Source organism: Pseudomonas sp. R15(2017) (genome assembly GCF_002112685.1).
In the GTDB taxonomy this organism is placed as follows: domain Bacteria; phylum Pseudomonadota; class Gammaproteobacteria; order Pseudomonadales; family Pseudomonadaceae; genus Aquipseudomonas; species Aquipseudomonas glycinae.
Genome location: NZ_NEII01000018.1, coordinates 1 through 55,787 on the forward strand (window position 1 = coordinate 1; position 55,787 = coordinate 55,787).

A 55,787-nucleotide genomic window follows, 5' to 3' on the forward strand; every position below is an offset into this window, starting at 1 on the left:
ACGGTACCTGACGCCGGATCCGGTGAAGTTGGCGGGTGGGGTGAATCAGTACCGGTACGTGCCGAATCCGACGGGGTGGGTGGATCCGTTGGGGTTGACGTCCAACTGTCCGCCACCAAAAAACAATAAGAACCAGAAGTGCTCAGTACCAATTCAGGCTAACAAACCTAACGTAAATCAAGGGTTGCCTATCGTTCCGGCGGTTGGTAAAGATGGGCCAAAAAATGAAGCTGAAGCTAAACGTCAGGTATTAGCTTGGAACAGACAATACAGAATGCACTCTGTAGAAAAACATGGGCCAGAAATTGACGATGCAGCTTTAAAGCAGAGGTCAATAGACGGCTCACATCCAACAAAAAAAGGCGTTAGAGGGATGGTGGGGCCGAGTTCTCAATTCCGTAGTTGGATGATGCAGTTTCGAGCGTTACATTTTGCTTTATCCAGGATGCATAAAAAAGTTCCTGAGCCTACAGGGTATGATGCTGACCAAAATCCTATTGTTAGGATGAAACTGCCAGGAGCAGGTCGTGGCTATAAACCTAATGAAAGAGATCTAAGCAATCCTCGTTATATAGATAGCTTGGATGGGGCGGAAGTGAAATTTGATAAACGAGATATTACACGGCCATTTACTGGCTTTCCAAGATAGGTGAAGTTATGTTGATGCAACCATTTACGGAGTTTCCATATGAACCCCGGCTCTCTCACTTGTTGAGTGGGATATCGATTTATGATCGGGAAGAGACGCTTGGTAAGGCATTGTGGGTTTATGACCCTAATAAGTATGAGGATCAACAAGAAATAATTAAGAATTTTATTGTTCCTGAATTTGATTATCTAACCTATCGCCATAGGTTTTTGATTTATAAAATCCTTGAAAGCCATTTGCAGGATGCCGGTTTTGATTTTTCTGGAGAGTTTCAGAGCGACTTTGATAATCCGAGAGTGCTTGCATGGGACAAAACGGAAATAATAGATCCTCGTGGTTTTTTTGAACATATATATGAAATAGTTACTAATTCGTGGAGGGAAGATCTACTTCGGGCGAACCTTGAAGATCAAGATCAATGGTGAGTTTTATTGGTTTAGCCGTTTCGTGCATTTGAAGAGATCAGAACTGCTCGATTGCCTTTAATTGATGGAGGTTAGACAGGGAAAGGCTATCAATCAAATGCACGCTATACCCCGGCACATTCTTCGCATGATGCTTCGCCTGCGAAGCCATCTCTGCCAACTGACTCGCATCCAGTTGCGCACACGCTTCAGGATGCAGATGCACCACGCCAATGGACAATGACAGCAACGGAAACTCCTGACGAATACCCTGGCGGTTCGGCGCAACAAAACACCCAGCCTCCAGATGTTCCGGGCGGTAGAAACGCCGGCATTGGCTCTGGAAGTCATCAAGCAATTGGTTTAGCCGTTTGCGCCAATCCTCCGGGCCGAGCACCAACAGGAAATCGTCGCCGCCGATATGCCCGACGAAATCGCGGGACGGGTCGACGCGTTCGTTGAGGCATTGCGCCAGACACAGCAGCACTTCATCCCCACGTCCATACCCATAGATATCGTTAAAGGGTTTGAAGCTGTCGATGTCGACATAACAAATGACCGACTCGCGCCCCTGTTGCAGCAATCGAGTCAAACATTGCTGAATCGGCACATTCCCCGGCAACAACGTCAGCGGATTGGCATAGCGCGCCTGCTGGATTTTCAGCTCGGTAATCAGTTTGAGCACGTCAATCACCCGGCCCAGGCCCAAGTAGCTGCCGTTGAGGGTGATGATGAAATCCTCTTCGATGCGTTGCCGGGCGCGGCTGGTGATCAGGCGGCTGACCTGTTGCAGCGACTGGCTCATTTCCACGGCGAGGAAGTCGTCGTTCATCAGGCGGCTGATCGGTTTGCGGGCGAACAGGTCAGTGGCGAACGGTTTGAGCAGCGCATCGGATAACGAGTGACGATGAACGATGCCGCACGGCTGACCCTGTTCGTCGAGCACCGCCAGCGAGTTCAGGTTGGCCTGGCGGCGGAAGGCTTCCAGTACGGTGGCAGTCGGTGTTTCGCGATTCACGGCCGGTTGATCGTTGAGCAGAGCGCTGAGATCGCTGCCTTCATCGTTCAGTGCAACGGCGCTGCTATCGTGTTTGGGCATCAAGGCGCGGGCATCGCGCGGCGGGTGTTCCTGAGGGCGACCCAGCAGGTAGCCCTGCACCAGATCCACACCCATCTCGGTCAGCACCGCCAACTCTTCCGGCAACTCGATGCCTTCGGCAATCACTTGAGCTCGCGAGGCCTTGGCGATTTGCAGGATCGATCCGACAAACTCGCGCTTCAACGCATCCTGATGAATGCCGTCGATAAAGTGCCGGTCGATCTTCACGTAATCCGGCCGCAGCTCCGACCACAGGCGCAGGCTCGAATAACCGGCCCCAAGATCATCGAGGGCGATCGAAAACCCCATCGCCCGATAGTGATGCAGTGCTGTTTGCAGCAACTGGAAATCATCGATTGGCGTCTGTTCGGTGAGTTCGATCACCACCTGACTCGGTGGAATGCCGAAATCCTGAAGCAGCTGCAGCGTGCGCCCCGGCTGGTGCGCGGCTTCAAGCAAGGATTCGGGAGAGACGTTGAGAAACAGCTTGCCCGGCAATTGCTGTTCGTTGAAACGACGACAGGCGCTTTGGCGGCAGGCGATTTCCAGTTCGCTCAAGCGCCCGGCCTGGCGGGCCACGGCGAACAGGGCAATGGGGGAGTGCAGTGGGCTGTTGGACGGGCCGCGGGTCAGGGCTTCGTAGCCGAGAATGCGCCGTTCGGAGAGGCAAATGATCGGCTGGAACAGGCTGTGTAATCCGCTTTGAGTCAGGATCGAGCTCAAGGCACTCAGCTGTTCGGTCGTGGTCATGGCAATCTCTGGCGATGAAAAAGGACCGGGAGCGTTCTCGATGAAGAGAACCGCTCCCAGTCCTTTATTGCACGACAGAATGATGACTGTTTGATGACGATCCGGGGATCGCCAGCATTAAATTGCCATCACCTTACTTCTTTGCGACCTGATTGCTCAGCTTCAGGTAATCCAGCAGCACGCGCCCGGTCTCGCTCAGGTAGGCGTCGTCTTCCGGTTTGACCTTGTCCGGCTCGGCGGCTGCCAGGGCGTCGTCGTCTTCTTTCTTCAGCTCTTTGAGCGGTTCTTCGCCTTTGGCCTTGCGACGGATGTTCTCCATCGCCAGTTGCTTGGCGTCGATGTCGGCGTGCTGGGCACGGCGTTCGGCTTCATTGAGGCTGACGGTTTTCTCTTCCAGCAGCTTCTGCGCCAGGGCCAGCTTGTCGCGGATGAACACGAACTCCGCGTCCTTGGCGGAACGGGTGTCATGCTCGGATTTCAGCTGGGCCAGGTACGGCTTGAACGGATCGCTCGCCGGTTTGATCGCCGCACGGATGGTGTCCCACGGCATGGCTTCCGGCAGGGCGCTTTCGCCGATTTCCTTGGTGTCGATGATCGACGGGTAATCGATGTCCGGCAGTACGCCCTGATGCTGGGTGCTCTGGCCGGAAACCCGGTAGAACTTGGCCAGGGTCAGTTTCAGTTCGCCATGGTTCAGCGGCTGAATGGTCTGCACGGTGCCTTTGCCGAAGGTCTGGCCACCGATGATCAGCGCACGGTGGTAGTCCTGCATGGCGCCGGCGAAGATCTCCGAAGCCGAGGCGGACAGGCGGTTGACCAGCAGCGCCATCGGGCCTTTGTAGAACGCGCCCGGGTTTTCATCCTCAAGTACATCGACCCGGCCATCGGCGTTACGCACGAGCACGGTCGGGCCCTTGTCGATGAACAGGCTGGTCAGCTCGGTGGCTTCCTGCAGGGAACCGCCGCCGTTGTTGCGCAGGTCGATGACCACGCCGTCGACTTTCTCTTTCTGCAGTTCGGTCAGCAGTTTCTTGACGTCGCGAGTGGTGCTCTTGTAGTCCGGATCGCCGGCACGGAAGGCCTTGAAGTCGAGGTAAAACGCCGGAATCTCGATCACGCCGAGCTTGTAGTCCTTGCCGTCCTGTTTCAGGTTAAGCACGGACTTCTTCACGGCCTGGTCTTCGAGCTTCACCGCTTCACGGGTGATCGGCACGATCTTGCTGGTCTGGTCGTTCGGCGCATTGCTGGCCGGGATGACTTCCAGACGAACCACGGTGCCTTTCGGGCCACGGATCAGCTTGACCACTTCGTCCAGACGCCAGCCGACCACGTCGACCATCTCTTTGTTGCCCTGGGCAACGCCGATGATCTTGTCGGCCGGAGCAACCTGCTTGGTCTTGTCGGCCGGGCCTGCCGGCACCAGACGCACGACTTTCACCTGATCGTTGTCGCTCTGCAACACGGCGCCGATGCCCTCGAGGGACAGGCTCATGTTGATGTCGAAGTTCTCCGCGTTATCCGGCGACAGATAGTTGGTGTGCGGATCGTAAGACATGGCGAAGGTGTTGATGTACGCCTGGAAGATGTCTTCGGCGCGGGTCTGGTCCAGACGCGCCAGTTGATTCTTGTAGCGTTTGGTCAGGGTTTCCTGGATCTGCTTCGGCTCTTTGCCGGCGATCTTCTGCCGCAGCACTTCGTCCTTGACGCGTTTGCGCCACAGGTCATCGAGTTCGGCGGTGGACTTGAGCCACGGAGCGTCCTTGCGATCGATCAGCAAGGTTTCCTTGGTGGTGAAGTCCATCTTGTCGACGCCTTTGTTCAGCTCGGCAAGGGCGAAGTCCAGACGCGCCTTCACGCGATCCAGATAGCGCTTGTAGATGGTGAACCCGGCGTTGAGGTCGCCGCTCTTGAGGAAGTCGTCGAACTGGGTCTTCCACTTGTCGAATTCGGCGATGTCGCTGGCCATGAAATAGCTGCGCGACGGGTCGAGCAGCTTGATGTAGCTGTCGTAGATGATCACCGAGCGCGCATCGTCGAGCGGCGGCTTGCTGTAGTGGTGACGCTTGAGCAACTCGACGACGTTCAGACTGGCGATCACTTCGTCGCGATCAGGCTGTAACTTGTCCCAGCTGTTGGCTGCGAATGTGGTGCCCGACACCGGCAACAGACCGATACCGATGAAAAGAGCGAGGGCGGTGCTGGGGAGCAGATGCTTCATGCTGATTCGACGCGGGGACAATTGATAACGCATATTAGGCCGTCTTTGAAGTCGCCGGTACCTCTACGCTCTGTACGATAACTGCTGTTCAGCGTTCGTTCAGACCCCAGGGCCGGTCGCATAATGCAAAAAGCCCGGCGCTACAGCTTCGGGCTCAGTCCAGACTCACTATGGAGGCACTGTGAAGGCATTGCAAGGCGTTGAAGGTCAAGTGGCATGGGTTGATGAACCAAGTCCTACATGTGATGTAGGACAAGTTCGCATCCGGGTGGCGGCAGCGGGCCTCAATCGCGCGGATTTATTACAGAAAGCCGGACTTTATCCACCCCCTCCAGGTGCCAGCCAAGTGCTGGGTCTTGAATGCTCCGGGGTGATCAGCGAGGTCGGCGCGGGCTCGTCCTGGCAGGTCGGTGACCGGGTCTGCGCCTTGCTGGCCGGGGGCGGGATGGCGCAAGAGGTGGTCGTCGACGGACGGCATGTGCTGCCGGTTCCGGAAGGCGTGTCGCTGATTGAAGCGGCGGCGTTGCCCGAGGTTTACGCGACCGTCTGGCTGAATGTGTTTCAACTCGCTGCGCTCAAACCGGGTGAGAAAGTTCTTCTGCACGCCGGAGCCAGTGGCATCGGCTCAGCCGCCATTCAACTGTGCAAGGCTTTCGGCAATCCGTGCTGGGTCAGCGTCGGCTCGGCCGAGCGGCTGGCCTACTGCGAATCGCTGGGTGCCCAGGGCGGGGTGGTGCGCACCGACGATCTGGAAAGCCTGCGGGATTTCGGGCCGTTCGATGTGATTCTGGATCCGGTGGGCGGCAATTATTCGGCGTTGAATCTGAAGTTGCTGGCCCAGGACGGACGCTGGGTGCTGATCGGTCTGATGGGCGGCCGTGAGGCAAAACTGGATCTGGCCCAGGTGCTGGCCAAGCGCGTGCAACTGCTGGGCTCGACCCTGCGCAGCCGTGACGATCAGTTCAAGGCCGATCTGTTCAGCGATCTGAGCCAGCACGTGTGGCCGCTGTTTTCCGAAGGGCGCCTGAAGGCGCAACTGGCCAAGGCGTTCCCGATCAAGGATGCCGAGGCTGCGTTTGCAGAACTTGCGAGCAACACCGTGGCAGGGAAGCTGGTGCTGGTGATCGACGAAAGCCTGAGCTGATCATCAATGCTTGTGGGAGCAGGGCTGCTCCCACAAGACCATCGCTTACTTCCAGAGGTGGATCGGCCAGCCGGACTTCTCGGCCTCTGCCAGCAACACCGGATCCGGATTGACCACATGCGGGTAATCCACCTTCAGCAGCAGCGGCAGGTCATTGCGTGAGTCGGAATAGAAACTCGCGCCCTCAAGATTTTCCTCTTCGGCATCCAGCCATTCCAGCAAGCGGGTGATCTTGCCTTCGCGGTAGGTCAGCGTGCCCACGGTGCGGCCGCTGTACACGCCATGCGCCACTTCCAGTTCGATTCCCAGCACCTCGTCGATGCCCAGCCGATCGGCAATCGGTTTGACCAGGTGCGTGCCCGAGGCCGAGATCACCAGAATCCGGTCACCGGCCTTGCGATGGGCGGCGATGGTTTTGGTGGCGTCGCTGAAGATGATCGGCTCGATGAAATCTTCAACCCATGGGCCAACCAAGTGCTCGACTTCCTCCGGGGTGCGACCGATCAGCGGTTCGAGGCTGAAGTCCATGTAGTCTTCCATGCGCAACTTGCCATGGCTGTAGGCGTCCATCAGCTCGTTGTTCCGGCGCATGAACGACTCGGGATCGACCCAGCCCAGGCGCCCCATCTGCTCGCTCCAGAGGGTGGCGCAGTCGCCGTGGATCAGGGTTTCGTCCAGATCAAAAATTGCCAGGGCCATCGGTTCAGTTCCCTCTTGGGTGTCAGCAAAGTCATCAGGCTACCTCACACAGGGCGGTGGGATCGATGGAAAGTGACAGGCGCTGACCGTCGGGATGCAGATCCGCCGCCGAACGGTTGAGCACATCCACCACCAGTTCCACGCCCCGGGCTTCGACGCGGTAGCGGATCACGTTGCCCAGCAGGCTGTGGCTGCGGATTTGTGCGTCGGGTTCGCCGTTGAGGCTGAGTTCGATGGCCTCCGGGCGAATCGCTATGCGGTGATTGATCGGCCGCTGCAACAGTTTCGACGCACTCTGCGCATCCAGCAGGTTGTAGTTGCCGATGAAGCCGGCGGCGAATACGTCGACCGGGGCGGTGTAGAGGGTTTCGGCGTCGCCGCTTTGTACGATCTTTCCCTGATTCATCAGGAAAATGCGGTCAGACATGGTCAGGGCTTCTTCCTGATCGTGTGTGACGAAAATCGTTGTCAGGCCCAGTTCGCGCTGGATCTGACGGATCTGTTCGCGCAAGTGTTTGCGAATCCGTGCATCGAGGGCCGACAGCGGTTCATCCAGCAGCAACAGGCGCGGACGGGTCACCAGCGAGCGGGCGAGGGCGACCCGCTGGCACTGTCCGCCGGACAGCTGATGTGGATAGCGACTGGCGAAATCGTTGAGTTCAACCAGTTTCAACACTTCGGCAACCCGCTTGTGGCTGTCGTCGGCATTGACCTTTTGCATGCGCAAACCGAAGGCGACGTTCTGTTCGACGGTCATGTTGGGGAACAGCGCGTAGCTCTGGAACACCATGCCGATCCCGCGCTTCTGCGGGGTGAGCGGCACGATGTCGACACCATCGAGCAGAATCTTGCCGCCATCCACCGGCGTCAGCCCGGCGATGCAACGCAACAGGGTGGATTTGCCGCAACCGGACGGGCCGAGCAGGGTGACGAATTCACCCTTCTGGATTTCGCAGTTGATGTCGCTGAACACCGTGGTGCCGGCGTAGTTTTTCTGAAGGTGTTGGACGCTGACATAGCTCATTCGCTTTTGTCCTTGTTCAAGATGTTGGCGACCCAGGTCAGGACCAGCACGAAAAAGAAGTAGGAGATCACCAGCGCACTGGTGAAGTGGCCGCTGCTGTTGCGCATGTTGTTCAGATAAACCTGCAGGGTTTCGTAGCGAGTGCCGACCAGGATGTTGGCGAACACGAATTCACCGAACAGGAACGAGAACGACAGCAGCAACGCGACCATCAGGCCTTTGCGCAGGTTCGGCAGCACCACCAGGAAGGCTGCCTGAAAGGTGCTGGCGCCGAGCAGTTGGGCAGCGTCCATCAGATCGCGCAGGTTGATCGCTTGCAGGTTGTTGGTGATCGCCCGGTACATGAACGGCAGCGCCACGGTGAAGTAGCAACCGATCAGGATCCACGGCGTTCCCACCATCGCAAACGGCCCGGAACCGTAAAGCTGCAACAGCCCCACCGACGACACCACCGGCGGCACCGCGAAGGGCAGCAGGATCAGGATGTTCATCAGCGCATCGAGTTTCGGGAAGTGGTAATGCACTACGAACAGCAGCGGCAGGATCAGCACCACCGACAGGATCAGCGCCCCGACGCACACCAGCAGCGACTGGCCGAAGGCGTGAAGAAAGCGCGGATCGCTCCACAACTGGATGTACCACTTGAGGGTGAAACCGCTGGGCAGGATGGTGGCCGACCAACTGCTGGCAATCGAGTAGATCAGCGTGCCCACCAGCGGCAGCAGCAGGATGGCGAACAACAGATAGACCACGACGCGGTGGTAGACGCCGGCCGGGCCGGATTCAGCGCGAGACATGGTAGCTCCTCTTCAACAGCAGTTGGTGCACGACAGTCACCAGGGTCATCAGCGCCACCAGCACCACGGCCAGGGCGCTGGCCAGGTTCGGGTCGAGGGAAATGTCACCGGAGACCATCGCCGCAATCCGGATCGGCAATACGTTGAAGTTGCCGGTGGTCAGGGCGTAGACCGTGGCGTAAGCGCCGAGGGCGTTGGCCAGCAGGATCACGAAGGTGCCGAGCAGGGCCGGGGTCAGTACCGGCAGACCGATGTGGCGCCAGAACTGCCAGCTGTCGGCGCCGAGCAGTGCGGCGGATTCGCGCCAGTCTTCACGCAGGGCGTCGAATGCCGGGTACAGCAGCAACACGCCGAGGGGAATCTGGAAGTAGGTGTAGAGGATGATCAACCCGGTTTTCGAATACAGGTTGAAGTCCTCGATGATCCCGGCCTGCTTCAGCATGATGGTGATGCTGCCGTTGAAGCCGAGCAGGATGATGAACGCAAACGCCAGGGGCACGCCGGCGAAGTTGCTGGTCATGTTGGCGAAGGCGTTGACGAAGTTGCGCAGTTTTGAATCGACCCGACGCAGGGAGTAGGCGCCCAGCACGGCGATGATGATACCGAACACACTCGACCAGAAACTGATTTCGAGGCTGTACTGGATCGCCTGCAGATAGAACTTCGAATTGAAGATCTTGCTGAAGTTGGCAAAGCCCCAACCGAATTCTTCCGATTGCAGGCTGTTGATCATCACCCAGATCAGCGGGGCGATTTCGAACACGATAAAGAACAGTGCGAAAGGCACCAGGCATAGGGCGGCGAGCCATTTGCCGCGAGTCATTGAGTTCACTTGAGCAACTCCCGGCACACAGGTTTGTCGTGGGGCACGCCGAGCAGCTCGCAGACCGTGCCGCAGATGTCGGTCTGCTTCGGTGCGGCATCGGCTTTCAGGCTGAAGGCTTCACCGAGTACGAACAACGGTACCTGGCGTTCTTCCGGCAGCAGGCCGTTGTGCGAGCGGTCGTTGTTCATGCCGTGGTCGGCGGTCACCAGCACCTGGCAATCGGCGTCGAGCCAGCCTTGCAGGTAGTCGGCGAGGATGATGTCGGCGCTGCGTGCGCTGTTGCGGTATTGCGGGGTGTCGAGGCCGTGCTTGTGCCCGGCGTCGTCGATGTTCATCGGATGGATCAGCAGAAAATCCGGGGCATGGCGCAGGCGCAGGTTTTCGGCGTCGGCGAACAGGTGCGAGTCCGGATAGTGATCGTTCCAGTAGAAGTGGCCATGCTGGATCGGTAGCGTCGGGTCATCGGTATGACGATCTCTGGCGGCTACGAACGGCGAGCGGTTGTACAGCTCGCTGACCCAGTGGTACGCCGCAGCGGCGGTTTTCAGACCGGCATCGCGGGCGTAGTGATAGATGCTGCGCTGACTGGACAGGCGCGAGACGTTGTTGTGGACGATGCCGCTGTCGATCGGCGGTACGCCCGTGAGGATGCATTCGTAAAGCGGTCGGGACAGGGCCGGCAACTCGCACTCCAACTGGTAGAGCGCGGCGCGTCCTGCGCCAACGTAAGCCTGCAGATGCCCCATGGCGTGACGCGCGACCTCGTAGTTGAGGCCGTCGAGCACGACAAGGATGACGGTGTGCTTCATAGGGGCAAAAACTCCGCGAAACAATAAATCGGAAAACTCGAAATCAACACGGATCCTGTGGGAGCGGGCTTGCCCGCGAAGGCGTCATGCAATTCAACACATTTGTTGAATGTGAAATTGCCATCGCGGGCAAGCCCGCTCCCACAGAGTTTTGCGTCAAACCCTGTTGGGTTTACGGGCTTACTTCATTTCTACGATGACTTCTTCGTTCCACTTCTGCGGCAGGGCCTTGGAGGTTTTCTCCCACGCATCGGCGTCCTTGATCGGTGTGACCTTCTTGTACTGCTCGTTCGGCAGCAGCTTGGCTTTCACGTCTTCCGGCAGTTGCAGGTGCTCGGCGCGGATCGGGCGAGCGTTGCCGCGGGCGAGGTTAGTCTGGCCGGCATCGCTGAAGATGTATTCGCGGGTCAGCTTGGCGGCGTTCGGGTTCTTCGCGTATTTGTTGATGATGGTGGTGTAGCCGGAAATCACCGAACCGTCGGACGGGATCAGCACCACGTAGTCATCCGGGTTGGCCATCTTGGCCTTGTAGCTCAGGCCGTTGAAGTCCCAGACCACGCCAACTTCGATCTCGCCTTTTTCCATGGTGGCGATGGTCGGGTTGGCCATCGACAGGCGACCCTGCTTGGCGATGTCTGCGAACAGCAGCAGGGCCGGCTGAAGGTTTTTCTCGTCACCGCCGTTGGCCAGTGCTGCGGCGAGCACGCCGTTGGCAGCTTGTGCGGCAGTGCTCACGTCACCGATGGAAACCTTGTATTTGCCGCCCTTGAGGTCAGCCCATTTGGTCGGCACTTCGGAACCGTGCAGCAGCTTCTTGTTGACGATGAAGGCGATGGTGCCGGTGTAGGCCAGTGCCCAGTTGCCGTCCTTGTCCTTGGCCCAGTCCGGCACTTGATCCCAGGTGCTCGGCTTGTACGGTTGCACCACGCCTTGCTTGACCGCGATCGGGCCGAAGGCCGCGCCGACGTCGCCGATGTCGGCGGTGGCGTTGTCTTTTTCGGCGGCGAACTTGGCGATTTCCTGGGCCGAACTCATGTCGGTGTCGATGTGTTTCAGGCCGTATTTCCTGGCCAGGTCTTCCCAGGTACCTTTCCAGTTGGCCCAGTCATCGGGCATGCCGACGCTGTTGACGGCACCTTCCGCTTTCGCAGCGGCTTCGAGGGTTTTCAGATCATCAGCCGCCATGGCGGCGGTGCACATGGCAATGGTCGAGCCTAACAGTGTTGCCAGGAAAAGCTGTTTCATTCCGAAGCTCCTTGGTCGTGTTCAACGCTGCGATTGCGGTTTGTGTTGGTCTAGGTCAGCAATACCTGAGCCAATTTAAGGTGGCCGGATGACACTTTGATGTCGGCGATGGGTCGCCCAGCCTTTTCTTTCTCCGGTATCGACGAGTGCCCGGTAAGCGTAGACCACCCGCAAAGTCCCGGTGGACAGGGACTTGGCCGATGTATTGCAAGTTGTCAGGGCGACCGTTCGGTAGTTTTGTCATCTCTCGGTCATCTGCACTGCCTAGGCTTGCAACACGACCAAGCGGCGCTATCGCTGTGCGGTTTTTGCCCCGAAACAGTGCTGGTCTAGTCCAGATAGGTAACGTTGATGCGCGATGAGGCAACAAAAGCGGTGACAGCGATTGGCCAGATCCTTCAGGAACAACTCGACCATGGGTTGCTCGCAGCGGGGAGCAAACTGCCAGCGGAGCGCAAGCTCAGCGAGTTGTTCGGCACGACCCGGATTACGGTGCGTGAAGCCTTGTTGCAGCTGGAGGCGCAGGGCCAGATTTATCGCGAGGAGCGTCGGGGCTGGTTCGTGTCGCCGCCGCGTCTGGCTTACAACCTGATGCAGCGCAGTCACTTTCACGCGATGGTCAGTGCGCAGGGGCGGGTGCCGTCGACCGAGGTGATTTCGGCGCGCTTGCAGCCGGCGTCAGCAGCGGTGTGTGCGTGGTTGCAGTTGCCGGCGTTGTCGAGCGTGATTCAGATTTGCCGGTCGCGGCGGATCGATGGACGACTGGTGTTGTATGTGGAGCATTATCTGAATCCGCAGTTTTTTCCGGGGATTCTTGAGTTTGATCTGAATCAGTCGATTACCGAGCTGTATGCGCGGCATTACGATTTGCACTATGGGCGGGTGCGGTTCGAGATTGTGCCTACGTCTTTATCGGTCGATGCGGCGGCGGCGTTGCGGGTGTCGGTGGGGAGTCCGGGGTTGAGGATTGCTCGGGTTAATTATGATCAGTTTGGGCGGTTGATTGATTGTGATCTGGAGTTTTGGCGGCATGATGCGATTCACGTTGGGGTTGATGTTGTTTGATCGTTTGGGGTGAATATCCGTTTCTTCGGGTGTTGCGGCTTATGGTTCCGCCCTTACGGCGGGTCACTTTTGGCAAACGCCCCAAAAGTAACCAAAAGGTCTGGGCCCCTGCGTTCGGCCCCTCGCTGTGGCTCGGCGTCCCTTCGTTCCGGGATTCATCCGGGGGCATCGCCTACGGTTTGCTTCGCTGCACCTCCTCTCGATGCATGCGGCTGCGCCGCACGGTCGCTGCGCTCCCACCCCCGGATGAATCCCTCCACTCAGCCGGCCGATGGGGCCGGCACGTCAAGAGCGGAACTCGAGCTAACGCTCATTGTTTTGAGTGGTGGGAGGGCATATGTGTTGCTTTTGCTCTCTGTGGGAGCTGGCTTGCAGCGATGAGGGCCTTGAGGTCGGCCCGATTCTCCGGCCTATTCTTGAGTTTGGCCACCACCACCCGCTGTGATCACTTGCACATTCATCCTCGGCGTCGCCAGGTCCAGGCCGGCTTCATCCAGATGTCGTTTGAGCGACAGATTGAACGCCCGTGAAACTTCCCATTGTTTGATCGGTGCGGTCTTGAATCTTGCACGCAATATCGCGTTGCCGGACTCGAAACTTTCCACGCCCTGAAACTCCAACGGTGACCAGATGTTGCGCCGCTGCAGTGGATCTGTGCGCATTTTCTGGCCGACGTCGCGCATCAGTTTGATGGCTTCGTCGATGCTCATGTTGAACGGCACGGCGACGCGGAAGATGGCGTAGCCGAATTCCCGTGAGTAGTTTTTGATGCTTTTGATTTCGCTGAACGGGATGGTGTGGACGATGCCGTCGATGTCCCGCAAGCGTACGGTGCGGATGGTCAGGCCTTCGACGGTGCCGAGGTGGCCGCCGACGTCGACGTAGTCGTCGATGGCCAAAGAGTCTTCGATGATGATGAACAGGCCGGTGATCAGGTCTGCTACGAGTGACTGGGCGCCGAAGCCGATCGCCAGGCCGATCACGCCGGCACCGGCCAGCAGGGGCGTGACGTTCATGCCCATGTTCGCCAGGGCGACGATCAGGGCGATGATGAAGATCGCCACGAACAGCACGTTGCGGATCAGCGGCATCATGGTTTGCGCGCGGGCGTTGGCCAGGCCTTTGCGTGAACGGGTGAGGGCGTGGTGCACGGCGGTGTCGCTGAGGATCCAGATCAGCCAGGCGAAGATCAGCGTGCCGATCAGGCTGAACAGTTTGACGCTGACGTCGTGGCCTTCGCCTTCGGTGAAGCCGATCAGTGACATGCCCCACACCCGCAGGCCGAGTTCGATGAAGGCCAGCCACACCAGCAAATGGGCGAGGGTGTAGAAGAAGCTTTTCAGACGCTCGGAATACAGCGCGTGGCGTTTCGGCCCGCGTTGGGGTTTGAGGGCATGGCGGCGGACGAGGCCGTTGATGACCATGCACAACACCAGCAGCACGGTGCAAATCAGCGACTGGCGCAGGGCGGTGCTGGTATCGCCGGCGGAGACGAAGGTGGCGAACAGCGAAATACCCACCAGCACCAGTGCCGGGACGTACCAGAAGGTGCCCAGGATTTCGATGGTGTCGCTGAGGGCGCGGCGGGTCAGGCGGCGGGACAGCGGTTGGTTGCGGATCAGGTGGGCGATCGGCCGGCGGAAGCGCAGGATGAACAGACCGGTCGACAGCGCCGCGAGGACGTTGGCGACTGTAGCGGCGGTGTGGGCCAGGTGCACGCCGAGACCGGCCACCAGTCGCGGATCGCTCAGGGCTTCACCGAACGCGGCGAAGCTGCCGATCAGCCACAGCGGCCGAAAGGCCTGGTGACGCAGGATGTACAGCGCGCGATGACGGTGCGGGCCGTCGAGTACGGAAAAGGCAATCACGCAGATGGCCGAGAAGCAGGTGCCGACCACCAGCGCATAAGCCAGCACCATCGCCAGGCTTTTGCCCAGCGACGATGGCAGCGCGTAACTCATGTACACGGTGATGACCAGGGCGATCATCCACGGTCCGAGCTTGCGCAGGGCGAAGCGCAGCATGTCGAGGGCTCGGGGATGTTGCGGCAGTTCTTCGGTCAGGCCGAAGCGCATGCGTACCCGATGACCAAGCCAGATCAGCGCGGCGGCGAGCAGGCTCCAGACGGCAAGGATCACGGCGAAGGCGAAGATGATCGGCAGCCATTCGCTGGCCGGCAGCATCAGGCCTTTGAGTTCGTCCTGGGCCATGTCGAATTCGGCAGACCAGCGATTGAGCGGACTGTCGGCGCCAGAGAATTGTTTTTCGAAAGTGGCGAGGGTGCCGCCGATCAGTCCCAGTACCCCTTCTTCCGGGGTGGCCTGGGCTTTTTTCGTGGCATCGCGCAGTTTCTTCAGGTCGGTCAGCAACTGGGCACGTTGCTTGTCGTTTTCCAGCGACTTGATGACTTCGTCCAGCGACTGGCCGAGCGGTTCCTGAGCTTCGGGCTGAGTCTTGCCGGAACCCGTGAGCAGTCCCGGCAGACCGGCGGCGTCGGCAGGTGCCGGCGACATCAGGGTCATCAGGCAGACAAGAAAGAGGCAGGGCAGGGCAAAAAGACGAGCGAACACTAGGCGGTCAACCTCGCAAGGGGCGGATCGGGCGAGTGTACGAGCCCGCCAGATTCAATGCGAGCCGGGCGCGGATTTATTCGTTGAGTTTGGCCAGGATCTTGTAGACCACGGTGGCCAGGATCATCAGCATGCCGATCCACATGGCGAACACACCGGCGTTCTTGTCACGGAAGTTGAAGCCGATGGCCAGCAGAATCATTCCGCACAGGATGGGAATGAGCATGGAGTGAAACGCAGACATCGAGATCATGGCGACAGCCTTGTCGAAAGGGATTATTCAAGTCTAGGTGGGTTTTCGATGGACGGTGCTGATGTGTATCAGAAATGAGCCGGTTCTACAGGTCGAGGGATCGCAGCCAGGCGCTGCGATCCCTGCTGTGTTTTACGGCAATTCGCGACTGGCGTAGAACGCGCTCAGCACTTTGACCAGATGTGCCAGGTCATGGCTGCCACACAATTCGCGGATCGAGTGCATGGCGAAGGTCGGCAGGCCGATGTCGACCGTGCGCACGCCCAGATGGCTGGCGGTGATCGGGCCGATGGTCGAGCCGCAGCCCATGTCGCTGCGCACCACGAAGCTTTGCACCGGCACTTCTTCGGCCATGCACAGATGGCGGAAGAAACCGGCGGTTTCGCTGTTGGTGGCGTAGCGCTGGTTGCTGTTGACCTTGATCACCGGGCCGGCGTTGAGTTTCGGGCCGTGGTTGGCGTCGTGCTTCTCGGCGTAGTTCGGGTGCACGCCGTGGGCGTTGTCGGCAGAAACCAGCAGGGACTTCTGGATGGTGCGTACGAATTCATCACCTTCCGGCAGCAGGCGGCGCAGGGTCTGTTCGAGCATCGGGCCGTCGGCGCCGCAGGCCGAACAGGAGCCGACTTCTTCGTGGTCGTTGCACACCAGCACGCAGGTTTCTTCGGTGTCGGCGGTCAGCAGGGCTTGCAGGCCGGCGTAGCACGACAGCAGGTTGTCCAGGCGCGCACCGGCGATGAAGTCGCCATGCAGGCCGATGACCGCAGCGCTCTGGGTGTCGTAGAAACTCAGCTCGTAATCCAGTACCACGTCGGCGTTGAGGCCGTGTTCGCGGGCCAGTTGGTCGGTGAGCACCGCGCGGAAGTCCACGCGCTCGTCACCGGCGAACTGCGCGAGAATCGGTGGCAGTTCGGTCTGGGCGTTGATGGCCCAGCCCTGGTTGGCTTCACGGTTAAGGTGGATGGCCAGGTTGGGAATGATCGCGATCGGGGCCTTGAAGTCGATCAGCTGGCTTTCGACTTTGCCGTCGCGGCGGAAAGTGACGCGGCCGGCCAGCGACAGGTCGCGGTCGAACCATGGCGCCAGCAGCGCACCGCCGTAGACTTCGACGCCGAGCTGCCAGAAGCCCTGGCGCTGCAATTCAGGTTGTGGTTTGACCCGCAGGCACGGGCTGTCGGTGTGGGCGCCGACCAGACGGATGCCGTCGTGCAGCGGCGAGTTGCGGCCCATCTTGATCGCGACGATCGAGGAATCGTTACGGGTGACGTAGTAACGACCATTGGCTTCGGTGTGCCAGGTTTCGCGCTCGTCGAGGCGCAGATAACCGGCGGCCTCCAGGCGTTGAACAAGGCTGGCGGTGGCGTGGAACGGGGTAGGGGAGGCCTTGAGGAAGTCGATCAGGCCTTGGTTCAACTCTTCGCGCATAAGAAGCTCCAGACAGCAATGGGCGGGAGTTTAACGCATCGGCCTGATGCTTGGGACATTGTGGCGCGTCAGAAAGGCGCCGGGCATTCGAAGCGCAAACGCTCACCGGACTGTGGATGGGTGAAGCTGAGCATGCTCGCGTGCAGGCACAAACGAGGCCAGGCGGCCAGGGCTTGTTCGTGGGCATACAGCCCGTCACCGAGCAGCGGATGACCGATCGACAGCATGTGCACGCGCAACTGGTGCGAGCGGCCGGTGATTGGTGTGAGCTCGACGCGGCACCAGTCGCCGCAACGCTCCAGCACGCGCCAGAAGGTCAGGGCGTGTTTGCCGAGTTCGTGATCGACCACGTGGCGCGGCTTGGTCGGCGGGTCGTAGCGCAACGGCAGATCGATGCTGCCGCTGTCCAGTTCCGGCTGACCCCAGCAGAGCGCAGTGTAGGCTTTCTCTGTTTCACGATCGTGAAACTGGCGCGACAGCTCACGGTGGGTGTCGGCATCACGGGCCAGCAGAATGATCCCCGAGGTTTCCCAGTCCAGGCGATGGACGATACGCGCTTCGGGGTAGCCGTTTTCCTGCAGGCGGGTGATCAGGCAGTCCTTGTTGTCGTCGGCCCGGCCAGGGACGGAGAGCAACAGGGTCGGTTTGTTCACCACCAGAACGGCGGCGTCCTGATGAATGATTTGGACGTTGGACAACGGCATTAAAACAGCCTCGTAACAAATGCCAACGGCGGCTCAGGGCCCCTCCGGTGTCGGAAGGGCCCTGAGCCGCCGTCGTTCCTGCCGGATCGACTCAGCGGTCTGGCAGGGTGATGTTGAGTTCCAGAATCGAGCAGCTGCCCTGGCTCTCCAGTGCCACGTGCACGTCGTCGTTGCCGATGTTGACGTACTTGCGGATCACTTCCACCAGTTCCTTCTGCAAGGATGGCAGGTAGTCCGGGGTGCTGCGCTGGCCGCGTTCATGCGCCACGATGATCTGTAGACGCTCTTTCGCGACCGAGGCGGTACTTGGCTTTTTGTTGGCACGAAAGAAGTCAAAAAGGTTCATTACCTACCTCCAAACAGACGCTCGAAGAATCCCTTCTTCTCGACATTCAGGAACCGGTGTTCTTTTTCCTTGCCCAGCAGGCGATCAACGGTATCGCTGTAGGCCTGGCCGGCGTCGCTCTGATCATCGAGGATCACAGGTACGCCCTGGTTGGAGGCCTTGAGCACGGCCTGGGATTCCGGAATGACGCCCAGCAGGCGCACGGCGAGGATTTCCTTGACGTCTTCGACGCCCAGCATCTCGCCTTTTTCGACGCGCTCCGGGTGATAGCGGGTGATCAGCAGGTGTTCCTGGATCGGCTCTTCACCGCGCTCGGCGCGACGGGACTTGCTGGCCAGCAGGCCGAGCATGCGGTCGGAGTCACGTACCGAGGACACTTCCGGGTTGGTCACGACGATCGCTTCGTCAGCGAAGTACATGGCCAGGTGGGCGCCTTTTTCGATACCCGCCGGGGAGTCGCAGACGACGAACTCGAATTGTTCCTTGAGCTCCATCAGGACTTTTTCCACGCCTTCCTGGGTCAGCGCGTCTTTGTCGCGGGTCTGGCTGGCGGCCAGCACGTAGAGGTTTTCCAGGCGCTTGTCTTTGATCAGGGCCTGTTGCAGGTTGGCTTCGCCGTTCACGACGTTGACGAAGTCATACACCACGCGGCGCTCGCAACCCATGATCAGGTCAAGGTTACGCAAGCCCACGTCGAAGTCGACGATCACTGTTTTGTGGCCGCGCAGAGCGAGGCCGGTACCGATAGCGGCGCTGGTGGTGGTCTTACCCACACCACCCTTGCCGGATGTAACCACGAGAATCTTGGCCAAGGTGTTTCACCCCTAAGGAAGAAGGACTGTTCAGCCCCTGAAAAACATCTCTAGAAAACTACTGCAGTCGGACAGCCTTGGCTGGAATCCGGCTTTTGGCCTTTTTCCTACTTCGTTTGAGCCGTTTTCGCTACGTTTTAGAGATGCTTGGAAAATGCGGCAGTATCCGTTAAAGCCGAATGATGTTCAACACGTCGCCCGACAGGCTGACCTGTACGCCCGAACCCCACATCGGATCGCGACGCAGGTCCTCGGAAACCTTGTAATGGCCTGCGATGGAGATCAGTTCAGCGCTCAGTTGCTGACAGAAGATCCGCGCCTTGGTGTCGCCCTTGACCCCGGCCAGCGCACGACCGCGCATCGGGCCGTATACATGGATGTTGCCATCGGCGAGAAGTTCCGCCCCCGGACTGACCGAGGACACCACCACCAGATCGCCACCCTGTGCATATATCTGTTGGCCACCACGTACTGGCGTGGTGATGACGCGGGTCGGTTTGACGGCCGGCTCCGGCGGTTTTTCCGGCTTCTTCGGTGCGACGGGTTCAGCGCTTTCCAGCGGTCGCTCGCGGGCGCCGGACGGCGGCAGTACCGGGATGTCGATGGCGATGGCGGCGGCAATGTCTTCGATGCGGCTGGCGCGGATCGCCAGGGTGCGCAGGCCGTGCTGGCGGCACACACGCATCAGGCCCGGCAGGTCGACTGCGCCTTCACTGGGCGGCAGTTTGTCCAGCGCCAGAACCAGCGGCGCGTTGCTGAAGAAATTCGGTGCCTGGGCGACTTTGGCGGCCAATTGCCGATCGAGGCTGTCCAGGTCGTTGCGGGACAGCTCCAGCACCGTAATGGCGAGCATGCTGCCCTTCAGCTGGAACACGGGATCTTGGTCTTTCGGTTCGGTTTGGCTCATGTCGGCATACAACGGCTTGTCACTAAAAGTGCCGAGACTTATAACGAGAACGCCCGCAGGCCGCAAGCCGGGTCGAACGATGTAGAATGCGCGGCCACTGTATTTACGGAAGCTTTAATGGATCGCCCGCGTTTTCGAAAAGCATTTCTTGCCCCACGCTTCTGGCCGCTCTGGTGCGGCCTCGGGCTGTTGTGGCTGATCGTGCAGTTGCCTTATCCGGCATTGCTCGCCATCGGCCGTTTTCTCGGTGCCCTGATGTATCGCTTCGCCGGCGACCGACGGCGCATCGCCAAGCGCAATCTGGAACTGTGTTTCCCGGAAAAGTCCGCCGCCGAGCGCAAGCGCCTGCTCAAGGAAAACTTTGCCTCCACCGGCATCGCCTTCTTTGAGATGGCCATGAGCTGGTGGTGGTCGCGTCAGCGGCTGGCGAAACTGGCTCACGTCGAAGGTCTTGAGCATTTGCAAAAGGCCCAGCGTGAAGGCAAGGGCGTGATTCTGATGGCGGTGCATTTCACCACCCTGGAAATCGGCGCGGCGCTGCTCGGCCAGCAGCACACCATCGACGGCATGTACCGCGAACACAAGAACCCGCTGTTCGACTTCGTCCAGCGTCAGGGCCGTGAGCGGCACAATCTCGACTCGCTGGCGGTGGAACGTGATGACGTGCGCGGCATGCTCAAGTTGCTGCGCGCAGGCCGGGCGATCTGGTATGCACCGGATCAGGACTACGGCGCCAAGCAAAGTATCTTTGTGCCGCTGTTCGGTATTCAGGCCGCAACGGTTACCGCCACCAGCAAGTTCGCCCGATTGGGCAAGGCGCTGGTGGTGCCGTTCACCCAGGAACGTCTGGCTGACGGCAGCGGTTATCGTCTGGTGATTCATCCGCCGCTGGAAGGTTTCCCGGGCGAGACCGAAGAAGAAGATTGCATCCGCATCAATCAGTGGGTCGAAGGCGTGTTGCGTGAGTGCCCCGAGCAATACCTGTGGGCACATCGGCGCTTCAAGAGTCGTCCGCCAGGCGAGCCTAAGCTGTACGCCAAACGCGGTTGATTGACCCATTCCCACAAGCACCACGGAGCGTTGCGATGAGCCCAGCTGAACCGGTCACAGGTTTGATTCTTTCCGGCGGCGGGGCTCGGGCGGCGTATCAGGTGGGGGTACTGGCGGCAATTGCCGAATTGCTGCCGCTGGGGGCGGACAATCCGTTTCCGGTGATCGTCGGCACATCGGCCGGGGCGATCAACGCGGTCAGCCTCGCCAGCGGTGCGACCGATTTTCGCGCGGCCATCGAGCGCCTGACGCTGTTCTGGCAAGGCTTTCGCAGCCATCGCGTGTTGCGCAGCGACTGGCCGGGAGTGATCCACCAGGCCAGTCGTTTTGTCACCCATAGCCTGTTGGGCATGGGCCGGCAAATGCCGGTGGCGCTGCTCAATAGTTCGCCGCTACGCCATCTGCTCAATGAAAAACTGCACATGCCCGGCATCGCCGAGTCCATCACGCGCAAGCAATTGCACGCAGTGGCGGTCACGGCGTTCGGCTACGAGTCGGGACAGGCGGTGACGTTCTACCAGGGCGGCGGGACCATCGACTCCTGGCTGCGTCATCGGCGCATCGGCGTACCGACACAGTTGTCGGTGGAGCACCTGCTGGCCAGTTCGGCGATTCCGTTGTTGTTCGCGCCGGTGAAGATCGGCGATGAGTATTTCGGCGATGGCGCGGTGCGGCAATCGGCGCCGATCAGCCCGGCGCTGCATCTGGGCGCGAGCCGGGTGCTGGTGGTGGGTGTCAGCGGCAACCCGCGCGGTTTCGATCCGGCGCAACCGCTGGAACGCACCTACACCGGGCAGCAGCCGACGCTGGCGCAGATCGGCGGGCATATGCTCAACAGCACCTTCATTGATAGCCTGGAAAGCGATATCGAGCTGCTTCAGCGTCTGAACCAGTTCAGCCGTCTGATGCCTGAAGGTACGCCGATCCGCGCGTTGGGTGTGGCGCCGGTGGACGTGCTGGTGATTTCACCCAGCCAGCCGATCGATGAAATCGCGGCGCGGCATCGCCAGGAATTGCCGGCGGCGTTACGTCTGTTTCTGCGTGGGCCGGGGGCGACCAAGACGAGCGGCGCAGGGGTGTTGAGTTACTTGCTGTTCGAGGCGGGGTATTGCAGCGAATTGATCGATCTGGGCAGGCGCGATGCCTTGGCCAAGCGCGATGAACTGTGCCGGTTTCTCGGGATTGGCGAGGCGCTGGTCCCGGCCTGAGATGTGTGGCGCAGCCATCGCTGGCAAGCCAGCTCCCACAGGTTTTCGGGTGTCCACAACCGCCGTGAACGACACAAAACCAGTGTGGGAGAGGGCTTGCTCGCGAAGGCGTCCTTTCAGACGCCACTGACACCAGGATCAGAAGTGGAACTTCACCAGGAAGCTCGTGGTGCTCTGATCGGTCTTGAAATACTGGCTGTCCTTGATCCCGTATTTGTCCGACCAATAGTCGTACTCGACACCCACATACAACTGCTTCTCGCCAATGCTCAGCGCTTTGCCCAGGTCGTATTTGATTTGTGGATTGAAGTGCAGGTTGGCGTGGTAATCGCCTTTGGAGTTGGAGTCGTTGTCGACCACCCAGTCCATGAAGCCGTCGATCAGGATGTTCGAGTCACCGACCGGAATCGTGTAGGACCAGACCGGGGTGATCTGCCAGACGTTGTCACCGGCGCGGGAACCTTCGGTGTGGCGCTGGTAGAAGTTCAGCTGGAAGTAGTCGAAGCCCGGGATTGCCAGGTCGAAGCCCGGACCGATCAGGTACGACTCGGTATCGCCTTCACCGAACTCGTAAGTCATGGCCAGCAGCACGTCGGTGACCGGACCGAAAGCCAGTTTCTGATCGAAGATCTTGCCGAACGACAGACGCGGGCTGATTTCGCCGTAGTAGGTGTTCGAACCCACACCGCCGTCATCCTTGCCGTTGTAGAAGATCTTGTCGACGAACAGGAAGTTGTCGCCGTACTTCCAGGCATCGGCGTGCTCGAAGGTGACGGTCTGCTGAATGCGCGGGTTGACCTGGAAGTCCTTGCCATAGAGGTAGGTCAGGCTGTTGTTCTGCCATTGCAGCAGGCCGTCGGCCATGGCCTGACCCCCTGCCAGCAGCGATCCCGCAAGCATCAGGCTGGTGCACATACGTTTCATTCGGTTGCTCCCAAAGTAGGTGTTCCACGTTTGTTTTTTTGAGTCGGCGCTCTGGTGTGGCGCCTTTTTTCGTTGCTGCAAAAGTCATCCATACGGTCAGCTTTAGTGCTGTTAGCAAGAGCTGAGCCAAGGCTTTTCGAAAAGCAAAAAAACGCCCGTCGGCTGCTGAAAAACAGTCGATTGAGCGTGTTTTCGGGATGCCTCGGTACCGACCGCGGCCGGGATAAGTTGGCTTTTCGGTCAGAAATTAAATTCGGGCTTTTTTTTAGACCGAATTCAGGAGGCCGCGGAGAATACTGACTCAACGGCCAGGCCTCAAGTGCCCCGCAACAGAGCACCGACGACAGGTAGGGGGCACGGTTGCGGGCCATCTTAGAAGTGCACCTTCACCAGCAGGCTGGCAGTGTTCTGATTGGTGTCGAAACTGTGGGTGCTTTCGACGCCGTATTTGTTTTTCCAGTAGCTGTATTCGGTGCCGACGTACACCTGCTTTTCACCCCAGCCGAGGGCTTTGCCCAGGTCGTATTTGATCTGCGGGTTGATGTGCAGGTTGGCGTGATAGGTACCGCGTGAGTTCTGATCGTTGTCGACCACCCAGTCCAGATAGCCGTCGATCAGCAGGTCGGAATTGCCCACGGGAATGCTGTAGGACCAGCCGGGGGTGATCTGCCAGACGCCATCGCCGGGGCGCGGGCCTTCGGTCTGGCGGCGATAGAAATTCAGGGTGAAATAGTTGAAGCCCGGCACCTTGAGGTCGAAGCCGGGGCCGATCAGATAGGCCTCGCTGTCGCCTTCGCCGTATTCGTAGGTCATGGCCAGCAGCACGTCCCTGATCGGGCCGAACTCCAGTCTCTTGTCGAAGATCTTGCCGAACGACAGGCGCGGGCTGAATTCGCCGTAGAACGCGTGGGGCCCTTTGTTTCGGTCTTCCTGGCCGTTGTAGAAGATCTTGTCGACGAACAGGAAGTTGTCGCCGTACTTCCACTTGTCGGCGTGCTCGAACGTAACCGTCTGCTGGATCGACGGGTTGATCGCGAAGTTCTTGCCGTACAGGTAGCTCAGGCTGTTGGTCTGCCACAGCAATAAATCGCCGGCCATGGCTTGCGATGCGGCCAGCAGGCCGCCGCTCAACAACACATTGGTTTGAGTCCGGATCATCTGTTGCTCCCTCTTGTTTTTATTGTTGAGGCAAAGCTGTCGCGAGGGGGCAGGCTTGGGCGAGCCCCCTTTTTTTACTCTTCGGATCAGTGCGAGTGTGCGTGGCAGTCGTTGATCGCGGCGCGTTCGGCACCGCCGAGGATGTTGAACAGCAGGTTCAGCGTCAGCGCGCTGAGGGTGGCCATGGCAATCCCGCTGTGGGTGATCGGGCTCATCCACAACGGCAGGTGGGCGAAGAATTCCGGACGCACCACCGGGATCAGGCCCATGCCGATGCTCACGGCTACCAGCAATTGGTTGCGACGGTCGCCGATGTCGGCCTCTTGCAGAATCTTGATGCCGGTGGCCGCGACCATGCCGAACATCGCAATCGCCGCGCCACCCAGCACCGCCGGTGGAATCGATGCCACCAGGAACGCCGCTTTCGGCAGCAGGCTCAGGACGATCAGCAAACCACCGGCAACGATGGTCACCGACCGGCAGCGCACGCCGGTCATCTGCACCAGACCGATGTTCTGCGCGAAGGAGGAGTGGGTGAAGGTGTTGAAGAAGCCGGCGAAGAACGACGCGCCGGCATCACACAGCAGGCCGCGGCGCAGCATGCGCGGGCAGACTTCCTGGCCGGTGATCTTGCCCAGTGCGAGGAACATCCCGGTGGACTCGACGAAGATGATCACCACCACCAGACACATCGACAGGATCGGTGCCAGTTCGAACTTCGGCAGGCCGAAATGCAGCGGGGTGACGAACTGAACCCACGGCGCGTTGGCCATGCCGCTCAGATCGACCATGCCGATGGCGCCGCAGAGCACGTAGCCCAGGCACATGCCGATCAGCACGGAGATGTTGACCCAGAAACCGCGCATGAAGCGGTGGATCAACAGAATGGTGGCCAGCACCAGTGCGGCGATGGCCAGGTAAATCGGTGAACCGAATTGTGCGGCGCCAGCGCCGCCACCGGCCCAGTTTACGGCCACGGGGAACAACGATAAACCGATCGAGGTGATGACCGTGCCGGTCACCAGGGGAGGGAAGAAGCGCACGACCTTGGACATGAACGGCGCGATGATCATGCCGAAGAACCCGGCGGCGATGGTGGCGCCGAAGATTCCCTGCAGACCGATGCCGGGCATGCCGGCCATGGCGACCATGCTGCCGACGGCGGCGAAACTGGCGCCCATCATCACCGGCATGCGTATGCCCATCGGGCCGATCCCCAGGGACTGCACGATGGTGGCGATGCCGGCGACCAGCAGGTCGGCGTTGATCAGGAAGGCGATTTCTTCACGACTCAGGCCAGCGGCCTGTCCAATGATCAGCGGTACCGCGATGGCGCCGCCGTACATCAGCAGTACATGTTGCAAACCGACCAGGATCAGTTGCAAAAGGGGCAAACGCTGAATGGCGGGTGCGTCGGGGATGCGCGCTTTGGACAGCTCGGACATGCAACACCTCGGATCTTTTTTATTCTTGTGATGAACAGCGGCCGGGTTGCTCACAGCTGTTCTTTTGCATCGGGTAAACCGCGTTGCGGCTAATCGCTGGCAAGCCAGCTCCCACACAGGCAGTGCAAAACCCTGTGGGAGCTGGCTTGCCAGCGATGCTTTTACTGCTCAGTTGGTCTGGGCTCCCTGGGCGATCCATGCACCGATCAGGTCACGTTCCTGTTGGGTCATCTGTGTGATGTTGCCCAGTGGCATGATCTGCGTGGTGATGGCTTGCGCCTGGATCCGCGCCGCGTTCTGGCGGATCTGCTCGGGGGTGTCGAACATCACACCGGCCGGTGCAGCGCTGAACAGCGGGCTGGTCGGTTTGGCCGAGTGGCAGACCGCGCAGCGTTCCTGGATCACGTTGTGCACCTTGTCGAACGCAGGGCCGGTGTTGGACGCCTGGGCCGGAGCGGCGGCCGGTGCAGCAGGGGCGGCTGGTTGCGCCGCTTCAGCCGGTTTTGCGCCACCACCCAGCGCCGTTTCCGGCAGTGGCTGGTACTCGATTTTTGCAGGCGCCTTGGCCACGTCCGGCGCGGTCGACATCGGCGCCGGGCCGGTGACGTACGCCAGACTGATCATGCCCACCGCTGCCACCGGCAGGGTCCAGGCAAACTTGTGGCTGTCGTGACGGGTGTTGAAGTAGTGACGCACCAACACCGCCAACACCGCAATCCCGGCCAGGATCAGCCAGTTGTACTGGCTGCCGTAGGTGCTCGGGAAGTGGTTGCTGATCATGATGAACAGCACCGGCAGGGTGAAGTAGTTGTTGTGACGCGAACGCAGCAGGCCTTTGGCCGGCAGCGCCGGATCCGGCGTGCGGTTCTCGGCGATCGCGGCAACCAGTGCGCGCTGCGCCGGCATGATGATGCGGAACACGTTGCCGACCATGATGGTGCCGATGATCGCGCCGACGTGCAGGTACGCACCACGACCGCTGAACACCTTGCTGAAGCCATACGCCGCGCCGATGATCAGCACGAACAGGATGAAGCCGAGCAGGGCCGGTTTCTTGCCGAGGGGCGAATCGCAGAGGAAGTCGTAGATGAACCAGCCGGCGATCAGCGAACCGATGCCGATGGCCACGCCTTCAGGGCCGGTCAGGCCGCTGCCGGGTGCCACGAGGTAAAGCACGGGGTTGGAGTAGAACACCACGCACAGCAGCGCGATCCCCGACATCCAGGTGAAGTAGGCTTCCCATTTGAACCAGTGCAGGTTCTCCGGCATCGACGGAGGGGCCAGTTTGTATTTTTCCAGGTGATAGATACCGCCGCCGTGGATCGCCCACAGATCACCGGCAAGACCGGTTTTCGGATTGACGCGGTTGAGGTTGTTCTCCAGCCAGACGAAGTAGAACGACGCGCCGATCCAGGCCACGCCAGTGATCATGTGAACCCAGCGCACGCTCAGGTTCAGCCATTCCAACAGATGTGCTTCCACAGTCTTTACCTCTCGCCTGTCACTCTTGTTGTCGAGTGATCAGACCTTCTCTTATTGGTGGGGGGCGAGGATCAAACGCTCATCCTCTTTGAAAAAATGCTCATCGCAGTTATTGCCTGTGCCACTGCGATCAACCACCAGGAAGTCATCCCGCTTTTCGATCGTCAGCACCGGGTGGTGCCAGACGCCGCGATGGTAATTGATGCCCTGCCTGCCGTTGGTGACGAAGGCGCGGACCAAGCCTGATACAGGTACATCGCCAAGTGGCGCGACCACGATCAGAAAGGGGTTGCCGAGCAGCGGAATAAAAGCCTGGCTGCCCAGCGGATGGCGTTCCAGCATGCTGACGGTCAGCGGCATGTCCTGCGCGTCGGCGCGGAAGATGCTGATGATCGCGTTGTCCTCAGGCGTCGCGGTTTCGACCGTCGCCAGTTTGTGGAAGCGCATGGTCGAACCGTTGTTGATCATGAAGTGATCGCTGCCGTCGGTTTCGATCACGTCACCGAAAGGGGCGAAGGCTTCTTTGGTCAGCGGTTCAATCGTCAGTGTGCGCATGCTGTTCTTCTTAATCTCTTGAAAATTGATCGTTCCCACGCTCTGCGTGGGAACGCTGCCATGGACGCTCCGCGTCCACTGTGACGCGGAGCGTCACGGTATGCATTCCCACGCAGACGGTTCGACGCCTCGACGTGGGAACGATCGGGTGTTACTTCGCGACCTTGCCCAGTACGCGCAGGCGGCTCACACCACCATCCGGGAACACGTTCAGACGGATGTGGGTGATCGGGCCCAGTGCCTTGATCTGCTCGACGAAGGTGTGTTCGGCGTGCATTTCCAGCTTCTGGCTTGGCAGCAGTTCACGCCAGAACAGCGACTGGGTTTCGATCTGGCTGTCGGTGCCGCCCTTGACGAACGCGCCCTGGATCGAGCAGGTGTCCGGGTAGTTGCCCTTGAAGTGCAGGGTGTCGACGATGATTTTTTCGATCTCGCCCGGGTGGCCCAGCGCGACGATCACCCAGTCATTGCCCGGTGTGCGACGACGTGCGGTTTCCCAGCCATCGCCCATGTTGATGCCACGGCCCGGGTTGAGGATGTTGCTCATGCGGCCGAAGTGTTCGTCGGAGCAGGCGAGGGCGCGGCCACCGTTGAGGGCTGCGGCCAGGTCGACTTGCTCGTTGTCGCCAACAGCCGACCAGTCGCGGAACGGAATGCCGTACACGCGCAGACGGGCCACGCCGCCATCCGGGTAGATGTTGAAGCGCAGGTGGCTGAACGCCTTGTCGTTGCTGATTTCGTGGTAGTGGTGGCTGTTGCCTTGCAGTTCGACGGCCGACAGCACTTCAGTCCACTGGGTGTTTTCGTCCGGCTCGCCCGACGCCAGGAAGCAGGCTTCCAGCGAGGCCGATGGCGGGTAGTTGCCGGTGAAGAATGAAGTGTCGATGTCCACGCCTTTGATCGAACCCGGTACGCCCAGGCGGATCACCGCGCTGTCGTAGCCTTCGAAGCGCTTGCGGCGCGATTCCCAGCCGTCCATCCACTTGCCGTTGTCATCGAACACGCCCTCCTTCCACACGGCCGGGGTCGGCTGAAACAGACGATTGGCGTCTGCGAACCAGTCATCGGTGACCGAGATGATTTTGGTGCCCAGACGGGCATCGGCCAGGTTGACGAACTTCTCGAAAGGTACGGCGTAAGCTTTCATTCTTCTTGTCTGCCTTTAAATAAGTGGCTTGGGATGCTTGCAGGGCCCTGGGAAACACAAGCGTTCTAGAGGTTTCTCGGGCCAGGCTCGCTAGAGAGTCAGTAATCGGAACAGGGCGATCTTGTTGATCTCCGCCAGCGCGCATTTGAACTCGGTGTCGACCGGGTTGTGAATGCGCGTTTCGAACGCCGCGAGGATCTGATGCCGGTTGCTGCCTTTTACCGCCATGATGAAGGGAAACTTGAACTTGGCCTTGTAGGCGTCGTTCAGCTCGGTGAAGCGCTGGAACTCTTCGGCCGTGCATTGGTGAATACCGGCGCCAGCCTGTTCATGGGTGCTGGCTTCGGTCAACTCGCCCTGGACGGCAGCTTTGCCGGCCAGGTCCGGGTGAGCGTTGATCAGTGCCAGCTGACTGGCGTGATCGGCGCTCAACAGGATGTCGCTCATGCGCTGGTGCAGGGTTTCGATCTGGTCGATCGATGCGTCCTGGCCCAGGTCGAAGGCCTTCTCGGCCACCCATGGCGAATGTTCGTAGATGTCGGCGAAGGCGTTGACGAAGGCGTCGCGGCTCAGGGTCGACGGTTTCAGGGTTTGAAAGGTGCTCATTTGGCAGCCCCTTGGTACGGGTGGGTTTCGTGCCAGTGGCGCGCGATGTCGACGCGGCGGCTGAACCACACCTGTTCATGACTTTTAGCGTATTCGATAAAGCGCTTGAGCGAAGCCAGACGCGCCGGACGGCCGATCAGACGGCAGTGCAGACCGATCGACAGCATCTTCGGCGCTTCGGCGCCTTCGGCATAAAGCACGTCGAACGCATCCTTGAGGTATTCGAAGAAATCGTCGCCCTTGTTGAAACCCTGGACCTGGGTGAAGCGCATGTCGTTGGTGTCCAGCGTGTACGGGATCACCAGGTGCGGCTTGCCGGTCGGGTTGTTCGGTTCCCAGTAGGGCAGGTCGTCGTCGTAGGTGTCGCAGTCGTAGAGGAAACCGCCTTCTTCCATCACCAGACGACGGGTGTTCGGCCCGGTGCGACCGGTGTACCAGCCCAGCGGGCGTTCGCCGGTGAGTTCGGTGAGGATGCGGATCGCTTCGAGCATGTGCTCGCGTTCCTGCGCCTCGTCCATGTACTGGTAGTCGATCCAGCGGTAACCGTGGCTGCAGATCTCGTGACCGGCCTCGACCATCGCACGGATCACGTCCGGGTGACGCTGGGCGGCCATGGCCACGGCGAAGATAGTCAGCGGAATGTCGAATTCCTTGAACAGTTTCAGGATCCGCCAGACGCCGGCACGGCTGCCATACTCGTAAAGCGATTCCATGCTCATGTTGCGCGCGCCTTGCAGAGGCTGGGCCGCGACCATCTCGGACAGAAAGGCTTCGGATTCTTTGTCGCCGTGCAGAATGTTGCGCTCGCCGCCTTCTTCGTAATTGAGTACGAACGACAGGGCGATCCGGGCATTGCCCGGCCAGTGTGGGTGAGGAGGGTTACTGCCGTAACCGATCAGGTCGCGTGGGTAGTCAGCGCTCACTGCAGTCTTCCTTCTTATTCGTTGACAGATTGTGTGGCGCCCTGAGGTTTGGATGGCAGGCTGGCGTCACAGCGATGGGCTGATTGTATACAACTTTATTCTCAATTTGTAAGCCTGAATTTTCGCATTTTTCACCGGCCGTCATCTTTTGCTGTTAATGGCGTGAACCTGCAAGAAACCTGCCTGACCAGTCAGCTAATGGATTGGGGGTTCAATGAATGCGAGGTCATGGGGCAAATCACCGGGAAATCGAAGGATGGCGGGGGTAGCAGCAAAAATGTCGTTTTTATTGTGTACAATTTTTTTGAAAAGTGTCTTAATCAATCGCTCGCCGCAGCTTTTCGTGCTCCGAAACGGTGCGGTCTCCTTTTCAACTGACTTCGGGAGGCGCGAAGTCTGACTGCTCCACGCAGGCAGGCGCGCAGAATCAATGGGACGTTTGACAACACACGTTTTGGACGCTGCACACGGTTGCCCGGGCAGCTCGATCAAGGTCGAGCTGTACCGCGTTGAAGGTTCGCACCTGGAATTGGTCGCCAGTGCGCTTACCAACAGCGATGGCCGGGTCGATGCGCCGCTGCTGCAAGGCGATGACTACCGTACCGGTGTCTATCAGGTTCAGTTCCACGCCGGCGATTACTACCGCGCCCGTGGCGTCCAGTTGCCGGAGCCGGCATTCCTGGACGTGGTGGTACTGCGGTTCGGCATTTCTGCCGAACAGGATCACTACCACGTACCGTTGCTGATCTCGCCCTACAGCTATTCCACCTATCGGGGCAGCTGACCCCCAAGCAGCTGCCCCCACCGGGAAGCGACTGCGCATATAGCTTCTTTGGTCTTTCGCCCGCTCACACTGCGGGCTTTTTTTATCCTCGGGTCTGTGAGGCATCAAAGCCTTGCGTAATCATCCCTGATGATGAAAAACGTATCCGGATAAGGGGCGAGCGTCTGCACGCCCCCTCTGAGCCAGACGACCTTGTTCGCCGGGTGAGCCGCTTCCACGGCTTGCGCGGCGTCCGGACCGACCTGATCGATCAGCCTGATATTCGCGGCATTCGGATCCTGATTAGCAGGCTGCTGAATCTGGCGTCCCCTGACGCGATGCAGGCTGAGGAAAAAGACGAAGTCATGCCCTGTCCGTGTGAACACAACGGCCGCAAAGCTTTGTGCAGGGCTCGGTTCGAAAACGCTGTAGCCGTTGCGCGTCAGAAGCCCCGCCGCAAAGCGTTTTATATCGACCGCCGACTGGCTCGGCATGAAGTATCTCCATTGCTCTGGAAACCGGGCCGGATCGAAGTCCAGGCGACGCAGACCGGCTTTCACGTTGGCAACGGGCAGCTCGACCTTCTGGTTGCCTTCCGTTATGGATCGCGGCAGTGAATCAAGCATCAACAACGGATCGACCAACTCCGGACGCGGGTTGACGGTGCCGGTTTTCCAGTCATTGAACGCTTGACGCAACAGCGTCAGACCGCTGCCTGTTGCCAGCTCGGAGCCATTGGCGAGTGTGAATTGCCGTTTGGCGACATTGTGCAGGGTGACGTCCGACAACTCGGGGAAATAGGTGGCGACGGTTTCTTTCATCGGCCGCTGAAATGGCAGGCTCGGATCGACTTCCCAATGCAGGGCAGGCGGAACACGAATGGCGCCGCGAGGTTGCTGCAGGAAGTCGGTGCGCAGTGTCCGATCCAGCGTGGCGTAGTCGTACATCAGGTGATACGGATGCTTGATGTAAACAATTGGATCGTTGTGTGCGGGGCCGCGGGGCAGGGTCCGGTATCGGGATCCGTTGATATTGATGTCGTCAGGTGAGCCCGGTTGGCCGATGACGCCCCAGGTCTTCCAGGGATCGATCAGCGCATCCAGCTCTGCGTCGGCAATCGCGCGGTTCGCGCTGGAGGGGTCAGTAGGTTGCTGTTCATCACCCGCAATACGAGGACGTTTGGGCGGTGTAGCGTGCGCTTCGTCAGCGGGTGCGGGAACGCGGGTGATAAAAAGTTGCGAAGCGTCGATGGTCGATGAACCGTTCGAGGCCACCGTGCGCCATTGCAGGGTGCCTGCCACCTGCTCGAGTCGGGGGCCGGAAGCCCAGAGTTCGTTCGACATTCGGGCTCTGATATTGCTTTGTAAATCCGCGCCGAGCAAAACCGTTCCGCCGTCGATCAGGTCGACGTAGGTATACGGCCCGGCCTTGCGAAATCCTGTCAGCGATTCGGGCTGGGGTAATCTGTCCACCAGGCGCGGTGGAAGAAAGTAACCGGCAATCGGGCGATCGTTTGTGACGCGAGCGATAGGGGTGCCGAGGGGCAGATCGGCGATCTGAAAGTGCGCAGGCGAGGAGGCGGACGGCAGATTGCCGGCTCCGGTGAGCGGATCGGTCGTCTGATCGAGGTGCGGCTGTTCGATGTGAGCCGCTTGCCTGACGGTGATTTCAGGCGACGTATCGCGGGCCCTCGGGATGCCTTGATCTGAAGTGGGCGGGGTTCTGGGGCGGATCGGTTTCTTCGGGCTCATGGATTGTTGTGCTCACGGGGTCCAGATGACGGGAGCGTTCAATGATCCTCAGGCCTGCACGTTGCCGTGCGGTACATATGTCTATCCGGTGACGCAGTTGATGCCGGACGTTTCCAGGTGAACAACTACCGCCACTTCACCCGGAAATGGCGGTCAGTCTGATCGCGGATCAGTGGCTGCTCAGCAGTGAAGCTGCACCAGCCCCCCCGAAGAGTCCGGCGCTGATGCGGTTGAACCAGCTCTGCCCCTTGCCGCTGCGCAGATAACGCGCCGCGCCATGGGCTCCGAGGCCGTAGGTCAACTTGCACAACAGGTCGAGTAGCGTCCAGGTGGCGATCATCACCAGCAGCTGCGGCAGGAATGGTTGCTCGGCGCTGAGGAACTGCGGCAGAAACGCGGCGAAAAACAAAATGTCTTTCGGATTGCTCGCGCCCAGCACGAAGGCCCGGCTGAACAATGCGCGGAACTTCGGAACCGGTGCAGCCTGAGGCACTTCGGCACCCACCGACGGCTGGCGCGATTGCTGCCAGCTCTGCCAGGCAAGGTAGAACAGGTAGATCGCACCGATGATTTTCAGGGCACTGAACAGTTTCTCGGACGCCAGCAACAGGGCGCCCAACCCCAGCGCCGAGGCGCTGAGCAGGCAGATCGAGGCGAACACGCCGCCAAGAAACGCCGGGTACGAACGACGCAGACCGTAGTTCAGACTGTTGTTGATCATCAGCAACGACAGCGGCCCCGGAATCAGGATCACCACCAGCGCAGCGCCGCTGAACAGCAGCCAGGTTTCCAGACTCATCACTTGCTCCTTTTTATCGTTATCAAGAATGTGCAAAAGCCCCACCCGATGGGGTGAGGCTGTTTTGAAGCGTGAACCGCGCAGCGCTTACAGGAAGATGAACTTGGCGATGAAGATCGCGCAGAGCACCCACAGGCTGACAGAGATCTCTTTGTATTTACCGGTACCGGCCTTCAGCGCGACATAAGTAATGAAGCCCAGCGCGATACCGTCGGCGACCGAGAAGGTCAGCGGCATCATGATCGCGGTGACAATCGCCGGAATGCTGTCGGTCGCTTCGTCCCATTCGATGTGTGCCATGCCGCCCATCATCAGCATCGCTACGTAAATCAGCGCGCCAGCGGTGGCATAGGCGGGAATCATGCCGGCCAGCGGTGCAAAGAACATCGCGGCTATAAATAGCACACCCACGGTGACTGCGGTAAGACCAGTCCGACCACCAGCGGCTACGCCGGCGGCACTTTCCACGTAGCTGGTGACGGGCGGAACGCCGACGACCGCGCCGAATACGCTGGAGGCGCTGTCGGCTTTCATGGCGCGGGACAGATTTTCGATACGGCCGTCAGGGTTCACCAGATTGGCGCGCTGTGCGACGCCCATCAAGGTGCCGGCGGTGTCGAACATGTGTACGAACAGGAAAGCCAGTACCACGCTGATCATGCTGACGTTGAACACGCCGGCGACATTCATGGCCATGAAGGTCGGCGCCAGGCTCGGCGGGGTGGACATTATCCCTTCATAGTGCACGATGCCCAGGCCCCAGCCTGCCAGGGTCACGGTGATGATGCTGATGAGGATTGCGCCGAACACTTTGTGATAACTGAGGATCGCGATCATCAGGAAGCAGATGGCTGCAAGCAGCGGGCCGGGTTCACGCAGCGAGCCGAGCTTGATCAGGGTGGCCGGGCTATCGACGACGATACCAGCGGTTTTCAGGCCGATCAGCCCGAGGAACAGGCCCACGCCGGCGCCCATCGCATAGCGCAGGCTGACCGGAATGCTGTTGAGCAGCCATTCGCGAATCCGCGAAAAGGTCAGGATCATGAACAGCACGCCCGAGACGAACACCGCACCGAGGGCCGTTTCCCAGTTGTAGCCCATAGTGCCGACGACGGTGTAGGTGAAGAACGCGTTGAGGCCCATGCCCGGCGCCAGGCCCACCGGCCAGTTGGCGTAGAGGCCCATCAGCAGGCAGCCCAGCGCGGCGGCGATACAGGTGGCGACGAAGGCTGCACCGTGATCGATCCCGGCATCGGCCATGATGTTCGGGTTGACGAAAATGATGTAGGCCATGGTGATGAAGGTTGTCAGACCGGCAATCAGCTCGGTCTTCACCGTGGTGCCATGCAAGCTGAGTTTGAAGATGCGCTCAAGCAGGCCAGTGCGTAACGGCGGCGAGAGTTCCAGCGTCGATGCTTCGGATTTGCGGCTTTCCACAGCGAGTACTCCTCAAGAGTTTTATTGTTATTTCCAGGACCGGACCCATGAGGGGGTGGCAGCGGTCCTTTGAGGCATACGCGAATTTGTTGACCATGCGGTCAGGAACTCGCACGCTGTGGATTATGCTTTTGTGTACAAATAAAGCAAATATTGTTTTTGGTTTTGTGGACGAAAGTTTTGTCGATAGCGATATATCGCCCGCAAGGTCCTCATCGCTGGCTTGCCAGCGATGAGGTCAGAATGGTCAGTCGAGAGCTGTCTGGTTTTTTCCCAACGCCAGATTCACCGCCAGCCAGCCGTCGACCGCCGTTTCGCCGGCTTCGGCAAAGACGCGTTCAAGCAATTTCACCTGTTCCCGACGCAGCGCCTGTTCAAATTTCGCGCCTTCAGCGGTCAGCTCCAGCAGGCGTTTACGTTTATCGGTCTCGGACGCCACGCTGTCCACCAGGTGCATTTCCTGCAATTGCCGCAACGGCATGTTCAGCGCCTGCTTGCTGACGCCGAGCAGCGCGAGCAACTCCTTGACGCTCAGGTTCGGATAGCGGGCAATGAAAAAAACGATGCGTTGATGCACGCGGGACAGGCCGCGACGTTCGAGCATTTCGTCGGCCTTGGCGGTGAACGCCTGATAACCGAAGAAGAAGGCTTCCATGGCCTTTTGTTGGCTGGCGCAGTTTTTAAGGTCAAGCATGTTGACGTTTCCGAGTGAGGTGTCGTAATTTCAGTCAACAAGTTTGACTCATTTTTCCCATGCCTCGCTAGCGGTGACCTCCATGGCTTTTTCCGAACGTGTCTCGCGCCTCAAAAGTTCTCTGATCCGTGAAATCCTTGCCGCCGCCCAGCGCCCGGAAGTGATGTCGTTTGCTGGCGGTTTGCCGGCTGAAGCCATGCTGCCGAAGGTTGAATGGGCCGACATGCCACTGTCTCTCGGCCAGTACGGCATGAGCGAAGGCGAGCCGGCATTGCGCGAAGCGCTGGCAGCAGAGGCGAGGGCGCTGGGTTTGCCGTGTGAGGCGAGCCAGGTGCTGGTGGTCAGTGGTTCCCAGCAAACCCTGGATCTGGCGGCGAAGCTGTACATCGACAAGGGCACCGAAATCCTGCTTGAAGCGCCGACTTATCTGGCGGCCCTGCAGATCTTCCAGCTGTTCGGCGCCGATTGCCTGACCGTGCCGCTGGAGGCTGACGGCCCGAACCTCGCGCAATTGCGTCAGCGTCTCGAACAGCACCGCCCAGCGTTCATCTATCTGATCCCGACCTTCCAGAATCCATCTGCCGTGCGCTACAGCGAGGCCAAGCGCGAGGCCGTTGCTGCAATGCTCGACGAATTCGGCGTGACCCTGATCGAAGACGAGCCTTATCGCGAACTGACCTTCGACGGCGGGAGCGCCCGACCGATTGCCGGACGCCTGAAGAAATCCAGCTGGATCTACACCGGCACCGTGTCGAAAACCCTGTTGCCGGGACTGCGCGTCGGCTACCTGATTGCCAGCCCGGACCTTTTCCCGCATCTGCTCAAGCTCAAGCAGTCGGCGGATCTGCACACCAACCGCATCGGCCAGTGGCAGGCATTGCAGTGGATTGGCAGTGAGAAATATCAACAGCACTTGAGCGAATTGCGCGGCTTCTACCGTCAGCGCCGCGACGCCTTTCAAGCGGCGCTGGAAACCCATTTCGCCGATCTGGCGGACTGGAACACGCCGCAGGGCGGGCTGTTTTTCTGGCTGACCCTGAAGCAACCGCTGGACACCCGCACCTTGCTGAACACCGCGCTGGCCAACGATGTGGCGTTCATGCCGGGCGAACCATTCTTCCCCGAGCCGGATCGCAATCCCGGTCATCTTCGCCTGAACTTCAGCCACATCGATCCGGCACGACTCGATGAAGGGCTCAAGCGTCTGGCGGCGGTGGTGCGCCAGGCACAGGCCGCGCAGGCTGCATGAAAAAACCGGCCATCAGGCCGGTTTTTTTGGATCAGACTGCGGCGAACCGCTTGTTCAGATACTCGATGATGGTGTTGGACTCATACATCCAGGTGGTCTGGCCGTTCTCTTCGATGCGCAGGCACGGCACCTTGATCTTGCCGCCCTGTTCCAGCAGGGTCTGACGATCCTGCTCGTTGTTCTTCGCATCCTTCAGGGCCACCGGAACGTTCAGGCGACGCAGGCTGCGGCGGGTCTTCACGCAGAACGGGCAGGCGTGGAACTGATACAGGGTCAGGTCCTTGGCGGCGGCATCAACCTGGGCCTGGGCAGCGGCGGGGCGCTGTTTCTTGCCCGGGCGGGTCAGAAAGTCAACGAAGATGATCAGTTGGCCGAGGCCGACACGAAGCGCTTTGACGAACACGTTACAAGCCTCACAGGGACATTGAAGAAGGCACGCAGCTTACCCGATTTTTCACGGACGAAAAAAAACCGGCGATCAACGCCGGTTTTTTTTGTCACGCATTACTTGATCAGGCTGAGAAACTCGCTGCGGGTCGCCGCGTTTTCACGGAACTCACCGAGCATCACCGAAGTGATCATCGACGAGTTCTGCTTCTCCACACCGCGCATCATCATGCACATGTGCTTGGCCTCGATCACCACGGCCACGCCCAGCGCGCCGGTGACCTGCTGGACCGCATCGGCGATCTGGCGGCTGAGGTTTTCCTGGATCTGCAGGCGGCGGGCGTACATGTCGACGATCCGCGCGACCTTCGACAGGCCCAGCACTTTGCCGCTCGGGATGTACGCGACGTGGGCCTTGCCGATGAACGGCAGCAGGTGGTGTTCGCACAACGAGTAGAGCTCGATGTCCTTGACCAGCACCATTTCGCTGTTGTCGGAGCTGAACAGGGCACCGTTGGTGACCTCTTCGAGCGTCTGTTGATAACCGCGGCAGAGGTACTGCATGGCTTTGGCGGCACGCTTTGGCGTGTCGAGCAGGCCCTCGCGGGAGACGTCCTCGCCCAGTTGGCCGAGAATCGCGGTGTAATTCTGTTCCAGGGACATGAAACTACCTGTGGGGATTTTCGCAAAGGGCAAGGGTACGGTGGCGGACACGACCCTGCAAGTTCGGTGTGACGGGTTTATTCGTCGCGGCCTTCCATCATGGTGCGTTTCAGCATCACGTAAACCGCGCCGGCGCCGCCATGTTTCGCCTGGCACGAGCAGAAACCGAGCACTTGCGCATGCTGGCGCAGCCAGGTGTTGACGTGGCTTTTGATCATCGGCCGCTTGCCGTCCAGACGCACGGCCTTGCCGTGGGTGACGCGTACGCAGCGGATTTCGAATCTGGTGGCTTCGGCGAGAAACGCCCAAAGAATTTCGCGGGCTTTTTCTACGCTCATGCCGTGCAGGTCGAGGCTGCCTTCGAACGGGATCTGCCCGATCTTGAGCTTGCGCATCTGGCTTTCCTGCACCCCGTCGCGGGCCCACATCAACTCGTCTTCGGGACCGACGTCGATCACGAACTGATCGGACAGGCCATCAACGGTGGTGGTGTCGGTGCGCACGGTGGCGGACTGGCGCAGCTTGGCGATCCGGTCACGGTCAGTCTTGGGTTTGCCGGTGTCGGCGCGGTCGTGCTTGATCGGCTTGACGCCTTGAATCGCACTTTTGAACAGGGAAAAATCGTCGTCTTGCATGTCAGCCTCCGCGAAGGGCGGCCAGTTTACCCAAACGGACAAAAAACGGCCCGGCAAAAAGCCAGGCCCTCAATTCAATCGTGTTTTTTCATCAGGTGCGGGGACATGTTCAATTCTCGCGATTGCCGTGCGCGACGCCGGCAACGACGCCACAGGGCCACGCCGAAATACAGGAACAGCAGGCCGACCGCGAGAATGATCGCCGAGCCGAGCGGTGTTGCGTTCAGATCGCCGAGCGCCGGTGGGCGCCCCAGCAGGCTGGCGGCCCCGGCCATCGCCAGCAGCACGCCGAACGTCGCCAGAATGGCAGCGATCGCCGCGCCGAATCGAAATCGCCAGTTGCTTTGGCCTTTGGGCCGCAAGCGGCGTGCGTCAAATCCATCGGATAACTTCATTCCGACCTTCCTCAATGGGTATCGGCCCTTCGACCGGGAGTTGACCGGGTTGTTCCTGAGGCTAGGGTAATTGAAGCAAATGCGAGGTTTTTGCAGATGAGCGGCGGGCAGAGCCGCTCATTTACGGTCGATCAGATCAGATCCTGGGTCAGGGCGAGGGTGGCGAAGTTGTCGGCCATGATTGCCATTTCCGCTTCCTGCACCTGTTCGGCGCTGAGCACGCGGCCCTTGAACGGCAGATCGCGGGTGGCGCAGGCGTCTTCGACGAGGGTGCAGCGGAAGCCCAGGTTTTTCGCCGCGCGCACAGTCGTGCTGACGCTGGAGTGACTCATGAAGCCGCAGACGATCAGGTCCAGCGAGCCGATGGTTTGCAGACGATCATAGAGTTCGGTGCCGTGAAAGGCGCTCGGCAGCAACTTGCCGATGATGGTTTCATCGCCCTGGGGTTCCAGACCGGGGATGAACTCGCCGCGTTCGCCCTGCGGGTCGAACAGACCGCCGACGGTGCCGAGGTGACGCACGTGCACGATCGGCCGACCGGCTGCGCGGGCGGCGGCAACCAGTTGTTTGATGTTCGCGACAGCCGCGTCCATGCCGCTCAGGGCCAGCGGGCCGCTGAGGTACTCTTTCTGGGCATCGATGATGACCACGGTGGCATGGCTCAACGTGGCCGCTGCGTAACCGCGACCGCTGAGTTGAAACATCGTTTTTGGAACGGACATTCTGGGGCTCCTTCGGGTGGGGCTTTTGCGACATTGTCCTCTGGCTGAGCGGTTCTGTGAATCGCTACCATCGTAGGCACCGTCGTTGCTGGCCTGCAGCCTTGTCAAGTTACACGATCTGTTCAATAGCTGAGGGGAAAATCGGAAGAGTCCTACCGTCGCACAGGAATCTTTCCTGCGTCGTCGCGGCGCGTTTTGGCTGCTAGAATCGCCAGTCGTTTTTTCTGGAGTTCTGCCCCGTGATCACTTCCCGACTTCGTACCCTGCGCGACCACATCCGTTGGGCCGTCAGCCGCTTCCATGGGGAGGATCTGTTTTTCGGCCATGGCACCGACAATGCCTGGGACGAAGCCCGGCAGCTAGTGCTCGGTGCCTTGCACCTGCCATGGGAAATCGCCGACAGCTATCTGGATTGTGCACTGGAAGACGACGAGCTGGTCAACCTTCAGCGCCTGCTCAAGCGCCGCATCGAAGAACGTATTCCAACCGCTTACCTGCTGGGCGAAGCCTGGTTCTGCGGCATGTCGTTCATCGTCGATGAGCGTGTGCTGATCCCGCGTTCGCCGATTGGCGAGTTGATCGAAAACCGTTTTGCTCCATGGATCGGTGACGAACCGGCGCGGATTCTCGACCTGTGCACCGGCTCCGGCTGCATCGGCATCGCGTGTGCCTACGAGTTCCAGAACGCCGAAGTGGTGCTGGCGGATCTGTCGTTCGAAGCGCTGGAAGTGGCAAACCAGAACATCGAGCGTCATGGCGTCGATGAGCGGGTGTTCACGGTGCAGGGCGATGGTTTCGATGGTCTGCCGGGTCAACGTTTCGACCTGATCGTGTCGAACCCGCCCTACGTCGATGCGGAAGATTTCGCCGACATGCCGGACGAATACCAGCACGAGCCGGAACTGGGCCTGGCCTGTGGCGACGATGGTTTGAACCTGGTACGCCGGATGCTCGCCGAAGCGGCGGATCATCTGACCGAGAAGGGTTTGCTGATTGTCGAGGTGGGCAACAGCCAGGTCCACGTCGAAGCGCTGTACCCGGAGGTCGACTTCGCGTGGCTGGAGTTCGAGCGCGGCGGGCACGGTGTGTTCATGCTGACCGCCGAACAGTGCCGCGCCCATCAGGCACTGTTCGCTTCCCGCGTCTGACCCTCAAAAGCATCGTCGGAACGCCGTCCGGGGCAAGCCCGCTCCCACAGTTTCCGTGTGTACCGCAACACCCGGATACGACACAAAACCTGTGGGAGCGTGGCTTGCCCGCGATGGGGGCGCCTCGGTCTGAAGTCTTTACCGGTGGGTTGCAATCCAGATCAGCAACCCGGCCTGAAACACCGCAAACGCCACCAGACAGGTAATGGTGAAACGCAGCCCGGCGTCTTCGCGCTTGAACTTGCTGACCTTGTCTTCCTGCTTCTTCAGCTTCACTTCCTGCTCGGCCAGGTTCTGCTCGGCCTGCTGCAACATCTGCGCAGCTTCAAGAATTTCGACGATCTGCAGCTTTTCGCTGTTCCAGTCCCCCAGCAGGTCGCCGACCTTCACTTCCTTGACGCTGCCCTTCAAATGCTGGGCATCGGCGTAAACCACATCAAAGCCATGCACCCGCAGAAAGTGATCGCGGCGCAGGCGAGTGTCTTCGTTCAGCGCGTCCTTGTTGTTCAAGTCCATGCCGTCGACGGTGTAGGTGGGCCAGCGCTTTTTTGCCCAGTTGATGCCTTGGGCAGCCATGAAACGGCCGATGCCACGGTTCAGCGGTTCGATCTGCAAACCGCTGTCCGGGCCGAAATGCACGCGTTTGGTGGTGTGGTCGACCCATATATCCAGTTGATTCTGTTCTTTACGCACGCGCTGAGCAGGCAACTTGATCGCCATGCGCATCAGGCTGTGTTCTTTGCCGTTGCGTTCCGCGTAACCGAATTCAACGAAGCGCAGTGGCCGCCCGCCGGTGTTGCGGTCGGTCTGCAACGGCGCCAGGCGGAGCATCTTGTGGTGCTCGACGTGGACATCCGCCCAAGGCAGCTCGACCGCTGGCGGTGCGTCTTTTTCAGCGGTGGTGTCGGGTGAAGTCTGGGTTTCGGTCATAACGGCGAGATCCTGTCCAAGCTGCTTGCCGCCAGCCAGTACGCTGGCGACAAAGGCTTATCGGCCGTTTTCTAAAGTCCTAGAGGGTATGGGGGCGTTCTCAGCTAGTTTTTACGCCGCGTTGTCGCCTTAAAGCGGGCCAGGCAAGGCGTAGGCCACTGGAAATGGTTGTTCCCTTTCCAAGGCCTGCAACGCAGGCTGGCCCGCTTTAAGGCACAACCCGAAGGGCCGGGCCTGCTGTTGTGCAGGGCTGCGTTGCTCGAAGCTTATTTGGAATGACCAAACCACGCTTCTCGCGCCTTGCCCTGCACAACAGCAGACCCGGCGCGGCGTGAAAACTAGCTGAGAACGCCCCCTAGCGTTTAACGGGTGCGAAGTCCGTCAATAAATTCAAGAACGCGTGTTCCCAGTTCCACCGCCAGCGGCAAATTCGGGTCCTTGTAGGAGGCCAGTTGCCGCTTCACGTCGTTGGGCACGATGCGCAACACGTGGTTCATACCCTCGATCAGCGCCAGCTCTGCGTCCGGTTTGGCAGCCTTGAGCAATTTCGCATCATCGACCTGGACCTGGATGTCGTTGCTGCCTTGCACGATCAACGCTGGCATTTTCAGTTGAGCGAAGGCCGCTGCCGGATCCTGACGGAACAGCGAAATCAGGTACGGCTGCACACTCGGACGGAAAATCACCTGCAACGGGGCTGGCACATTGTCGTCGGTATGCCCGGCCTTGAGGCTGTCGAGCAGTTCGTTGCTGCGCAGCATCAACGGGGGAGGGAGGCTGCGGGCCAGTTGCCGGCGCAGCACCTGATCGATCGGCCGGGCCGTGCCGGAAAGCGAGATGACCGCCGCGGCGTCGACTTTTGGCGCCGCAAGGCTGGCAATCAGCGCGCCTTCACTGTGGCCGAGCAGGATCAACGGGCCGAAGCGCGGATCGGCTTTCAGCTTCTGACCCCAGGCCACCGCGTCCGCCACGTAGGCTTCCACCGACAGGTTTCGCTCGTCCGGAGTTGCCGCCAGGCTGGCCGCCACCCCGCGCTTGTCGAAACGCACACTGGCGACGTTGTGTTTGGCCAGCACCCAGGCCAGGCGCTTGAGGCTGTCATTGCGTCCGCCGTCGGGGTTGTTTCCGTCACGATCGGTAGGACCCGAGCCGGAAAGGATCAGGACAACCGGCACGGGGTTGTCGGATTTGGGCAGCAACAGCGAGCCGAAAAGTTCGCCGTTGTCGGTAGTCAACGTGACCGGTCGTTGCAGGACAGTCGCCTGGACGAAGCCGGTAAACAGGGAAAGGCTCAAGATCAAAACTCGCAGCATCATCACGCCATCATTTGCCAAGATGCCGGTTGGACTCACCCGCACCGCTAAGGTTCGAGGATGAACTACTCGGTTAGCCTGCGTATACTGGCGCGCATCACGAATTTGGGTTCGATTTCACGGAGCGTCCTGCATGTCCGGCAATACCTACGGCAAGCTGTTCACTGTCACCACCGCTGGCGAAAGCCATGGTCCGGCGTTGGTCGCCATTGTCGACGGCTGCCCGCCGGGCCTGGAGATTTCCCTTGAGGACCTGCAACGCGATCTCGACCGTCGCAAACCGGGAACCAGCCGCCACACCACCCAGCGGCAGGAAGCCGACGAAGTCGAAATTCTCTCCGGCGTGTTCGAGGGCCGCACCACTGGCTGCTCCATTGGCCTGCTGATTCGCAACACCGACCAGAAGTCCAAGGACTACTCGGCGATCAAGGACCTGTTCCGCCCGGCCCACGCTGACTACACCTACCACCACAAGTACGGCGAGCGCGATTATCGCGGCGGCGGTCGCAGCTCGGCGCGGGAAACCGCCATGCGCGTCGCGGCCGGTGCCATCGCCAAGAAGTACCTGGCCAGCCAGGGCATCGTCATTCGCGGCTACATGAGCCAGCTCGGCCCGATCGAAATCCCGTTCAAGACCTGGGACTCGGTCGAGCAGAATGCCTTCTTCAGCCCGGACCCGGACAAAGTGCCGGAGCTGGAAGCCTATATGGACCAACTGCGCCGCGATCAGGATTCCGTCGGGGCGAAGATCACCGTGGTTGCCGAAGGCGTGATGCCGGGCCTGGGCGAGCCGATCTTCGACCGTCTCGATGCCGAACTGGCCCATGCGCTGATGAGCATCAACGCGGTCAAAGGTGTGGAAATCGGCGCCGGTTTTGCCTGCGTCGCGCAGCGCGGCACCGAACACCGTGACGAGCTGACCCCGGAAGGTTTCCTCAGCAACAACGCGGGCGGCATCCTTGGCGGAATCTCTTCGGGGCAGCCGATCGTCGCGCACCTGGCCTTGAAGCCGACTTCGAGCATCACCACCCCGGGCCGTTCGATCGACATCGATGGTAACCCGGTCGATGTCATTACCAAGGGCCGTCACGACCCATGTGTCGGTATCCGCGCCACGCCGATTGCCGAGGCGATGATGGCCATCGTGTTGATGGATCACCTGCTGCGCCACCGTGGCCAGAACGCCGATGTGCGCGTGAGCACCCCGGTGCTGGGTCAGCTTTGATGGGTGATCTCAAAGCCGCCGCGGTCTGACCGTGGCGGCGCTCCCGTACTGGCGGCTGTCCAGTTTCTATCTGTTCTATTTCGCCTTGCTCGGTTCGACGGCGCCGTTTCTGGCGCTGTACTTCGATCACCTCGGTTTCAGTGCCGCGCGGATCGGCGAGCTGGTAGCAATCCCGATGCTGATGCGCTGCGTGGCGCCGAACATCTGGGGTTGGCTCGGCGATTACACCGGCAGGCGCCTGGCCATCGTGCGCTTCGGCGCGGTGTGCACGCTGCTGACGTTCTCATTGATTTTCGTCTGCAAGACCTACGCCTGGCTGGCGATGGTCATGGCCTTGCACGCGTTTTTCTGGCACGCGGTGCTGCCGCAGTTCGAAGTCATCACTCTGGCGCATTTGCAGGGCCAGACCTCCCGCTACAGTCAGATTCGCCTGTGGGGCTCGATCGGTTTCATCATCACCGTAGTCGCCCTCGGTCGCCTGTTCGAATGGCTCAGCCTCGACATCTACCCGGCGGCGCTGGTGTTGATCATGGCCGGCATCGTGCTCAGCAGTCTTTGGGTGCCGAACGCGCAACCGCCTCAGGGTAATCGACCGACCGGGGAGGGCTTTCTCAAACAGTTGCGCAGTCCCGGGGTGCTGGCGTTCTACGGTTGCGTGGCGCTGATGCAGATGAGCCACGGGCCGTATTACACGTTTTTGACCCTGCACCTCGAACGACTGGGCTACAGCCGTGGCGTGATCGGCATGCTCTGGGCGGTCGGCGTGGTGGCGGAAGTGCTGATGTTCATGGCCATGAGCCGGATTCTTGCGCGTTTTTCTTTGCGCCGCGTGCTGATGGCGAGTTTTCTGCTGGCGGCGTTGCGCTGGTTGCTGCTAGGTTCGTTCGCCGAATTCCTTTGGATCCTATTGTTTGCCCAGGTGCTGCACGCGGCGACGTTCGGCAGCTTTCATGCGGCTGCCATCGCGTTCGTGCAACGTAGCTTCGGCGCGCGCCAGCAAGGGCAGGGCCAGGCGTTGTACGCAGCGCTGGCCGGCACCGGTGGTGCGCTTGGCGCTTTGTATTCCGGCTACAGCTGGAATGCCCTCGGCGCGACATTGACCTTTAGTATTGCCAGTCTCGCAGCGCTCGCCGCTGCCGTTATCATTGCCATTCGAATGCAAGAGGACAGGCCATGAGCCTTACCCGTGAACAGCTTGCCCAGCAAATTGTCGACGCCGGGCGTTTTCTTTATGGTCGCGGCTGGTCGCCGGCCACCAGCAGCAATTACTCGACGCGCCTGTCGCCGAGCGAAGCGTTGCTGACCGTGTCCGGCAAGCACAAGGGCCAGTTGGGCCTGGACGACGTGCTCGCCACCGATCTGGCCGGCAACAGCCTGGAGCCCGGCAAAAAGCCGTCCGCCGAAACCCTGCTGCACACCCAGCTCTACAGCTGGCGTCCGGAAATCGGCGCGGTGCTGCACACCCACTCGGTGAACGCCACGGTGCTGTCGCGCCTGACGCCGCAAGACTTCATCGAGTTCGAAGACTACGAACTGCAAAAAGCCTTCAGCGGTATTTCGACCCACGAATCCCGGGTGCGGGTGCCGATCTTCGACAACGATCAGGACATTGCGCGCCTCGCTGCCAAGGTGCAGCCTTGGCTCGACGCCCATCCCGATTGCGTCGGTTATCTGATTCGCGGTCACGGCCTCTATACCTGGGGCGCGCAGATGAGCGACGCGTTGCGCCAGATCGAGGCCTTTGAATTCCTGTTTGAATGCGAGTTGAAGACCCGCAGCGTCATGAACCGCCAAGGCTGACTTCACCAGAACCAGCCCATTTGCCTGATGAATGCAGTGCCCGACCGGTCTGAAAGAACCGGACGGCAAGGCCGATACCGAGGAATGCCCCATGAGCAGCCTGTCCGTCTATCACGTTTCCAGCCCCGAAATTCCGAACAAGGTGCTGACCCATTTCGAAGACATCGCCTCGACCCTGGCCGAGCAGGGCGTGCGCTTCGACCGTTGGCAAGCCGCCGCGAAGATCCAGCCCGGCGCCAGCCAGGAAGAAGTGATCGGTGCCTATAAAGAGCAGATCGACAAACTGATGACCGAGCGCGGCTACATCACGGTCGATGTGATCAGCCTCAACAGCGACCACCCGCAAAAAGCCGAATTGCGCGCCAAGTTCCTCGAAGAACATCGGCATGGCGAAGACGAAGTACGTTTCTTCGTCGCCGGTCGTGGCCTGTTTACCCTGCACATCGATGATTACGTCTACGCCGTGTTGTGCGAGAAGAACGACCTGATTTCGGTGCCGGCCGGCACCAAACACTGGTTTGACATGGGCGAGAACCCGCACTTCGTGGCGATCCGCCTGTTCAACAACCCTGAAGGCTGGGTCGCCAACTTCACCGGCGAAGACATCGCCGGCCGCTTCCCGCGCCTGGAGGACTGAGCCGATGTCGATCAAGGTCATTCTCACCGACATCGAAGGCACCACCAGCGCGGTGAGTTTTGTGTTCGATGTCCTGTTTCCTTATGCGGCGAAACATCTGCCGGACTTCGTTCGCCAGAACGCCGCCCGTGCCGATGTTGCCAAGCAACTGGACGCGGTGCGCCGCGACAGCAACGAGCCGCAGGCTGACGTCGAGCGGGTGGTGGAAATTCTGCTGGCGTGGATCGCGGAAGACCGCAAAGCCACGCCGCTCAAAGCGTTGCAGGGCATGGTCTGGGAGCAGGGCTATCAGGCCGGCCAGTTGAAAGGCCATGTTTACCCGGACGCCGTTGAAGCGCTCCAGCGCTGGCATCAGGCCGGGTATCAACTGTTCGTGTATTCGTCCGGTTCGATCCAGGCGCAGAAGCTGATTTTCGGCTGCTCGGAAGCAGGGGATCTGACGCCGCTGTTCAGCGGCTATTTCGACACTACCTCTGGGCCGAAGCGCGAAGCGCAGTCGTACAGCAATATCCAGCAGGCCATCGGAGTGGAGCCGCAGGAAATTCTGTTTTTGTCCGACATCGTCCAGGAACTCGACGCCGCCCAGGTCGCCGGCCTGCAAACCTGCGGGCTGGCCCGTGAGGGCGGGGAACTGGCAGGGCATGTGACCGTCGACAGCTTTACCGGGATTGAGCCGGAAGCGTTCTGAGGTCACTCCATCGACGCGCAAAAAAAACAGGCCGTGAAGCGAAAGCTCCACGGCCTGTCTGTTTATACGGTGTTCGAATTACATCGAGTGATAAGTCGGCAGGGCAAAACGTTGCTGACTTTGCAGCATGCCGATCTGCGGCAGCTCGCTGGCTTGTTCTGCCAGATCACGACGGATCGCGCTGATCGCCCACGACAGTTGGTCGCCGGTGTGCAATTGCTGATAGGTGAGCGCACGCTTGAATACTTTGCCGTCGGCACTCTTCAGCGTCAGCAGAATACCGCCATCGGGACGTGGCTGAGTGGTGACGGCGAAGTTGGAGAACAGGGAAGCAAATTTCTCTTGGATCAGGTTCATGTCTTTCAGCTCCGTATGCACTTGAATGGCAAGCATGTATAGGGAGTTGCAGCGATTGTGCCAGTATTTTTGTTTTTAAAAATCCATACAAATCAACAAGTTATAAATTTTTACTGTCTCGGGCGTCGTGCAATCTGCATGAATGGCCATCGTGCATCCTGCATTTTGCGGGATCATGGTCGATCCGATGGAACCAATACCCCCAGCGGTAATCACGCTGCCCGTTGCAGCGCCGGGCGGATACAAAACATTGCAAAAACCGCGTGTACAGCCCGCGAAGCCCTGACGTATTTTCGGCCTCGACCCTCGCTTGAGAAGCGCCGGTTGCCTCACCCGATTGCCCGACAATAAAAATCCGGCCTGCGCGTCAAGGTCGAACGGGAGCTGCCATGCGCCACGCGCCGAGCGACACGATTACCTGGGGCATGATGCTCCGCAAACTGCCGATGATTGCCAAAACCATCCCGCGGGTGGTGAGAGGCATGAAGGTGGCCAACGTCACGGATCCGACCCAAACCTGTGGCCTGGGCTGGACATTCGAGCAAGCAACCCTGCGCAATCCCGAAGGCCCCGCGCTGCTGTCGGGGGAGGTGGTGCTGAGTTATTCACAGGTCAACCAGTGGGCCAACCGCATCGCCCACTATCTGATCGGGCAGGGCATCGGCAAGGGCGATGTGGTGGCGGTGTTCATCGAAAACCGCCCGGAACTGCTGGTGACGATTCTGGCGCTGGCCAAAATCGGCGCCGTCAGCGCGCTGCTCAATACCTCGCAGACCCGCGATACGCTGATCCACAGCATCAACCTGGTGACGCCGGCGGCGATTGTCGTCGGTGAGGAGTTGCTGCCGGCGTTTGCGGCGGTACGCGAGCAAGTGTCGATCCCGGCAGCCCGCGCCTGGTTTGTCGCCGATCAGGACACCTTCAGCCATCCGGGGATCGCGCCTGAGGGCTACATCAACCTGATCAGCGCCAGTGCCGACGCCTCGGGCGACAACCCGGCCAGCAGCCGGCAGATTTTTTTCGATGACCCTTGTTTCTATATCTACACCTCCGGCACCACCGGTTTGCCCAAGGCCGGCGTGTTCAAGCACGGCCGCTGGATGCGCAGTTCGGCGAGCTTCGGCATGATCGCCCTCGACATGCGCCCCGACGACATCGTCTATTGCACCTTGCCGCTGTACCACGCCACCGGGCTCTGCGTGTGCTGGGGTTCGGCGGTCAATGGCGCCTCGGGTTTCGCCATTCGCCGCAAGTTCAGCGCCCGCCAGTTCTGGAGCGACGTGCGCCGCTACCGCGCAACCACCATCGGTTACGTCGGCGAGTTGTGCCGTTATCTGGTGGATCAGCCGCTCAGCGCCGACGACAGCCGTCACGACGTGCGCAAGATGATCGGCAACGGCCTGCGGCCCGGCGCGTGGGCCGAGTTCAAGACCCGCTTCGGCGTGGATCACATCTGCGAGCTGTACGCGGCCAGCGACGGCAATATCGGCTTCACCAACATCCTCAATTTCGACAACACCATCGGTTTCTCGCTGATGGCCTGGGAGTTGGTGGCCTACGACCAGGACAGCGGCGAGCCGATTCGAGGTGACGACGGGTTCATGCGCAAGGTCGACCGGGGCGAGCGGGGGCTGTTGCTGGCGCGGATCGACGATAAGGCGCCGCTGGACGGCTACACCGATCCGCAGAAAACCGCCAAGGTCGTGCTGCAGGACGTGTTCATCAAAGGGGATCGCTTCTTCAACACCGGCGATCTTCTGCGCAACATCGGTTTCGGCCACGCACAGTTTGTCGACCGCCTCGGCGACACCTACCGCTGGAAGGGCGAAAACGTCTCGACCACCGAGGTCGAGAACCTGCTGCTCCAACATCCGCACATTTCCGAAGCCGTAGCCTATGGCGTGGAAATCCCCAACACCAACGGTCGCGCCGGGATGGCGGCGATCACCCCGGCCGAGTCTTTGGCGACCCTGGATTTCGCCGAACTGCTGGCCTTCACCCGCGAACGCCTGCCGGCCTACGCGGTGCCGCTGTTCCTGCGGGTCAAGGTGAAAATGGAAACCACCGGCACCTTCAAATACCAGAAGACCCGCCTGAAAAACGAAGGTTTCGACCCCGGCCAGACAGGTGATGACCCGATTTATGCCTGGCTGCCGGGAACCGAAACCTACGTGCAGGTGACGAATGAAATCCTTGTCGACATCCGGGCAGGCAAGTATCGCTATTGATATTGGCTATCGGTCATCTTGGAAAAAAGGGGATGACAGCTATCGCCGCGCTCGGGAAACTGTCGGCTTTCCGAACGACCGAAAGTGGAGTTGCCCCATGTCCGACCAAAGCCGCCAGATGACCCCCGAAGAAGCTGCCGAATTCACCGAGCAGGTATTCAACAAGGCGCGCGAGGGCGATGCGGTGATGCTCGATCGCCTGATCACTGCCGGTCTGCCGGTGAACCTGACCAACAGCAAGGGCGACACCCTGCTGATGCTCGCCAGTTACTACGGGCATGTGGATGCGGTGCAAGTGTTGCTCAAGCACAAGGCCGACCCGGAACAACGTAACGGCAACGGCCAGAGCCCGATTGCCGGCGCGGCGTTCAAGGGTGATCTGGCCGTAGTCAAGGCTTTGGTCGAGGGTGGGGCGCAGATTGAAGGCGCCTCCTTCGATGGCCGCACGGCGCTGATGATGGCGGCGATGTTCAACCGCGTTGAAATCGTCGACTACTTGATCGACCAAGGCGCGGATCCGAAAGCCAAGGATGCCAATGGCATCACCGCACTGGACGCGGCCCGTACCATGGGCGCCGTGGACACCACCGCGCAGCTGGAAAAACTGCTGGGCTGAAGCCGCTGACCGGAACCCGCTCTGTGGCGAAGGCGAGAATGCGCTATCCTTCGCGCCCTCAAAATTCCCTTCGCCACAGGATCCGCCCCCATGAAAGCCGCACTCGCCGAACTCATCAGCAAAATCAGCTCCGGCTGCATGGGCGAAGACGAGATCCTGAAAGTCGCGGATGAAGCGGCGCAGGCTTACGCCGATGCCGACGCATTTCTGACCGCCAACCCGGACATCAACTACGACGACACTTTCCCGATTCCGCTGGGTGAGTGGGTCGTGGTCGGGAGCCTGCCGGAGACCGTGCTGTTCCAGGCTGACACCTACGCCGACCTGTTCGCGCAGATCGTTGCCTCATTCGGCCCGGGCGTCGAGTTCAACCTCAAGCCCAAGCAACTGGCCAAGACCGAGGCGCTGACCGCGCTCAACCGCATCCAGGTGCAGATGAGCAGCCTGAACAAGGAAAACGGTGGTTACACCCTGATGAACTTCAGCCAGTTGCTCGACGACGAGCTGCAAGTGGTGCTGGTCTACGGCAACGACGTGCCGCGCGTACTGGAACTGTGCGCCGAAGCCGGCATTGCCGCCGCGCCGTCGCTGGAAGCCCTGAAGGTCGCCGTTCACGTCTGAACGCAATAAAAGGGAACCCTGAGCGCGACCGTCTATCCTAAAAGTGCATGCCACTATTTTGGAGCGACACCATGGGTTCCACGTTCAACGGCCTGGTCGGCCTGATCATTCTTGCGCTCGACATTTGGGCGATCATCAATGTGCTGAAAAGCGGCGCCGAGACCGGGATGAAAATCCTCTGGGTGCTGCTGATCATCCTGCTGCCGGTGCTGGGCCTGATCATCTGGGCGATTGCCGGGCCGCGGGGCAACGTGCGGATCTGACCGTTCGCACCCTGATCGGGTCGGGCCGATGAACTGAGGTTCGACCTGTCATCTTCGGCAACGTAGAATGCGCGCCTTTCCCGGGCAATCGAACCTGACGATTGGCGCCCGCGCATTCATCGGAGCACTTCACCATGACCGTCACCAAGACCAGCGAATACCTGGAAACCCTCTACGAAGGCTACGGCCAGCGTTTTCGCATGGAAAAACTGCTGCACGAAGTGCGCACCGAACACCAGCACCTGGTGATTTTCCAGAACCCGCGCATGGGCCGGGTGATGGCGCTGGACGGCGTGATCCAGACCACCGAAGCCGACGAATTCATCTACCACGAAATGCTCACCCACGTGCCGATCCTCGCCCACGGCACCGCCAAGCGCGTGCTGATCATCGGCGGCGGCGACGGCGGCATGCTGCGCGAAGTGACCAAACATGCCAGCGTCGAGCACATCACCATGGTCGAGATCGACGGCACCGTGGTCGACATGTGCAAAGAGTTTCTGCCGAACCACTCCAGCGGTGCGTACGACGATCCACGCCTGAACCTGGTGATCGACGACGGCATGCGTTTCGTCGCCACCACCACTGAAAAATTCGACGTGATCATTTCCGACTCCACCGACCCGATCGGTCCGGGCGAAGTGCTGTTCTCGGAAAACTTCTACCAGGCCTGCCACCGCTGCCTGAACGAGGGCGGCATCCTCGTGACCCAGAACGGCACGCCGTTCATGCAGATCGAAGAAGTGAAAACCACCGCCGGCCGCATGCGCAGCCTCTTCCCGGACTGGCACTTCTATCAGGCAGCCGTCCCAACCTACATCGGCGGTTCGATGACCTTTGCCTGGGGCTCTACCAACCCGGCCTACCGCAAGCTGAGCCGTGAAGTTCTGCAACAGCGCTTCATCGGCAGCGGCATCGTCACCCGCTACTACAACCCGGAAATCCATATCGGCGCCTTCGCCTTGCCGCAGTACGTGCTGCAGGCAGTGAACAAGCCAAGCAACGACTGATCGATCACGGGTCAGAAAAAGCCGAGGCCGGTGTGCGAAAACACGCTGGCCTCGGCTTTATTCATGTTGCATCGGTGTAAACCTTTTGAACGATCAATCCTGTTAAAAGTCGAGATAGGTGTAAGCCCATTTGCGGGTTTGATCGAGGAGGCTCCGATGTCAAAGTGGAAAGTCACTTTCGTGGACGATCATGGTGAAACGATCGACGAAGTCTTCGAGTGCGAGGAATGCCCCAGTCATGAACGGGCAGCTCGCCTCATCAAGGAACGATTGCTGCCAGTCGCCGCCGAGCTTGACCTGAACGATCTGGAAGGGCGCACCGCCGATGCCGGCGTAAAAAGCCTGAAAACCCAGAACAGCATCGAAATCCGCAGCATCACCCCAATCTGAATCTTCATTTTCTTCATGTACCAGGCCTTGGCAGCGGCTCTATCTTGGGGCTACTCTGCAAGCGAGATCAGCGAACGGATCGCTAAGGTCTGGTCTTGTCAGCTACATGCTTGTTTCCCGCCGGCAACGCGGTTGCCGTAAGCACCCGGGCCCTGTGGGCCAGTGCAGGGAATACGGAAAGTCTATCCATCTATGCGAGGGGGACGATTCATGAGCACAGCCTATCAAGAAGACATCAGCAGCAGCGTGCTGCGCCGCATGAAAGAAGGCGGTTTTGATTTTTCCCGATTCCATCCCATCGAGTTCTACGCCATTTTCCCGGACGAGGAGCGGGCACGCAGGGCGGCAGGCAAATTTCGCGGTGAATCCATCAATGCCCAGGTCAGCGCGCGCGACGACGGCGCCTGGTCTCTGGAATTGAGCAAGGTGATGTACGCAACCTACGACGACATTGGCGATTTCGAGCAGGGCTTTTCGGCGGTGGTCGAGCCCTTGGGCGGCATCATCGAAGGCTGGGGCGTGAAACAGGAGATCCGCAACCGGCACCGTTTGAACTGATCACTCTCGCAACACGTCGAGCAACGGCTGACCTTCGGGTCGGCCGTTGTCGTTTCTACGGCCCCGAAAGCGCATGGCAAAACCCTGAAACAAGAAACCGGCGCAAAAAAAAGCCACCTGAAATGGTGGCTAAAAGGGAAGACCGCAAGGAGAGGAAACCGGTCAGGGTTAAGGCCGGGAGGGCTGCCAGGGCAAGCCGGAACAGTGAGGCTGCGTGCTTCGTCAGCGACGTTTTTGCAGCGGATGCGCGGATTATCCGCAGCCGCCGGCGGGCAGTGAAATCAACTCTGACTATGCTGGTGATAGGCGACGGGACTGCGTCGCAATGAAGCGGGGGCGATCAGGTTGGGGCATTTGCCGCACAGGAATGGTGCGGTGCGTGTGGCGTGATTATCCAACCGATTGAAATCAAAGCGTTTATGCCGATGGCACGGGCCTTGCGAAGGCCTGTATGTCCGGAGTGACAAGGAGTACGGCATGATCCGCACCTATTTTGATGAAATGTACGATGCCGGCGGCCAGATCCGCCCGCATTACCGGGAGTTTGCCCGCTGGCTGGCCGAAACGCCTGACGAGCTGCTGGCCCAGCGGCGACGCGAGGCCGATCTGCTGTTCCATCGCGCCGGGATCACCTTCACGCTCTACGGGGACGAGCAGGGGACAGAGCGTCTGATTCCCTTCGACACCATTCCGCGCAGCATTCCGGCCAGTGAATGGCGGATCGTCGAGCGCGGCTGCATCCAGCGGGTCAAGGCGTTGAACATGTTCCTCGCCGACCTTTACCACGAGCAACGCATCATCAAGGCCGGGATCATTCCCGCCGAACAGGTGCTGGCCAACGAGCAATATCAGTTGGCGATGCAGGGGCTGGATCTGCACCGCGATATCTATTCGCACATCTCCGGCGTCGATCTGGTGCGCGACGGCGACGGCACGTATTACGTGCTCGAGGACAACCTGCGCACGCCAAGCGGCGTGAGCTACATGCTCGAAGACCGCAAGATGATGATGCGACTGTTCCCCGAACTGTTCGCGGCCCAGCGCATCGCTCCCATCGACCATTACCCGAACTTGCTGCTCGACACCCTGAAAAGCTCAAGCCCGATCGACAACCCGAGTGTCGTGGTGCTGACGCCGGGTCGGTTCAACAGCGCGTTTTTCGAGCATGCATTTCTCGCCCGGGAAATGGGCGTGGAGCTGGTGGAGGGCGCGGACCTGTTTGTGCGCGACGACAAGGTCTTTATGCGCACCACCGACGGCCCGAAAGCGGTGGACGTGATCTACCGCCGGCTCGACGACGCGTTCCTCGATCCGCTGGCCTTCCGCCCGGATTCGATGCTCGGCGTGCCGGGGCTGCTGTCGTCGTATCGCTCCGGCAACGTGGTGCTCGCCAATGCCATCGGCACCGGCGTGGCGGACGACAAATCGGTGTATCCGTTCGTTACCGAAATGATCCGTTTCTACCTCGACGAAGAACCGATCCTGAAGAACGTGCCGACCTGGCAATGCCGCAACCCGTCTGAACTTTCCCACGTGCTGGCCAATCTTCCGGATCTGGTGGTCAAGGAAACCCAGGGCTCCGGCGGTTACGGGATGCTCGTGGGGCCGGCGGCGACCACCGCGGAAATCGATGCGTTCCGTGAGCGGATCAAGGCCAAGCCCCACGCGTACATCGCGCAACCGACGCTGTCGCTGTCGACTTGTCCGACCTTTGTCGAAAACGGCATTGCGCCGCGTCACATCGACCTGCGCCCGTTCGTATTGTCCGGCCGTGAAACCCGGGTCGTGCCCGGCGGTTTGACCCGTGTCGCCCTGCGTGAAGGCTCTCTGGTGGTGAATTCATCCCAGGGCGGCGGAACCAAGGACACCTGGGTGGTCGAGGATTGAAGGAAGCCTGCCATGTTAAGTAGAACTGCCTCGGATCTGTACTGGATGTCGCGCTACCTGGAGCGGGCGGAAAACCTCGCACGGATGCTCGACGTCAGTTATTCGCTGTCGCTGATGCCGCAGGACGGCCGTGGCGACGGTCTGCACGAACTGGCGATGCCGCTGCTGATCACCGGCACGCTGGACGATTACCTGGAACGCCACGGCGAGCTGCATGCCGAGCGCTTGCTGCACTTCTTCGCCCTCGACGCGGCCAATCCGGCGAGCATCTATAGCTGCCTCGGCGCGGCGCGCGCCAGCGCCCATGCGGTGCGTGGCCGGATCACCGCCGACATGTGGGAGAACATCAACGCCACCTGGCTGGAGATTCGCGGGATCGC

The 55,787-nt window shown here is 60.1% G+C and carries 58 protein-coding genes (1 of these 58 running past the window's edge); 23 read left to right on the plus strand and 35 right to left on the minus strand.

The annotated features are described in order from the left end of the window. On the plus strand, positions 1–649 hold a 649-nt coding region (locus CAF77_RS27215), incomplete at its 5' end, for an RHS repeat-associated core domain-containing protein (RefSeq protein ID WP_305883653.1). Between the two features lie 8 nt (positions 650–657). Next, a complete protein-coding gene (locus tag CAF77_RS27220; protein ID WP_085655718.1) occupies positions 658–1,074 on the plus strand; it encodes a hypothetical protein in 417 nt (138 codons plus the stop codon). A gap of 37 nt (positions 1,075–1,111) precedes the next feature. Here CAF77_RS27220 and CAF77_RS27225 read toward each other — a convergent pair whose 3' ends face one another. Both CAF77_RS27225 and CAF77_RS27230 read right to left on the minus strand, forming a co-directional pair. Then, positions 1,112–2,902, minus strand: a complete 1,791-nt coding sequence (locus tag CAF77_RS27225; protein WP_085655719.1) for a bifunctional diguanylate cyclase/phosphodiesterase — start codon at positions 2,900–2,902, stop codon at positions 1,112–1,114. Positions 2,903–3,035: 133 nt separating this feature from the next. Further along, positions 3,036–5,120, minus strand: coding sequence for a carboxy terminal-processing peptidase (locus tag CAF77_RS27230; RefSeq protein WP_170929008.1), 2,085 nt, complete (start codon positions 5,118–5,120; stop codon positions 3,036–3,038). A gap of 181 nt (positions 5,121–5,301) precedes the next feature. Here CAF77_RS27230 and CAF77_RS27235 point away from each other — a divergent pair, with 181 nt between their 5' ends. Next, complete coding sequence (locus tag CAF77_RS27235; protein ID WP_064378698.1) at positions 5,302–6,264, plus strand: zinc-binding dehydrogenase; 963 nt, start codon at positions 5,302–5,304, stop codon at positions 6,262–6,264. A gap of 45 nt (positions 6,265–6,309) precedes the next feature. On the opposite strand, the gene CAF77_RS27240 is transcribed toward CAF77_RS27235, so the two are convergent. The 6 genes from CAF77_RS27240 to CAF77_RS27270 all read right to left on the minus strand — a co-directional run bounded on the left by CAF77_RS27240 (position 6,310) and on the right by CAF77_RS27270 (position 11,664). Continuing rightward, the gene (locus CAF77_RS27240) at positions 6,310–6,963 is read right to left on the minus strand and encodes an HAD family phosphatase (RefSeq protein ID WP_064378699.1); all 654 of its coding nucleotides are present in this window, start codon (positions 6,961–6,963) and stop codon (positions 6,310–6,312) included. A 34-nt stretch (positions 6,964–6,997) separates the two neighbouring features. Continuing rightward, positions 6,998–7,987 carry an ABC transporter ATP-binding protein gene (locus CAF77_RS27245; protein ID WP_085655720.1) on the minus strand — a complete coding sequence of 330 codons (990 nt, stop codon included), beginning with the start codon at positions 7,985–7,987 and terminating at the stop codon, positions 6,998–7,000. Then, on the minus strand, positions 7,984–8,784 hold the full coding sequence (locus CAF77_RS27250; protein ID WP_064378700.1) for an ABC transporter permease: 801 nt from the start codon (positions 8,782–8,784) through the stop codon (positions 7,984–7,986). Before CAF77_RS27250 ends, CAF77_RS27245 begins: the two co-directional genes overlap by 4 nt. Further along, entirely contained in the window at positions 8,771–9,607 is an 837-nt protein-coding gene (locus tag CAF77_RS27255; RefSeq protein ID WP_011333175.1) for an ABC transporter permease subunit, read from the minus strand. The genes CAF77_RS27250 and CAF77_RS27255 overlap by 14 nt, the downstream gene beginning before the upstream one ends. Positions 9,608–9,612: 5 nt before the next feature. Beyond that, positions 9,613–10,419, minus strand: coding sequence for an alkaline phosphatase family protein (locus CAF77_RS27260; RefSeq protein WP_085655721.1), 807 nt, complete (start codon positions 10,417–10,419; stop codon positions 9,613–9,615). Between the two features lie 180 nt (positions 10,420–10,599). Next, on the minus strand, positions 10,600–11,664 hold the full coding sequence (locus tag CAF77_RS27270) for an ABC transporter substrate-binding protein (protein ID WP_085655722.1): 1,065 nt from the start codon (positions 11,662–11,664) through the stop codon (positions 10,600–10,602). 351 nt (positions 11,665–12,015) lie between these two features. On the opposite strand from CAF77_RS27270, the gene CAF77_RS27275 reads away from it, so the two are divergent. Continuing rightward, complete coding sequence (locus tag CAF77_RS27275; protein WP_011333178.1) at positions 12,016–12,729, plus strand: UTRA domain-containing protein; 714 nt, start codon at positions 12,016–12,018, stop codon at positions 12,727–12,729. A 410-nt stretch (positions 12,730–13,139) separates the two neighbouring features. Here the strand turns inward: CAF77_RS27275 and CAF77_RS27280 are convergent, their stop codons facing one another. The 7 genes from CAF77_RS27280 to minC form a co-directional block, all read right to left on the minus strand. Continuing rightward, a complete protein-coding gene (locus CAF77_RS27280; RefSeq protein WP_064378703.1) occupies positions 13,140–15,299 on the minus strand; it encodes a mechanosensitive ion channel family protein in 2,160 nt (719 codons plus the stop codon). A 76-nt stretch (positions 15,300–15,375) separates the two neighbouring features. Continuing rightward, positions 15,376–15,552, minus strand: coding sequence for a hypothetical protein (locus CAF77_RS29405; RefSeq protein ID WP_007960078.1), 177 nt, complete (start codon positions 15,550–15,552; stop codon positions 15,376–15,378). 132 nt (positions 15,553–15,684) lie between these two features. Then, a complete protein-coding gene (locus CAF77_RS27285) occupies positions 15,685–16,974 on the minus strand; it encodes a M18 family aminopeptidase (protein WP_064378704.1) in 1,290 nt (429 codons plus the stop codon). Between the two features lie 68 nt (positions 16,975–17,042). Beyond that, positions 17,043–17,678 carry an RluA family pseudouridine synthase gene (locus CAF77_RS27290; RefSeq protein WP_007960072.1) on the minus strand — a complete coding sequence of 212 codons (636 nt, stop codon included), beginning with the start codon at positions 17,676–17,678 and terminating at the stop codon, positions 17,043–17,045. Positions 17,679–17,769: 91 nt separating this feature from the next. Next, on the minus strand, positions 17,770–18,024 hold the full coding sequence (gene minE, locus CAF77_RS27295) for a cell division topological specificity factor MinE (protein ID WP_007960071.1): 255 nt from the start codon (positions 18,022–18,024) through the stop codon (positions 17,770–17,772). Further along, complete coding sequence (gene minD / locus CAF77_RS27300) at positions 18,024–18,836, minus strand: septum site-determining protein MinD (protein WP_064378705.1); 813 nt, start codon at positions 18,834–18,836, stop codon at positions 18,024–18,026. The genes minE and minD overlap by 1 nt, the downstream gene beginning before the upstream one ends. Positions 18,837–19,005: 169 nt before the next feature. Next, entirely contained in the window at positions 19,006–19,743 is a 738-nt protein-coding gene (gene minC / locus CAF77_RS27305) for a septum site-determining protein MinC (RefSeq protein WP_007960063.1), read from the minus strand. Between the two features lie 117 nt (positions 19,744–19,860). Here minC and CAF77_RS27310 point away from each other — a divergent pair, with 117 nt between their 5' ends. Further along, positions 19,861–20,793 (plus strand): lipid A biosynthesis lauroyl acyltransferase, encoded by a 933-nt coding sequence (locus tag CAF77_RS27310; RefSeq protein ID WP_007960061.1) that lies wholly within the window; start codon positions 19,861–19,863, stop codon positions 20,791–20,793. 35 nt (positions 20,794–20,828) lie between these two features. Further along, on the plus strand, positions 20,829–22,001 hold the full coding sequence (locus CAF77_RS27315) for a patatin-like phospholipase family protein (RefSeq protein ID WP_085655723.1): 1,173 nt from the start codon (positions 20,829–20,831) through the stop codon (positions 21,999–22,001). A 138-nt stretch (positions 22,002–22,139) separates the two neighbouring features. Here CAF77_RS27315 and CAF77_RS27320 read toward each other — a convergent pair whose 3' ends face one another. The 8 genes from CAF77_RS27320 to puuE all read right to left on the minus strand — a co-directional run bounded on the left by CAF77_RS27320 (position 22,140) and on the right by puuE (position 30,241). Then, complete coding sequence (locus tag CAF77_RS27320) at positions 22,140–22,925, minus strand: outer membrane protein OmpK (protein WP_011333185.1); 786 nt, start codon at positions 22,923–22,925, stop codon at positions 22,140–22,142. Positions 22,926–23,297: 372 nt separating this feature from the next. Further along, on the minus strand, positions 23,298–24,083 hold the full coding sequence (locus CAF77_RS27325; RefSeq protein ID WP_085655724.1) for an outer membrane protein OmpK: 786 nt from the start codon (positions 24,081–24,083) through the stop codon (positions 23,298–23,300). Positions 24,084–24,169: 86 nt separating this feature from the next. Next, positions 24,170–25,528 carry a nucleobase:cation symporter-2 family protein gene (locus tag CAF77_RS27330; protein WP_085655725.1) on the minus strand — a complete coding sequence of 453 codons (1,359 nt, stop codon included), beginning with the start codon at positions 25,526–25,528 and terminating at the stop codon, positions 24,170–24,172. 168 nt (positions 25,529–25,696) lie between these two features. Continuing rightward, entirely contained in the window at positions 25,697–27,010 is a 1,314-nt protein-coding gene (locus CAF77_RS27335) for a urate hydroxylase PuuD (RefSeq protein ID WP_085655726.1), read from the minus strand. Between the two features lie 51 nt (positions 27,011–27,061). After that, on the minus strand, positions 27,062–27,565 hold the full coding sequence (locus tag CAF77_RS27340; protein ID WP_027613342.1) for an ureidoglycolate lyase: 504 nt from the start codon (positions 27,563–27,565) through the stop codon (positions 27,062–27,064). Between the two features lie 151 nt (positions 27,566–27,716). Then, positions 27,717–28,712, minus strand: a complete 996-nt coding sequence (alc, locus tag CAF77_RS27345; RefSeq protein WP_047598963.1) for an allantoicase — start codon at positions 28,710–28,712, stop codon at positions 27,717–27,719. A gap of 90 nt (positions 28,713–28,802) precedes the next feature. Continuing rightward, a complete protein-coding gene (uraD, locus tag CAF77_RS27350) occupies positions 28,803–29,318 on the minus strand; it encodes a 2-oxo-4-hydroxy-4-carboxy-5-ureidoimidazoline decarboxylase (RefSeq protein ID WP_064378711.1) in 516 nt (171 codons plus the stop codon). Next, positions 29,315–30,241 (minus strand): allantoinase PuuE, encoded by a 927-nt coding sequence (gene puuE / locus CAF77_RS27355; protein WP_039769896.1) that lies wholly within the window; start codon positions 30,239–30,241, stop codon positions 29,315–29,317. Before puuE ends, uraD begins: the two co-directional genes overlap by 4 nt. A 430-nt stretch (positions 30,242–30,671) precedes the next feature. Here puuE and uraH point away from each other — a divergent pair, with 430 nt between their 5' ends. Next, entirely contained in the window at positions 30,672–31,025 is a 354-nt protein-coding gene (gene uraH, locus CAF77_RS27360) for a hydroxyisourate hydrolase (RefSeq protein WP_011333195.1), read from the plus strand. A 104-nt stretch (positions 31,026–31,129) separates the two neighbouring features. Here the strand turns inward: uraH and CAF77_RS27365 are convergent, their stop codons facing one another. From CAF77_RS27365 to CAF77_RS27380, 4 genes are all read right to left on the minus strand, one after another. Then, on the minus strand, positions 31,130–32,755 hold the full coding sequence (locus CAF77_RS27365) for a hypothetical protein (protein WP_085655727.1): 1,626 nt from the start codon (positions 32,753–32,755) through the stop codon (positions 31,130–31,132). Positions 32,756–32,924: 169 nt separating this feature from the next. Beyond that, positions 32,925–33,554, minus strand: coding sequence for a LysE family translocator (locus CAF77_RS27370; protein ID WP_085655728.1), 630 nt, complete (start codon positions 33,552–33,554; stop codon positions 32,925–32,927). Positions 33,555–33,641: 87 nt separating this feature from the next. Continuing rightward, positions 33,642–34,991, minus strand: coding sequence for an NCS2 family permease (locus tag CAF77_RS27375; RefSeq protein WP_011333198.1), 1,350 nt, complete (start codon positions 34,989–34,991; stop codon positions 33,642–33,644). Between the two features lie 247 nt (positions 34,992–35,238). Beyond that, the gene (locus CAF77_RS27380) at positions 35,239–35,685 is read right to left on the minus strand and encodes a MarR family winged helix-turn-helix transcriptional regulator (RefSeq protein WP_085655729.1); all 447 of its coding nucleotides are present in this window, start codon (positions 35,683–35,685) and stop codon (positions 35,239–35,241) included. An 82-nt stretch (positions 35,686–35,767) separates the two neighbouring features. Between CAF77_RS27380 and CAF77_RS27385 the strand changes: the two genes are divergently transcribed. Next, positions 35,768–36,934 (plus strand): PLP-dependent aminotransferase family protein, encoded by a 1,167-nt coding sequence (locus CAF77_RS27385; protein ID WP_064378715.1) that lies wholly within the window; start codon positions 35,768–35,770, stop codon positions 36,932–36,934. Positions 36,935–36,965: 31 nt separating this feature from the next. Here the strand turns inward: CAF77_RS27385 and CAF77_RS27390 are convergent, their stop codons facing one another. The 5 genes from CAF77_RS27390 to CAF77_RS27410 all read right to left on the minus strand — a co-directional run bounded on the left by CAF77_RS27390 (position 36,966) and on the right by CAF77_RS27410 (position 39,736). After that, on the minus strand, positions 36,966–37,337 hold the full coding sequence (locus tag CAF77_RS27390; protein ID WP_007960011.1) for a glutathione S-transferase N-terminal domain-containing protein: 372 nt from the start codon (positions 37,335–37,337) through the stop codon (positions 36,966–36,968). A gap of 101 nt (positions 37,338–37,438) precedes the next feature. Continuing rightward, positions 37,439–37,984 carry a GTP cyclohydrolase I FolE gene (folE, locus tag CAF77_RS27395; protein WP_011333202.1) on the minus strand — a complete coding sequence of 182 codons (546 nt, stop codon included), beginning with the start codon at positions 37,982–37,984 and terminating at the stop codon, positions 37,439–37,441. Positions 37,985–38,061: 77 nt separating this feature from the next. Continuing rightward, complete coding sequence (locus CAF77_RS27400; RefSeq protein ID WP_064378716.1) at positions 38,062–38,619, minus strand: Smr/MutS family protein; 558 nt, start codon at positions 38,617–38,619, stop codon at positions 38,062–38,064. A gap of 74 nt (positions 38,620–38,693) precedes the next feature. Then, positions 38,694–39,014 carry a hypothetical protein gene (locus CAF77_RS27405; RefSeq protein WP_007960009.1) on the minus strand — a complete coding sequence of 107 codons (321 nt, stop codon included), beginning with the start codon at positions 39,012–39,014 and terminating at the stop codon, positions 38,694–38,696. 131 nt (positions 39,015–39,145) lie between these two features. After that, entirely contained in the window at positions 39,146–39,736 is a 591-nt protein-coding gene (locus tag CAF77_RS27410; RefSeq protein WP_011333204.1) for a cysteine hydrolase family protein, read from the minus strand. A 239-nt stretch (positions 39,737–39,975) separates the two neighbouring features. Between CAF77_RS27410 and prmB the strand changes: the two genes are divergently transcribed. Beyond that, entirely contained in the window at positions 39,976–40,884 is a 909-nt protein-coding gene (prmB, locus tag CAF77_RS27415; RefSeq protein ID WP_007960007.1) for a 50S ribosomal protein L3 N(5)-glutamine methyltransferase, read from the plus strand. 138 nt (positions 40,885–41,022) lie between these two features. Here the strand turns inward: prmB and CAF77_RS27420 are convergent, their stop codons facing one another. Further along, entirely contained in the window at positions 41,023–41,814 is a 792-nt protein-coding gene (locus CAF77_RS27420) for a hypothetical protein (protein WP_064378717.1), read from the minus strand. A gap of 362 nt (positions 41,815–42,176) precedes the next feature. Beyond that, positions 42,177–43,130, minus strand: a complete 954-nt coding sequence (locus CAF77_RS27425) for an alpha/beta hydrolase (protein ID WP_064378718.1) — start codon at positions 43,128–43,130, stop codon at positions 42,177–42,179. Positions 43,131–43,260: 130 nt separating this feature from the next. Between CAF77_RS27425 and aroC the strand changes: the two genes are divergently transcribed. The 5 genes from aroC (at position 43,261) to mtnC (ending at position 47,477) form a co-directional block, all read left to right on the plus strand. Then, positions 43,261–44,352, plus strand: a complete 1,092-nt coding sequence (gene aroC / locus CAF77_RS27430; RefSeq protein ID WP_064378719.1) for a chorismate synthase — start codon at positions 43,261–43,263, stop codon at positions 44,350–44,352. Positions 44,353–44,383: 31 nt separating this feature from the next. Then, the gene (locus tag CAF77_RS27435) at positions 44,384–45,529 is read left to right on the plus strand and encodes an MFS transporter (RefSeq protein ID WP_064378720.1); all 1,146 of its coding nucleotides are present in this window, start codon (positions 44,384–44,386) and stop codon (positions 45,527–45,529) included. Next, positions 45,526–46,152, plus strand: coding sequence for a methylthioribulose 1-phosphate dehydratase (locus CAF77_RS27440; RefSeq protein WP_064378721.1), 627 nt, complete (start codon positions 45,526–45,528; stop codon positions 46,150–46,152). Before CAF77_RS27435 ends, CAF77_RS27440 begins: the two co-directional genes overlap by 4 nt. 91 nt (positions 46,153–46,243) lie before the next feature. Then, the gene (locus tag CAF77_RS27445) at positions 46,244–46,789 is read left to right on the plus strand and encodes an acireductone dioxygenase (protein WP_039770173.1); all 546 of its coding nucleotides are present in this window, start codon (positions 46,244–46,246) and stop codon (positions 46,787–46,789) included. A gap of 4 nt (positions 46,790–46,793) precedes the next feature. Then, entirely contained in the window at positions 46,794–47,477 is a 684-nt protein-coding gene (gene mtnC, locus CAF77_RS27450) for an acireductone synthase (protein ID WP_085655730.1), read from the plus strand. A gap of 78 nt (positions 47,478–47,555) precedes the next feature. On the opposite strand, the gene CAF77_RS27455 is transcribed toward mtnC, so the two are convergent. Further along, positions 47,556–47,834 carry a DUF3509 domain-containing protein gene (locus CAF77_RS27455; protein WP_064378723.1) on the minus strand — a complete coding sequence of 93 codons (279 nt, stop codon included), beginning with the start codon at positions 47,832–47,834 and terminating at the stop codon, positions 47,556–47,558. Positions 47,835–48,223: 389 nt separating this feature from the next. On the opposite strand from CAF77_RS27455, the gene CAF77_RS27460 reads away from it, so the two are divergent. From CAF77_RS27460 to CAF77_RS27505, 9 genes are all read left to right on the plus strand, one after another. Further along, positions 48,224–50,062 (plus strand): long-chain-acyl-CoA synthetase, encoded by a 1,839-nt coding sequence (locus tag CAF77_RS27460; RefSeq protein ID WP_085655731.1) that lies wholly within the window; start codon positions 48,224–48,226, stop codon positions 50,060–50,062. Positions 50,063–50,159: 97 nt separating this feature from the next. Beyond that, positions 50,160–50,678 (plus strand): ankyrin repeat domain-containing protein, encoded by a 519-nt coding sequence (locus tag CAF77_RS27465; protein WP_011333214.1) that lies wholly within the window; start codon positions 50,160–50,162, stop codon positions 50,676–50,678. 90 nt (positions 50,679–50,768) lie between these two features. Beyond that, positions 50,769–51,299 carry a hypothetical protein gene (locus CAF77_RS27470; protein ID WP_007959985.1) on the plus strand — a complete coding sequence of 177 codons (531 nt, stop codon included), beginning with the start codon at positions 50,769–50,771 and terminating at the stop codon, positions 51,297–51,299. 71 nt (positions 51,300–51,370) lie between these two features. Then, positions 51,371–51,562, plus strand: a complete 192-nt coding sequence (locus CAF77_RS27475) for a PLDc N-terminal domain-containing protein (protein ID WP_007959984.1) — start codon at positions 51,371–51,373, stop codon at positions 51,560–51,562. Between the two features lie 134 nt (positions 51,563–51,696). Further along, on the plus strand, positions 51,697–52,572 hold the full coding sequence (gene speE, locus CAF77_RS27480) for a polyamine aminopropyltransferase (RefSeq protein ID WP_085655732.1): 876 nt from the start codon (positions 51,697–51,699) through the stop codon (positions 52,570–52,572). A gap of 156 nt (positions 52,573–52,728) precedes the next feature. Beyond that, positions 52,729–52,962, plus strand: a complete 234-nt coding sequence (locus CAF77_RS27485; RefSeq protein WP_007959980.1) for a hypothetical protein — start codon at positions 52,729–52,731, stop codon at positions 52,960–52,962. A 210-nt stretch (positions 52,963–53,172) separates the two neighbouring features. Further along, the gene (locus CAF77_RS27490; protein WP_007959978.1) at positions 53,173–53,520 is read left to right on the plus strand and encodes a ribonuclease E inhibitor RraB; all 348 of its coding nucleotides are present in this window, start codon (positions 53,173–53,175) and stop codon (positions 53,518–53,520) included. A gap of 477 nt (positions 53,521–53,997) precedes the next feature. Further along, positions 53,998–55,407 (plus strand): circularly permuted type 2 ATP-grasp protein, encoded by a 1,410-nt coding sequence (locus CAF77_RS27500; protein ID WP_085655733.1) that lies wholly within the window; start codon positions 53,998–54,000, stop codon positions 55,405–55,407. Between the two features lie 12 nt (positions 55,408–55,419). Then, a protein-coding gene (locus CAF77_RS27505; RefSeq protein ID WP_007959974.1) for an alpha-E domain-containing protein crosses the window boundary here: on the plus strand, positions 55,420–55,787 show its 5' end (the start). Its footprint extends 583 nt past the window's final position; the window shows 368 of its 951 coding nt (coding positions 1–368); the start codon lies at positions 55,420–55,422; its stop codon lies beyond the right edge, outside the window.

What these genes read in the sequence shown, in the direction of transcription:
- CAF77_RS27220 (WP_085655718.1), top strand. Translation starts at nt 658, where the DNA reads ATGTTGATGCAACCATTTACGGAGTTTCCATATGAACCCCGGCTCTCT.
- CAF77_RS27225 (WP_085655719.1), bottom strand. Translation starts at nt 2,902, where the DNA reads ATGACCACGACCGAACAGCTGAGTGCCTTGAGCTCGATCCTGACTCAA.
- CAF77_RS27230 (WP_170929008.1), bottom strand. Translation starts at nt 5,120, where the DNA reads ATGAAGCATCTGCTCCCCAGCACCGCCCTCGCTCTTTTCATCGGTATC.
- CAF77_RS27240 (WP_064378699.1), bottom strand. Translation starts at nt 6,963, where the DNA reads ATGGCCCTGGCAATTTTTGATCTGGACGAAACCCTGATCCACGGCGAC.
- CAF77_RS27245 (WP_085655720.1), bottom strand. Translation starts at nt 7,987, where the DNA reads ATGAGCTATGTCAGCGTCCAACACCTTCAGAAAAACTACGCCGGCACC.
- CAF77_RS27250 (WP_064378700.1), bottom strand. Translation starts at nt 8,784, where the DNA reads ATGTCTCGCGCTGAATCCGGCCCGGCCGGCGTCTACCACCGCGTCGTG.
- CAF77_RS27255 (WP_011333175.1), bottom strand. Translation starts at nt 9,607, where the DNA reads ATGACTCGCGGCAAATGGCTCGCCGCCCTATGCCTGGTGCCTTTCGCA.
- CAF77_RS27260 (WP_085655721.1), bottom strand. Translation starts at nt 10,419, where the DNA reads ATGAAGCACACCGTCATCCTTGTCGTGCTCGACGGCCTCAACTACGAG.
- CAF77_RS27270 (WP_085655722.1), bottom strand. Translation starts at nt 11,664, where the DNA reads ATGAAACAGCTTTTCCTGGCAACACTGTTAGGCTCGACCATTGCCATG.
- CAF77_RS27275 (WP_011333178.1), top strand. Translation starts at nt 12,016, where the DNA reads ATGCGCGATGAGGCAACAAAAGCGGTGACAGCGATTGGCCAGATCCTT.
- CAF77_RS29405 (WP_007960078.1), bottom strand. Translation starts at nt 15,552, where the DNA reads ATGATCTCGATGTCTGCGTTTCACTCCATGCTCATTCCCATCCTGTGC.
- CAF77_RS27285 (WP_064378704.1), bottom strand. Translation starts at nt 16,974, where the DNA reads ATGCGCGAAGAGTTGAACCAAGGCCTGATCGACTTCCTCAAGGCCTCC.
- CAF77_RS27290 (WP_007960072.1), bottom strand. Translation starts at nt 17,678, where the DNA reads ATGCCGTTGTCCAACGTCCAAATCATTCATCAGGACGCCGCCGTTCTG.
- minE (WP_007960071.1), bottom strand. Translation starts at nt 18,024, where the DNA reads ATGAACCTTTTTGACTTCTTTCGTGCCAACAAAAAGCCAAGTACCGCC.
- minC (WP_007960063.1), bottom strand. Translation starts at nt 19,743, where the DNA reads ATGAGCCAAACCGAACCGAAAGACCAAGATCCCGTGTTCCAGCTGAAG.
- CAF77_RS27310 (WP_007960061.1), top strand. Translation starts at nt 19,861, where the DNA reads ATGGATCGCCCGCGTTTTCGAAAAGCATTTCTTGCCCCACGCTTCTGG.
- CAF77_RS27315 (WP_085655723.1), top strand. Translation starts at nt 20,829, where the DNA reads ATGAGCCCAGCTGAACCGGTCACAGGTTTGATTCTTTCCGGCGGCGGG.
- CAF77_RS27320 (WP_011333185.1), bottom strand. Translation starts at nt 22,925, where the DNA reads ATGAAACGTATGTGCACCAGCCTGATGCTTGCGGGATCGCTGCTGGCA.
- CAF77_RS27325 (WP_085655724.1), bottom strand. Translation starts at nt 24,083, where the DNA reads ATGATCCGGACTCAAACCAATGTGTTGTTGAGCGGCGGCCTGCTGGCC.
- CAF77_RS27330 (WP_085655725.1), bottom strand. Translation starts at nt 25,528, where the DNA reads ATGTCCGAGCTGTCCAAAGCGCGCATCCCCGACGCACCCGCCATTCAG.
- CAF77_RS27340 (WP_027613342.1), bottom strand. Translation starts at nt 27,565, where the DNA reads ATGCGCACACTGACGATTGAACCGCTGACCAAAGAAGCCTTCGCCCCT.
- alc (WP_047598963.1), bottom strand. Translation starts at nt 28,712, where the DNA reads ATGAAAGCTTACGCCGTACCTTTCGAGAAGTTCGTCAACCTGGCCGAT.
- uraD (WP_064378711.1), bottom strand. Translation starts at nt 29,318, where the DNA reads ATGAGCACCTTTCAAACCCTGAAACCGTCGACCCTGAGCCGCGACGCC.
- uraH (WP_011333195.1), top strand. Translation starts at nt 30,672, where the DNA reads ATGGGACGTTTGACAACACACGTTTTGGACGCTGCACACGGTTGCCCG.
- CAF77_RS27365 (WP_085655727.1), bottom strand. Translation starts at nt 32,755, where the DNA reads ATGAGCCCGAAGAAACCGATCCGCCCCAGAACCCCGCCCACTTCAGAT.
- CAF77_RS27370 (WP_085655728.1), bottom strand. Translation starts at nt 33,554, where the DNA reads ATGAGTCTGGAAACCTGGCTGCTGTTCAGCGGCGCTGCGCTGGTGGTG.
- CAF77_RS27380 (WP_085655729.1), bottom strand. Translation starts at nt 35,685, where the DNA reads ATGCTTGACCTTAAAAACTGCGCCAGCCAACAAAAGGCCATGGAAGCC.
- CAF77_RS27385 (WP_064378715.1), top strand. Translation starts at nt 35,768, where the DNA reads ATGGCTTTTTCCGAACGTGTCTCGCGCCTCAAAAGTTCTCTGATCCGT.
- folE (WP_011333202.1), bottom strand. Translation starts at nt 37,984, where the DNA reads ATGTCCCTGGAACAGAATTACACCGCGATTCTCGGCCAACTGGGCGAG.
- CAF77_RS27400 (WP_064378716.1), bottom strand. Translation starts at nt 38,619, where the DNA reads ATGCAAGACGACGATTTTTCCCTGTTCAAAAGTGCGATTCAAGGCGTC.
- CAF77_RS27405 (WP_007960009.1), bottom strand. Translation starts at nt 39,014, where the DNA reads ATGAAGTTATCCGATGGATTTGACGCACGCCGCTTGCGGCCCAAAGGC.
- CAF77_RS27410 (WP_011333204.1), bottom strand. Translation starts at nt 39,736, where the DNA reads ATGTCCGTTCCAAAAACGATGTTTCAACTCAGCGGTCGCGGTTACGCA.
- CAF77_RS27420 (WP_064378717.1), bottom strand. Translation starts at nt 41,814, where the DNA reads ATGACCGAAACCCAGACTTCACCCGACACCACCGCTGAAAAAGACGCA.
- CAF77_RS27425 (WP_064378718.1), bottom strand. Translation starts at nt 43,130, where the DNA reads ATGATGCTGCGAGTTTTGATCTTGAGCCTTTCCCTGTTTACCGGCTTC.
- aroC (WP_064378719.1), top strand. Translation starts at nt 43,261, where the DNA reads ATGTCCGGCAATACCTACGGCAAGCTGTTCACTGTCACCACCGCTGGC.
- CAF77_RS27440 (WP_064378721.1), top strand. Translation starts at nt 45,526, where the DNA reads ATGAGCCTTACCCGTGAACAGCTTGCCCAGCAAATTGTCGACGCCGGG.
- CAF77_RS27445 (WP_039770173.1), top strand. Translation starts at nt 46,244, where the DNA reads ATGAGCAGCCTGTCCGTCTATCACGTTTCCAGCCCCGAAATTCCGAAC.
- mtnC (WP_085655730.1), top strand. Translation starts at nt 46,794, where the DNA reads ATGTCGATCAAGGTCATTCTCACCGACATCGAAGGCACCACCAGCGCG.
- CAF77_RS27455 (WP_064378723.1), bottom strand. Translation starts at nt 47,834, where the DNA reads ATGAACCTGATCCAAGAGAAATTTGCTTCCCTGTTCTCCAACTTCGCC.
- CAF77_RS27460 (WP_085655731.1), top strand. Translation starts at nt 48,224, where the DNA reads ATGCGCCACGCGCCGAGCGACACGATTACCTGGGGCATGATGCTCCGC.
- CAF77_RS27465 (WP_011333214.1), top strand. Translation starts at nt 50,160, where the DNA reads ATGTCCGACCAAAGCCGCCAGATGACCCCCGAAGAAGCTGCCGAATTC.
- CAF77_RS27470 (WP_007959985.1), top strand. Translation starts at nt 50,769, where the DNA reads ATGAAAGCCGCACTCGCCGAACTCATCAGCAAAATCAGCTCCGGCTGC.
- CAF77_RS27475 (WP_007959984.1), top strand. Translation starts at nt 51,371, where the DNA reads ATGGGTTCCACGTTCAACGGCCTGGTCGGCCTGATCATTCTTGCGCTC.
- speE (WP_085655732.1), top strand. Translation starts at nt 51,697, where the DNA reads ATGACCGTCACCAAGACCAGCGAATACCTGGAAACCCTCTACGAAGGC.
- CAF77_RS27485 (WP_007959980.1), top strand. Translation starts at nt 52,729, where the DNA reads ATGTCAAAGTGGAAAGTCACTTTCGTGGACGATCATGGTGAAACGATC.
- CAF77_RS27490 (WP_007959978.1), top strand. Translation starts at nt 53,173, where the DNA reads ATGAGCACAGCCTATCAAGAAGACATCAGCAGCAGCGTGCTGCGCCGC.
- CAF77_RS27500 (WP_085655733.1), top strand. Translation starts at nt 53,998, where the DNA reads ATGATCCGCACCTATTTTGATGAAATGTACGATGCCGGCGGCCAGATC.